This is a genomic window from Pseudactinotalea sp. Z1739 (genome assembly GCF_049725055.1).
In the GTDB taxonomy this organism is placed as follows: domain Bacteria; phylum Actinomycetota; class Actinomycetes; order Actinomycetales; family Beutenbergiaceae; genus CALKWS01.
The window spans coordinates 285201-342006 of sequence record NZ_JBMPQA010000003.1; the positions used below are offsets into that span (position 1 = coordinate 285201).

The 56806-nt window shown below is 69.9% G+C and carries 54 protein-coding genes and 1 pseudogene (2 of these 55 only partly in view); 23 read left to right on the forward strand and 32 right to left on the reverse strand.

Translation table 11 applies throughout. From position 1 onward, the window contains the following. Window positions 1–819 carry the 5' portion of an aldo/keto reductase gene (locus ACO0LV_RS05750; protein WP_424786906.1) on the reverse strand. It extends 27 nt beyond the left edge of the window, so only the first 819 of its 846 coding nucleotides appear in the window; the start codon lies at window positions 817–819; its stop codon lies beyond the left edge, outside the window. A 160-nt stretch (window positions 820–979) separates the two neighbouring features. On the opposite strand from ACO0LV_RS05750, the gene ACO0LV_RS05755 reads away from it, so the two are divergent. Further along, complete coding sequence (locus ACO0LV_RS05755; RefSeq protein WP_424786907.1) at window positions 980–1402, forward strand: hypothetical protein; 423 nt, start codon at window positions 980–982, stop codon at window positions 1400–1402. A 60-nt stretch (window positions 1403–1462) separates the two neighbouring features. Here the strand turns inward: ACO0LV_RS05755 and merA are convergent, their stop codons facing one another. Continuing rightward, window positions 1463–2887: a mercury(II) reductase gene (gene merA / locus ACO0LV_RS05760; RefSeq protein WP_424786908.1), complete on the reverse strand. Its 1425-nt coding sequence runs from the start codon at window positions 2885–2887 to the stop codon at window positions 1463–1465. 106 nt (window positions 2888–2993) lie between these two features. Here merA and ACO0LV_RS05765 point away from each other — a divergent pair, with 106 nt between their 5' ends. Further along, entirely contained in the window at window positions 2994–3383 is a 390-nt protein-coding gene (locus ACO0LV_RS05765) for a heavy metal-responsive transcriptional regulator (RefSeq protein WP_042529932.1), read from the forward strand. 36 nt (window positions 3384–3419) lie between these two features. After that, window positions 3420–4202, forward strand: a pseudogene (locus ACO0LV_RS05770) (LLM class flavin-dependent oxidoreductase); the annotation flags it as partial. 447 nt (window positions 4203–4649) lie between these two features. On the opposite strand, the gene ACO0LV_RS05775 reads toward ACO0LV_RS05770, so the two are convergent. From ACO0LV_RS05775 to ACO0LV_RS05825, 11 genes are all read right to left on the reverse strand, one after another. Beyond that, window positions 4650–5372 carry a DNA alkylation repair protein gene (locus ACO0LV_RS05775; protein ID WP_424786909.1) on the reverse strand — a complete coding sequence of 241 codons (723 nt, stop codon included), beginning with the start codon at window positions 5370–5372 and terminating at the stop codon, window positions 4650–4652. Next, on the reverse strand, window positions 5365–6165 hold the full coding sequence (locus ACO0LV_RS05780; RefSeq protein ID WP_424786910.1) for a glycosyltransferase family 2 protein: 801 nt from the start codon (window positions 6163–6165) through the stop codon (window positions 5365–5367). The genes ACO0LV_RS05775 and ACO0LV_RS05780 overlap by 8 nt, the downstream gene beginning before the upstream one ends. After that, the gene (locus ACO0LV_RS05785; protein ID WP_424786911.1) at window positions 6162–6719 is read right to left on the reverse strand and encodes a hypothetical protein; all 558 of its coding nucleotides are present in this window, start codon (window positions 6717–6719) and stop codon (window positions 6162–6164) included. The genes ACO0LV_RS05780 and ACO0LV_RS05785 overlap by 4 nt, the downstream gene beginning before the upstream one ends. Before the next feature lie 88 nt (window positions 6720–6807). After that, complete coding sequence (locus tag ACO0LV_RS05790) at window positions 6808–7689, reverse strand: prenyltransferase (protein ID WP_424786912.1); 882 nt, start codon at window positions 7687–7689, stop codon at window positions 6808–6810. Then, window positions 7686–8027, reverse strand: coding sequence for a lycopene cyclase domain-containing protein (locus ACO0LV_RS05795; RefSeq protein ID WP_424786913.1), 342 nt, complete (start codon window positions 8025–8027; stop codon window positions 7686–7688). The genes ACO0LV_RS05790 and ACO0LV_RS05795 overlap by 4 nt, the downstream gene beginning before the upstream one ends. Then, a complete protein-coding gene (locus ACO0LV_RS05800) occupies window positions 8024–8350 on the reverse strand; it encodes a lycopene cyclase domain-containing protein (protein WP_424786914.1) in 327 nt (108 codons plus the stop codon). Before ACO0LV_RS05800 ends, ACO0LV_RS05795 begins: the two co-directional genes overlap by 4 nt. Continuing rightward, entirely contained in the window at window positions 8347–9951 is a 1605-nt protein-coding gene (crtI, locus tag ACO0LV_RS05805) for a phytoene desaturase family protein (RefSeq protein WP_424786915.1), read from the reverse strand. The genes ACO0LV_RS05800 and crtI overlap by 4 nt, the downstream gene beginning before the upstream one ends. Then, window positions 9948–10817 (reverse strand): phytoene/squalene synthase family protein, encoded by an 870-nt coding sequence (locus ACO0LV_RS05810; RefSeq protein WP_424786916.1) that lies wholly within the window; start codon window positions 10815–10817, stop codon window positions 9948–9950. The genes crtI and ACO0LV_RS05810 overlap by 4 nt, the downstream gene beginning before the upstream one ends. Continuing rightward, complete coding sequence (locus ACO0LV_RS05815) at window positions 10817–12019, reverse strand: polyprenyl synthetase family protein (protein ID WP_424786917.1); 1203 nt, start codon at window positions 12017–12019, stop codon at window positions 10817–10819. The genes ACO0LV_RS05810 and ACO0LV_RS05815 overlap by 1 nt, the downstream gene beginning before the upstream one ends. Further along, window positions 12016–12801, reverse strand: coding sequence for a tryptophan-rich sensory protein (locus tag ACO0LV_RS05820; protein ID WP_424786918.1), 786 nt, complete (start codon window positions 12799–12801; stop codon window positions 12016–12018). Before ACO0LV_RS05820 ends, ACO0LV_RS05815 begins: the two co-directional genes overlap by 4 nt. Beyond that, complete coding sequence (locus tag ACO0LV_RS05825; RefSeq protein WP_424786919.1) at window positions 12798–14981, reverse strand: MMPL family transporter; 2184 nt, start codon at window positions 14979–14981, stop codon at window positions 12798–12800. Before ACO0LV_RS05825 ends, ACO0LV_RS05820 begins: the two co-directional genes overlap by 4 nt. A 215-nt stretch (window positions 14982–15196) precedes the next feature. On the opposite strand from ACO0LV_RS05825, the gene ACO0LV_RS05830 reads away from it, so the two are divergent. The 3 genes from ACO0LV_RS05830 to ACO0LV_RS05840 all read left to right on the forward strand — a co-directional run bounded on the left by ACO0LV_RS05830 (window position 15197) and on the right by ACO0LV_RS05840 (window position 18298). Next, window positions 15197–15691: a MarR family winged helix-turn-helix transcriptional regulator gene (locus ACO0LV_RS05830; protein ID WP_424786920.1), complete on the forward strand. Its 495-nt coding sequence runs from the start codon at window positions 15197–15199 to the stop codon at window positions 15689–15691. A 41-nt stretch (window positions 15692–15732) separates the two neighbouring features. Then, the gene (locus ACO0LV_RS05835; RefSeq protein ID WP_424786921.1) at window positions 15733–17766 is read left to right on the forward strand and encodes a M13 family metallopeptidase; all 2034 of its coding nucleotides are present in this window, start codon (window positions 15733–15735) and stop codon (window positions 17764–17766) included. A gap of 79 nt (window positions 17767–17845) precedes the next feature. Further along, window positions 17846–18298: an SRPBCC family protein gene (locus tag ACO0LV_RS05840; protein ID WP_424786922.1), complete on the forward strand. Its 453-nt coding sequence runs from the start codon at window positions 17846–17848 to the stop codon at window positions 18296–18298. A gap of 34 nt (window positions 18299–18332) precedes the next feature. On the opposite strand, the gene ACO0LV_RS05845 is transcribed toward ACO0LV_RS05840, so the two are convergent. Then, window positions 18333–19466 carry a winged helix DNA-binding domain-containing protein gene (locus tag ACO0LV_RS05845; protein WP_424786923.1) on the reverse strand — a complete coding sequence of 378 codons (1134 nt, stop codon included), beginning with the start codon at window positions 19464–19466 and terminating at the stop codon, window positions 18333–18335. A gap of 125 nt (window positions 19467–19591) precedes the next feature. Between ACO0LV_RS05845 and ACO0LV_RS05850 the strand changes: the two genes are divergently transcribed. Then, window positions 19592–20818, forward strand: coding sequence for a PQQ-dependent sugar dehydrogenase (locus ACO0LV_RS05850; protein WP_424786924.1), 1227 nt, complete (start codon window positions 19592–19594; stop codon window positions 20816–20818). A gap of 123 nt (window positions 20819–20941) precedes the next feature. On the opposite strand, the gene ACO0LV_RS05855 is transcribed toward ACO0LV_RS05850, so the two are convergent. After that, window positions 20942–21808 carry an LLM class flavin-dependent oxidoreductase gene (locus tag ACO0LV_RS05855; protein ID WP_424786925.1) on the reverse strand — a complete coding sequence of 289 codons (867 nt, stop codon included), beginning with the start codon at window positions 21806–21808 and terminating at the stop codon, window positions 20942–20944. Window positions 21809–22142: 334 nt separating this feature from the next. On the opposite strand from ACO0LV_RS05855, the gene ACO0LV_RS05860 reads away from it, so the two are divergent. Beyond that, entirely contained in the window at window positions 22143–23534 is a 1392-nt protein-coding gene (locus tag ACO0LV_RS05860) for a DUF222 domain-containing protein (protein WP_424786926.1), read from the forward strand. A 22-nt stretch (window positions 23535–23556) separates the two neighbouring features. On the opposite strand, the gene ACO0LV_RS05865 is transcribed toward ACO0LV_RS05860, so the two are convergent. The 5 genes from ACO0LV_RS05865 to ACO0LV_RS05885 all read right to left on the reverse strand — a co-directional run bounded on the left by ACO0LV_RS05865 (window position 23557) and on the right by ACO0LV_RS05885 (window position 29430). Next, entirely contained in the window at window positions 23557–24816 is a 1260-nt protein-coding gene (locus ACO0LV_RS05865; protein ID WP_424786927.1) for an RNA polymerase sigma factor, read from the reverse strand. Between the two features lie 3 nt (window positions 24817–24819). Then, complete coding sequence (locus ACO0LV_RS05870; protein ID WP_424786928.1) at window positions 24820–25176, reverse strand: YciI family protein; 357 nt, start codon at window positions 25174–25176, stop codon at window positions 24820–24822. A 206-nt stretch (window positions 25177–25382) separates the two neighbouring features. Next, a complete protein-coding gene (locus ACO0LV_RS05875; RefSeq protein ID WP_424786929.1) occupies window positions 25383–26276 on the reverse strand; it encodes an LLM class flavin-dependent oxidoreductase in 894 nt (297 codons plus the stop codon). Beyond that, window positions 26269–28962 (reverse strand): LLM class flavin-dependent oxidoreductase, encoded by a 2694-nt coding sequence (locus ACO0LV_RS05880; RefSeq protein WP_424786930.1) that lies wholly within the window; start codon window positions 28960–28962, stop codon window positions 26269–26271. The genes ACO0LV_RS05875 and ACO0LV_RS05880 overlap by 8 nt, the downstream gene beginning before the upstream one ends. Before the next feature lie 45 nt (window positions 28963–29007). Further along, a complete protein-coding gene (locus tag ACO0LV_RS05885) occupies window positions 29008–29430 on the reverse strand; it encodes a winged helix-turn-helix transcriptional regulator (protein WP_424786931.1) in 423 nt (140 codons plus the stop codon). Between the two features lie 125 nt (window positions 29431–29555). Between ACO0LV_RS05885 and ACO0LV_RS05890 the strand changes: the two genes are divergently transcribed. After that, window positions 29556–29957, forward strand: coding sequence for a hypothetical protein (locus ACO0LV_RS05890; RefSeq protein WP_424786932.1), 402 nt, complete (start codon window positions 29556–29558; stop codon window positions 29955–29957). Continuing rightward, complete coding sequence (locus ACO0LV_RS05895; protein ID WP_424786933.1) at window positions 29954–30346, forward strand: PPOX class F420-dependent oxidoreductase; 393 nt, start codon at window positions 29954–29956, stop codon at window positions 30344–30346. Before ACO0LV_RS05890 ends, ACO0LV_RS05895 begins: the two co-directional genes overlap by 4 nt. Window positions 30347–30398: 52 nt before the next feature. Here ACO0LV_RS05895 and ACO0LV_RS05900 read toward each other — a convergent pair whose 3' ends face one another. Continuing rightward, window positions 30399–30584, reverse strand: a complete 186-nt coding sequence (locus ACO0LV_RS05900) for a hypothetical protein (RefSeq protein WP_424786934.1) — start codon at window positions 30582–30584, stop codon at window positions 30399–30401. Window positions 30585–30636: 52 nt separating this feature from the next. Here ACO0LV_RS05900 and ACO0LV_RS05905 point away from each other — a divergent pair, with 52 nt between their 5' ends. Beyond that, a complete protein-coding gene (locus ACO0LV_RS05905; protein WP_424786935.1) occupies window positions 30637–31551 on the forward strand; it encodes an HAD family hydrolase in 915 nt (304 codons plus the stop codon). Beyond that, the gene (locus ACO0LV_RS05910) at window positions 31548–32129 is read left to right on the forward strand and encodes an N-acetyltransferase family protein (protein WP_424786936.1); all 582 of its coding nucleotides are present in this window, start codon (window positions 31548–31550) and stop codon (window positions 32127–32129) included. The genes ACO0LV_RS05905 and ACO0LV_RS05910 overlap by 4 nt, the downstream gene beginning before the upstream one ends. A gap of 175 nt (window positions 32130–32304) precedes the next feature. Here the strand turns inward: ACO0LV_RS05910 and ACO0LV_RS05915 are convergent, their stop codons facing one another. The 4 genes from ACO0LV_RS05915 to ACO0LV_RS05930 form a co-directional block, all read right to left on the reverse strand. Then, entirely contained in the window at window positions 32305–34410 is a 2106-nt protein-coding gene (locus ACO0LV_RS05915; RefSeq protein ID WP_424786937.1) for a RecQ family ATP-dependent DNA helicase, read from the reverse strand. Window positions 34411–34584: 174 nt separating this feature from the next. Next, on the reverse strand, window positions 34585–35151 hold the full coding sequence (locus ACO0LV_RS05920) for a VOC family protein (RefSeq protein WP_424786938.1): 567 nt from the start codon (window positions 35149–35151) through the stop codon (window positions 34585–34587). A 5-nt stretch (window positions 35152–35156) separates the two neighbouring features. Then, window positions 35157–36017: a helix-turn-helix domain-containing protein gene (locus ACO0LV_RS05925; RefSeq protein ID WP_424786939.1), complete on the reverse strand. Its 861-nt coding sequence runs from the start codon at window positions 36015–36017 to the stop codon at window positions 35157–35159. Window positions 36018–36207: 190 nt separating this feature from the next. Beyond that, complete coding sequence (locus ACO0LV_RS05930; RefSeq protein WP_424786940.1) at window positions 36208–36939, reverse strand: CDP-alcohol phosphatidyltransferase family protein; 732 nt, start codon at window positions 36937–36939, stop codon at window positions 36208–36210. A gap of 133 nt (window positions 36940–37072) precedes the next feature. Between ACO0LV_RS05930 and ACO0LV_RS05935 the strand changes: the two genes are divergently transcribed. Then, on the forward strand, window positions 37073–37819 hold the full coding sequence (locus ACO0LV_RS05935; protein ID WP_424786941.1) for a class I SAM-dependent methyltransferase: 747 nt from the start codon (window positions 37073–37075) through the stop codon (window positions 37817–37819). 220 nt (window positions 37820–38039) lie between these two features. After that, window positions 38040–39044, forward strand: coding sequence for a DUF2804 domain-containing protein (locus ACO0LV_RS05940; RefSeq protein WP_424786942.1), 1005 nt, complete (start codon window positions 38040–38042; stop codon window positions 39042–39044). Between the two features lie 28 nt (window positions 39045–39072). Here the strand turns inward: ACO0LV_RS05940 and ACO0LV_RS05945 are convergent, their stop codons facing one another. The 4 genes from ACO0LV_RS05945 to ACO0LV_RS05960 all read right to left on the reverse strand — a co-directional run bounded on the left by ACO0LV_RS05945 (window position 39073) and on the right by ACO0LV_RS05960 (window position 43744). Further along, a complete protein-coding gene (locus tag ACO0LV_RS05945; protein ID WP_424786943.1) occupies window positions 39073–39918 on the reverse strand; it encodes a siderophore-interacting protein in 846 nt (281 codons plus the stop codon). Between the two features lie 138 nt (window positions 39919–40056). Then, window positions 40057–40707, reverse strand: coding sequence for a DUF4870 domain-containing protein (locus ACO0LV_RS05950; RefSeq protein ID WP_424786944.1), 651 nt, complete (start codon window positions 40705–40707; stop codon window positions 40057–40059). A gap of 133 nt (window positions 40708–40840) precedes the next feature. After that, a complete protein-coding gene (locus tag ACO0LV_RS05955; protein ID WP_424786945.1) occupies window positions 40841–42928 on the reverse strand; it encodes an acyl-CoA dehydrogenase in 2088 nt (695 codons plus the stop codon). 141 nt (window positions 42929–43069) lie between these two features. Continuing rightward, entirely contained in the window at window positions 43070–43744 is a 675-nt protein-coding gene (locus ACO0LV_RS05960; protein WP_424786946.1) for a TetR/AcrR family transcriptional regulator, read from the reverse strand. Between the two features lie 75 nt (window positions 43745–43819). On the opposite strand from ACO0LV_RS05960, the gene ACO0LV_RS05965 reads away from it, so the two are divergent. The 5 genes from ACO0LV_RS05965 (at window position 43820) to ACO0LV_RS05985 (ending at window position 49542) form a co-directional block, all read left to right on the forward strand. Beyond that, on the forward strand, window positions 43820–45211 hold the full coding sequence (locus ACO0LV_RS05965; protein WP_424786947.1) for an acetyl-CoA C-acetyltransferase: 1392 nt from the start codon (window positions 43820–43822) through the stop codon (window positions 45209–45211). Then, complete coding sequence (locus tag ACO0LV_RS05970; protein ID WP_424786948.1) at window positions 45208–46557, forward strand: 3-oxoacyl-ACP reductase; 1350 nt, start codon at window positions 45208–45210, stop codon at window positions 46555–46557. The genes ACO0LV_RS05965 and ACO0LV_RS05970 overlap by 4 nt, the downstream gene beginning before the upstream one ends. After that, the gene (locus ACO0LV_RS05975; RefSeq protein ID WP_424786949.1) at window positions 46530–47561 is read left to right on the forward strand and encodes a MaoC/PaaZ C-terminal domain-containing protein; all 1032 of its coding nucleotides are present in this window, start codon (window positions 46530–46532) and stop codon (window positions 47559–47561) included. Before ACO0LV_RS05970 ends, ACO0LV_RS05975 begins: the two co-directional genes overlap by 28 nt. Before the next feature lie 166 nt (window positions 47562–47727). After that, a complete protein-coding gene (locus ACO0LV_RS05980; RefSeq protein ID WP_424786950.1) occupies window positions 47728–48174 on the forward strand; it encodes an META domain-containing protein in 447 nt (148 codons plus the stop codon). Between the two features lie 201 nt (window positions 48175–48375). Then, window positions 48376–49542 (forward strand): mandelate racemase/muconate lactonizing enzyme family protein, encoded by a 1167-nt coding sequence (locus ACO0LV_RS05985; protein ID WP_424786951.1) that lies wholly within the window; start codon window positions 48376–48378, stop codon window positions 49540–49542. A 27-nt stretch (window positions 49543–49569) separates the two neighbouring features. Here ACO0LV_RS05985 and ACO0LV_RS05990 read toward each other — a convergent pair whose 3' ends face one another. The 3 genes from ACO0LV_RS05990 to ACO0LV_RS06000 form a co-directional block, all read right to left on the reverse strand. Then, the gene (locus ACO0LV_RS05990; protein WP_424786952.1) at window positions 49570–50865 is read right to left on the reverse strand and encodes an MFS transporter; all 1296 of its coding nucleotides are present in this window, start codon (window positions 50863–50865) and stop codon (window positions 49570–49572) included. A gap of 72 nt (window positions 50866–50937) precedes the next feature. After that, window positions 50938–51903, reverse strand: a complete 966-nt coding sequence (locus tag ACO0LV_RS05995) for a TIGR03885 family FMN-dependent LLM class oxidoreductase (RefSeq protein ID WP_424786953.1) — start codon at window positions 51901–51903, stop codon at window positions 50938–50940. Further along, window positions 51900–53774, reverse strand: a complete 1875-nt coding sequence (locus ACO0LV_RS06000; protein ID WP_424786954.1) for a glycoside hydrolase family 15 protein — start codon at window positions 53772–53774, stop codon at window positions 51900–51902. The genes ACO0LV_RS05995 and ACO0LV_RS06000 overlap by 4 nt, the downstream gene beginning before the upstream one ends. Window positions 53775–54042: 268 nt before the next feature. On the opposite strand from ACO0LV_RS06000, the gene ACO0LV_RS06005 reads away from it, so the two are divergent. From ACO0LV_RS06005 to ACO0LV_RS06020, 4 genes are all read left to right on the forward strand, one after another. After that, complete coding sequence (locus ACO0LV_RS06005) at window positions 54043–54477, forward strand: hypothetical protein (protein ID WP_424786955.1); 435 nt, start codon at window positions 54043–54045, stop codon at window positions 54475–54477. Next, the gene (locus tag ACO0LV_RS06010) at window positions 54474–54848 is read left to right on the forward strand and encodes an STAS domain-containing protein (protein WP_424786956.1); all 375 of its coding nucleotides are present in this window, start codon (window positions 54474–54476) and stop codon (window positions 54846–54848) included. The genes ACO0LV_RS06005 and ACO0LV_RS06010 overlap by 4 nt, the downstream gene beginning before the upstream one ends. 80 nt (window positions 54849–54928) lie before the next feature. Beyond that, on the forward strand, window positions 54929–55612 hold the full coding sequence (locus ACO0LV_RS06015; RefSeq protein ID WP_424786957.1) for a GAF and ANTAR domain-containing protein: 684 nt from the start codon (window positions 54929–54931) through the stop codon (window positions 55610–55612). A gap of 68 nt (window positions 55613–55680) precedes the next feature. Then, window positions 55681–56806, forward strand: partial view of a glycine--tRNA ligase gene (locus ACO0LV_RS06020; protein ID WP_424787003.1) — the beginning only. It continues 1874 nt past the right edge of the window; the window shows 1126 of its 3000 coding nt (coding positions 1–1126); the start codon lies at window positions 55681–55683; its stop codon lies beyond the right edge, outside the window.

The following is a 56806-nucleotide window of genomic DNA, read 5'->3' on the forward strand; positions in this document are numbered from 1 at the left end:
GCCCCCGAACCGGCGCCCGTCGGCACGGGTGAGCGCGCTGATAGCGGTGACCTCCTCCTCGGTGAGGGCGAATCCGGCCAGGTCCAGGTTCTGGGCCTGGCGGCCGGGGTCACCGGACTTCGGCAGCGGCTGTGCGCCCAGGTGAAGGTGCCATCGCAGGATCACCTGCCCCGGGCTGACGTCGTGACGCTCAGCGGCTGCGGCGATCGCGGGCGCGTCGAAGGGCACCGTGCCCTTGCCCAGCGGGCTCCAGGACTGAGTCAGCACCCCGCGTCCGACGTGATCGGTGCGCATCTGCTCCTGGGTGAAGTAGGGGTGCATCTCGATCTGATTCAGTGCCGGGGTCACTCCGGTGGCGTCGATGATCCGATCCAGGTGCCCGGTGGTGAAGTTGGAGACGCCGATGGAGCGCACGAGTTCACGCTCACGCACCTCCACCAGCGCCTCCCACGCCTGGACGTACAAACCCTGGCTCGGGTTGGGCCAGTGGATCAGCACCACGTCCAGGTAGTCCAGGCCCATGGTGCGCAGTGAGTCCTCCACGCTCCGCACGGCCTTGTCCTTGGCATGATCACGTCCGGGCACCTTGGTGGCCACGAGCACCTCGGCGCGGTCCAGGTCGCTGCTACGCACGGCCTTGCCCACCTCGGCCTCGTTGCCGTAGTTCACCGCGGTGTCCACGTACCGGTACCCGGCCTCCAAGGCGCTGCGAAAGGCGTTCAGGCCGTCCTCGCCGCGAAGCCCGCTGGTGCCGAACCCGACGGCGGGCAGTCGGTTGCCGTCATTGAGCGGGAAGTCCGCCAGTCCTGGTGAGTCCATGTCGGCTACGGTAGCGGGCCCGCCGCCGCATCGCGCTTCCTGCCACCGCGGTCCCCTGCGACCCTCCGCCGCCCGCGGGGCACGCGGCGCACCCGGCGTACGCGGCGCACGCGCTGAGAAACTCCTGGAGCGATCGCGCGGGCATGGCACGATCTAGGAGATGGAGAGCCTGCCCGACTTCTGGTTGCCCCGGCCGGAGGGGGCCACTGCCAGCAGCCGGGAGCGGTTCGAGGCGCTGTGGGAGCACGCACTCAGCCGGGGACCGGCCGATCCGGTGCCCTATCGGCTGGCGGAACCGAAGTGGCAGTTCCTCTGCCACATCGCTGACCACGCTGACGTCGTCCTGCATGGCTCACAGGATCCGGCGATCGAACTGTTCGAACCACGCAAGGCCGACGACGTCATCGAGTTCGGTGACCGCGCGGCCGTCTATGCCGCCACCGACGGGATCTGGCCGATGTACTACGCGATCCTCGATCGGGCACGGAACCCGATGTCCCTGACGAATGCCTGCATCCGCATCCAGGGTCCGTCCGGGGTGTGGAGCGAGATGGGACCGGCGCGCCGTTCGTCGCGGTCGTGATCGGCGCTCATCGTCTGCACCTCTTCCGGATGAGATCTCCCCGATTGCATGCGTTGCCGTTCATGCGCAGCACGAGAGCAGTGACGGGTCGGTGGTGAAGGACTTCGCGGCGATCCGGATGCCTTCGGTCATGGTCAGGTAGGGGGCCCAGGCGTCGGCGACTTCGGCGATGGTCTTGCCGAGCACGTGGACGCCTGCGGCGGCGAGTTCCCCGGCGTCCTTGGCGACGGCGGTGAGGCCGAGGATCTCGCTCGTATCGGCGTTCACGACGATCTTGATGAACCCGCGGGTGTCGCGGTTGATCACCGCCCGGGGCACATACTCCAGGGGCAGCACGCGGCAGTCGCAGCGGATCCCCGCGGCGACGACCTCCTTCTCGGTCATCCCGACCGCGCCGATCGCCGGTCCGGTGAACGTCACCCGCGGCAGATGGGAGTAGTCGACGGACCGGTCGGCGTCGGCGAACGCGTTCTCGGCAACGAGGGTGCCGTGGTGGGCCGCGACGTAGACGAACTCCGGGTGCCCGGTCACGTCGCCCGCGGCCCAGATCCGCGGGTTCGACGACTGCAGATGGTCGGAGACGACCACCTCGCCGGAGTCCCCGGTCTTCACCCCGACCGCATCGAGGTTCAAGCCGTCGGTGACGGGACGGCGTCCGAGGGCGACGAGCACCTGGTCGGCGCGGAACTCCTGCGAGCCGCCGGACACGTCCGCGGTAACCACGACCTGCCCGGTCGCCGCGTCCCGGGACACCCGGGTCGGCACCGCGCGGCGGACCACCCGGATGCCCTCGTCGGCGAACACCTCCTGCAGTGTCCGGGACACCTCCGGCTCCTCCTTCGACGCGAGCCGGGACCGCACCAGCACGGTGACGTGGGAGCCGAGGCGGGCGAACAGCTGCGCCTGCTCCAGGGCAACGTAGCCGCCGCCGAGCACCAGCATCGACTCGGGGACCTCGGTCAGGTCCATCGCCGTGGTCGAGGTCAGGTACCCGGCCTCGTCCAGGCCGTCGATCGGCGGAGCCCACGGCCGCGCACCGGTGGCGACCAGGTAGTGCTCGGCCTCGATCGTCTCGACCGCTCCGTCTGCGGCGGTGACCTCCAACACCGGCGCGTCCGGGGTGCCCGCGAACCCGGCGTCTCCCCGCCGGACGTGCCACCCGTATGAATCGGCGACGTCGGCGTACTTCTCGCCCCGCATCGTCTCGACCAACGCCTGCTTCCCGGCGATCAGCGCGGGCATGTCCACTGGGCCTGCCGTCGTCGCGATCCCCGGGAACCGGTCGGCGGCGTCGGCGGCGACGTGCCGTGCATCGGCGGCGGCGATGAGGGCCTTCGACGGCACGCAGCCCGTGTTCACGCAGGTGCCGCCGAGCGTGCCACGCTCGATCATCACCACCGACTTCCCGAGCATGGTCGCGCGAATCGCGGCGGCGAACGCTCCGCCGCCCGATCCGATGATGGCGAGATCGTACTTCGTAGGCATCGCTGCTCCCGTCAAGGCTTGGACTTCTGTTCCGTTTCAGCCATACTGGACCTTCCAGTGCAGGGGAAGGTCAAGCGTGGCCCCTGCCGAATGATCGGAGGCCGCAATGCGCATCGGAGAACTCGCCGAACGCGCGGGCACCACCTCGAAGACGCTCCGGTTCTACGAAGAGCAGGGACTGCTGCCCCCGGCCGACCGGACGCCATCCGGGTACCGCGACTACGCGCCCGACGCCGTCGCCCGGATCGACTTCGTTCACCGTGGCCAGGCCGCAGGCCTCACCCTCGCCCAGATCCGCCAAATCCTCGACATCCGCGACAGCGGCCACGCGCCCTGCGAGCACGTGCGAGACCTCCTCGACGCGCGCCTGGCCGAGATCGAGCAGCAGATCGCCCAGCTCACCGCCCTGCACGGCACCATCGCCGACCTCCGGCACGACGCCGCGCACCCGGACCCCGACACATGCAGCCCAGACCAGGTCTGCCGGTACCTGTAGAGGGACGCGGACCGAGAAAACGAGAGCCATAACACGAACATGCGCTACGAGAACCCGATGTACATGGCCGAGGACGCCGGGGCGGCGGACCTCATCGCCGGCGGTCGGCTGCAACTGGGCATCAGCCGCGGATCCCCGGAGCAGGTGATCGAGGGGTGGCGCTACTTCGGATATCAACCCCCGGAGGGTAAGACCGATGCGGACATGGCCAGGATGCACACCGAGGTGCTGCTGCAGGTGCTGACCGGTGAGGGCTTTGCCGAACCGAACCCCAGGCCGATGTTTCCCAACCCGCCCGGACTGTTGCGTATCGAGCCGCACTCACCCGGGCTGCGGCAACGGATCTGGTGGGGCGCCGGATCCAACGCCACAGCCGAATGGGCCGCCCAACTCGGAATGAACCTGATGAGTTCCACCCTGAAGGACGATGAGGACGGCCGTCCCTTCCACGTCCAGCAGGCCGCGCAGATCGAGGCCTTCCGCGCCTCCTGGGCCCACGCCGGGCACGAGTTCGAACCACGGGTCTCGGTCAGCCGGAGCATCATCCCGATCGTGGACGGTACCGACGCCCACTACTTCGGCGGCGAACGTTCCAGCAAGGACCAGGTCGGCATGATCGACGCCAGCACCCAGGCGATCTTCGGTCGGTCCTACGCCGATGAGCCCGACGCCCTGGTCGAGCAACTTCGCCAGGACGAGGCCGTCGCTGCCGCCGACACCCTGCTCATCACGGTCCCCAACCAACTGGGCGTGGAGTACAACACCCGCATCATCGAGAACCTGCTCACCCACGTCGCCCCGGGCCTGGGCTGGCGCTGACCGCGACCGAGCGCCCGCGCGACTTCCCTGGGCTGACCGACCCGTGAACCCCGCGTGGCCCCAGCTCACGCACCGGAGCGCGGACGGGGTCGCGCACCTCCGCGATAGCGTGCCGGCACGAATCAAAGCCGCGTAACGTGGCGGCTGGACGTACTTGCCACGACGGCCCAGGACGGCGTCGATCTCGGAGCAGGCGAAGTTGCTGACCGTAGTCGGTGGCGCTCACCTTCGGGTTGTGCGCGTAGTTGCTCGCCACTCGTTCGGCCAAGTTCCATAGATCCACGCTCTGACCGTTCCATGTGACTGACGTCCTCGGGGACACCAGTCGCGGCGACGACGCTGATCCCGCGACCGGCCCGGCCCCCGGATGCCGCCGAACTCGAGGCACCCTGGCCCGAACAGTCCTGAGTCGACTCGCCAGGGGGCTCGCGGCGCGCCCGCGTGCCTTCAGGCACGGGCCAGGTGCCTACTCGCCTCCCGCACGCTCAGTGGACTGAGCCGGTCGCGATGCTCGGCAAGGAACGCCTGCACCCAGGCGGCGTCGGTCTTGGCGTACTCACGCAGGGCCCAGCCCACCGCTTTACGGACGAAGAACTCCCCGCCGTGCCGGGACCCGGTCAGGTTCGCCTCCAGGCAGTGTGCAAGCAGGTCGGTGTCGGTGGCGGCCTTGGCGCGCAACTGCGCCAGGATCGCCGACCTACGCACCCACATGTCGTCGTCATCCGCCCAGTCCCGCAGTACCGGGGCCACCACATGCGGCTCGCGCTGCAGCACCTCCCCGAGCAGGTGGGAGGCGATCTCGTCGACGTGATCCCACCAGGCTCCGGTGCCGATCATGTGCCGCAGCAGCGGCAGCGTCGCCGTGGTGCGAAAGGCCCGGTAGCGGGGCTGGCGGGCCAGGGCGGTGGCCGCGTAGCGCTCTTCCCGGTGGGTGGCCCCGTCCCACAGCGCCCGCACGGTGGCCTCCCACTGTGCGGCGGTGGTGATCGGGTGCGCGCCGGCGAGGTCGCGCACGATCCGGCGTACCTGAGCCATCGCCACCCCGTGGAACGGCAGCGCCGACTTCATGTACCGCTGCTGAGCGACGGCCCGCGCGGGGTCGGCGGCGCGGGCCAACTGCGCCCGCACTGCCGCAACCAGGTCGGTGCGGGCCGACCACGGCTCAGTCATGGAATCCCTGCCCGCGCTGCGCCGTGGGGTGCGGGGCCGGCGGCCGGCCGCGCCCCGGCCCGAGAACATGGGTGATCCTGCGTGCCCAGCGCTGCCAGGGGGGCGCGATGGCCCAGTTCACCGAGAGGGTCCGGAAGGCGCGGGCGAAGCGGCGCCGCATCTGTGCCCGGCCGCGCAACGCCCGGGCCGACACCCCTATCACCAGGGACCGGTCCAAGCGGATCGTCCGCTCCGGACCCAGGGCGAAGGCGAGGTCGAGATCGTCGTGCACCTCGGCGTCGTCGTCATGGACGCGGTCCCGCACCTGCCGCCAGGTACTGCTGTGCAGGGCCATGTTCGAGCCCCATAGCGGGCGGTGCCCCAGAGCGGCGTGGCACAACAGGTAGTAGGCGCCCAGGTAGAGCCCGGCCACCACCCGACCGCTCCGGGGCAGTTCGTAGAACCGGCCCACTCCGGTGACCGCGTCCCAGCGCGCACCGGACATCAGTGCGCTCACCTGCTCCACCCACCTCGGCCCGGGGATCGAATCGGCGTCCAGTCGGGCCAGGATCTCCCCGCGGGCCGCGTCGTACCCGGCACTGGCAGCCTGCGGAATGCCGACGCACCGCTCGGTCACCACCCGGGCCCCGTACTGCCTGGCGACCTCGGCGGTTCGGTCCTCGGATGCGTTGTCGACCACCACGACCTCCAGCGGTGGCATGCTCTGCCGGTCCAGCGCCCGCAGGCACTGGGCCAGGGCGGGTGCGTCGTTACGCGCGGGGATCACCACGCTGACGGTTCGGAGCCGGTTCATCTCTCGTTCTCCGTTCGGCGCCGGGCCAGGGCGATCCCGGCGAGAGCCGAGCCCAGGAGCGCCGCGGCCAGATCGCCCACGGTGTCTCCCGGCTCGATCTGCACCCGTTGGTCGACGTAGACGTGCCCGAACCATTCCGCGATCTCCCACACCACCGCCATGACCGCACCCACTCCGGTGGTGGTGATCACCAGCCCCCACCGACCCCGCCCGTGCTGCTTCGAGGACGTCATCCGCGCACGGTGCAGCGCCAGCCCCGCGGCGCCGGCGAGCAGCCCGTTGAGGACCAGGTGCACGAGGATGTCCAACCACCAGATCCGCTCGTACAGGTGCAGCACGCTCGCCCACGCGGCCCCCTGCGCCGCCAGCGCCGCGGCTACCTGCAGCGGCGCGGGCAACTGCAGCACCCGCATCGCCGTCATGCCGCCCAGCACCAGCGCGAACACCGCCACACCGACCCAGTCGTAGCGGGTGGCGACGAGCAGGCCGGTCACACCGAGCACCGCGACCAGGTGAACGGCTATCCGGCCGGTGGGACTGCCAGGGACCGTCAACAGCCGCACTCCCGTCGGCTTGCGGGTCGCGGGGTCCCCGGCCGGGGCCCGCGACGCGGCACGTGACGCAGATCGTCCGATGGGCACCTCAGCCACCCCACCCGATCCAGATCAGCAACTGGGTGAGCAGGAACCCGGTCACCAGGTTCAGGCCCAGGAATCGTCGCCAGCCGGCATTGGCGGTCTCGCACTGTTCGTCGGGCAGCGACCGGAACGGCGCGATGCTCGCCAGGTAGGGCAGCGCGAGCAGACCGGCCAGCATCGCCGGCCAGCCGGCGCCCAGCAGCAACAACCCGCTGACGGCGTACAACGCCATGGCCAGCCGTACCGTGCGCGCGGCACCCAGCCAGGTGGCGATCGAGGCGATCCCCGCCTGCCGGTCGGCGGTGACGTCCTGCACCGCCCCGAAGGCCTGGGAGGCCACGCCCCAGACGAAGAACGCCGCCAGCGCTATCAGCGCGGTCCTGGTCGGGTCACCCCCGGCGAGCACCAGGCCGAAGACCGCCGGGGACACGAAGTGGGTGCTGGAGGTCATCGAGTCCAGCACCGGGCGTTCCTTGGAGCGCATCGGTGGCGCCGAGTAGGCCACCACCGCGAACACGCTCACCGCCAGCACCGCGGCGGAGGCGAGGGTGCCCATCAGCAGCAGCGCGATCAGGAACGGCACGTTCGTCACCAGTGCGGCACCGATGGTCAGGCGGTGCCACCGGCGGTCCAGCACCACCCCCTCGACGCCGCCCTTGCGGGGGTTGCGCAGGTCCGACTCGTAGTCGAACACGTCGTTGATGCCGTACATGGCCAGGTTGTACGGGATCAGGAAGTACAACGCGCCCACCACGAACGCCACATCGACCCCGCCGCCGGCCAGCAGGTACGCGGCTCCGAAGGGGTAGGCGGTATTGATCCAACTCAACGGGCGGGAGGAACCGAGGAGCTGGGCCAGGGCGCCGGGTCTGCCGGCCACGGTCACGACTCCTCCTCCTGCTGCGCCGCGTTCGACGGTCGTGCGGTCCGGCGGCGAGGTCCGAGCAGGGACCACACCGCCGGCAGCAGCAGTGCGGCGACGACCGGCCACGCCAGGTCCTCCACCGGCGCGAGCAGCACATAGACACCGATCAGGTGGGCCTCGTCGTAGCGGAACAGGTCCGCATAGATCATCAGCGAGTCGAACACGATGGTCAACGCGATCAGGACCACCGCGGTCAGCGCCGTCGCCGCCCACCACCGACCACCACGACGGCGCCCGGCCACGAGTGCCGTGAGCGCGGAGAACAGCATGACCGCGATCGCCAGAACGGGATAGGTCACGGCTGCTCCTGCCGCCGGAGCACCAGGGTGATCAAGGCGTGCACCACGAGCGTGAGGTAGCACAGGAACACGATGAAGAAGAGTTCCTCCAGGGGCAGTTCGGGGGCCAGCAGGATGCCGGTCATCGCCGGGCTGTCACCCTTGTGGTAGAACCCAGCGGCAATGGCCACCACATCCCAGATCAAGAAGACACCAGCGCCGATGCCCAGGGTGAGCAGTCCGCGGCGAGCGTCGGCCCAGAACACCAGCCGGAAGCGGTGGTCCAGGAGCGCCATGCAGCCGATCACCCCGAGCAGGGCGGCGAGATAGGCCAGTGCGATCATCGCGCCATCCCGCGAGCCGGCATCTCGCCGGCGATCCGCTCGGCCACGGTCTCGGCGCTGATCAGACACATCGGCAGCCCGATCCCGGGAACGGTACCCGCGCCCGCCAGGTAGAGCCCGCGCACCCGGGTCGAGGCGTTCGAGGCCCGGAAGAACGCGCTCTGGCCCAGGGTATGGGCCGGACCGAGCATGCTCCCTCGCCACGCGTTCAGATCCTCGGCGAAGTCCCCCGGCCCCGCGGTGCGCCGCACCACGATGCGCGCGGCCAGGTCCGCGATGCCAGTGTGGTCGGCGAGCATGGCGATGGCCTCGTCGGCGATCCGCTCCACCGGCGGGTCGCCCTGCCCGTCCAGGCCGCCGCGGCCGATGCCCGGGTCGGCCGGCACGGGGACCAGGATGAAGATGTTCTCGCCATCGGGCGGTGCCACCGAGGGGTCGGTACGGGAGGGGGTGCACACGTAGGCCGACGCCGGGCTGGGCACCCGGCCGGTACGGATGTCGCGGAAGTTCCGCGCCCAGTCCGCGGTGAACAGCAGCGTGTGGTGGGTCAGTTGCGGCAGCCGGCCGCGCACCCCGAGGTAGACCAGCACGCCACCGGGCCCGGGATCATGACGACGCCACCACCGCTGCGAGTGGTCGCGCAGGTGCGCCGGGAGCAGTGCGTGCTCGACGTGGTGCAGGTCGGTGGCGGCCACCACCACGTCCGCACGATGGTGCCGGGTGCGGCCCTCGCGGTCCCGGTAGGTCACCCCGGTCGCACGTGCGCGGCGCCGGCGACCGGGCAGTGCCTCGGTGCTGATGGCGGTGACGGTGGCTCCGGTGTGCACCCGGGCGCCCTGCTCGTGCGCCAGGTCCTCGATCACCCGGATGAGTTCGGTGAACCCACCCTGGGGATACCGCACCCCTCCGGTCAGGTCCAGGGCGCTCATCAGGTGGTACATGCTCGGCGTCCGGTCCGGGGAGGAACCCAGGAACACCGCCGGGTAACCCAGGATCTGGCGCAGCCGCCGGTCCTGGAACCTGCTGGCGATGTGGCTCTGCAGGGACCGCAGCAGCAGCGGCGCGAGCCGGTGTGCCTGCTTCAGCACCGCACCCCTGAGCAGGTCGGTCCGGGACGTGAAGCTGGTGTAGAGGAAGTGCGCCAACGCCATCTGGTAGGTGTGTTGAGCCGAGCGCAGATAGTCGCGCAACCGGGTGCCCGCACCGGCCTCGATCGCCTCGAAGATCGCCACATTCCGGTCCACGTCGGCGACGATGTCGACCTGCTGCTCATGCCCCTCGAAGAACACCCGGTAGGCCGGGTCCAGGGGCACCACATCCAGCCGCGAACCCATCGAGGTGCCCATCCGGGAGAAGAAGCGCTCGAACACCTCCGGCATCAGGAGCCAGGACGGTCCGGTGTCGAACCGGAACCCGTCGGCCTGCCAACTGCCTGCCCGGCCACCCACCTGATCCAGTTGTTCCAGCAGGTCCACCCGGAACCCGTCCCGCGCCAGCAGGGCCGCGGTGGCCAGGCCTGCGATACCACCACCGACGACGACGGCGCTGCGGCCCCGCGCATCCGGCGTGGGTGGGGTGGGGGCCGGCAGCGCATCGGTCATCGCCGCCCTCCACTGAGCACCGCGCGGGCTACGAGGCGCGCCTTGACCGGATCGGGGACGCGCACCCGGACGCAGCGCAACCGCGCGGCCGGGGTGCTGCGCAGACGCCCGGACAACTCGGCGAACAGGGAGTGGGCGGCCCGGACCGCACGCCTGCTGCCGGCAGGCAACTGACGCAGGGCCGCATCGGCCGCGCGCAGGTCGGCATCGATCTCGTCGAGCAACTCATCCCGGTGGCTGTCGTCGAAGGCGGCCGGGTCCAGTCCGGGGAAGTAGGTGCGGCCCAGGTCGCTGTGGTCCTGGGCCAGGTCCCGCAGGAAGTTCACCTTCTGGAATGCCGCGCCGAGGCGGATGGCCCCGGGGGACAGCCGCGCGTAGGCTTCCTCATCCCCGGCGGTGAACACCCGCAGGCACATCAACCCCACCACCTCGGCCGATCCGTGCACATACTCGGCGAAACTGGTCTCATCGTGCTCGCTGGTGGTCAGATCAGTGCGCATGGAGGCGAAGAACGGGGTGATCAGTTCGGGCCCGATGCCGTACCGCCGTGCCGTGCGGGCGAACGCATGCACGACCAGGTTCGCGCTCCGGGGACCGCCGCACGCCCGCCGGGTCTCGGCCTCCAGTGCGTCCAGGAGTACGCGGCGATCGGGACCGGGCCAGTCGGGGTCGGGGTCATCGACGATCTCGTCGGCGAGCCGCACCAGGGCGTAGATGTTGCGCACATGCTCACGGTCAGGCTGAGGCAGCATCCGGCAGGCCCACCCGAACGAGGTGGAATAGGACTGGATCAGCACCGCAGCGCTGCGACTGGCCACCACGTCGTAGGTGCCGGTAGCGGCGGCGCGCGGACGGGTCCGAGCCATTACGCGGCTCGTTCGGTGATCAGGCGCACCCAGCCCTGCAGCAACGGGGCGATCGGCAGATCGGCCACTCGCGCACGGGCTTCGGCCGCCAGGTTCTGCGCCAGCTCCTCCACGTAGGCCCGCGACCCGGACTGCTCCAGCAGGGCGCGCACCTGGGCGGCGGCGTCGGGGGACCCTGACCCCAGGTAGGGCCGGATCCTCGGCCAGAAGGTGGTGGTCCGGGCATGGGCGATCAGGGGAGTGCACTTGCCCCCGCGCAGATCCGTCAGGACGCTCTTGCCGATGGTGGCCTCGTCCCCGAACATGCCATCGAGGTCATCGTGCAACTGGTACGTCACCCCGAGCAGACGCCCGAACTCCACCAAGGGCGGCTCATACCCTTCGACCCCGGCGAGGACGGATGCCAACTGCAGGGGCAGTTCGAAGGAGTACACCGCCGTCTTCTGATACTCCATGTCGACCGCGTCGGCGATCTCGGCATCGGCGTCCATACTCAACCGCACGTCGGTCAGTTCACCGGCAGCACTCAGGTGCAGGGCGCGGTCGAGCAGGTCCAGCATCCGCGCCACGGTCGGCTGGGATGCACCGCAGAGCGCCAGCACCCGGACCGCCCCGGTGAGTGCGAGATCGCCGGCGAGGATGGCGGCGGTCTCGCCGTAATGGGTAGCCCGGTCATGGTCATACCCACGCGCCCTGGAGTCGTCGGCGAAGATCCCCGTCACGTTCGGCCGACCGCGCCGCACGGTGTCCCCGTCGATGACGTCGTCGTGGATCACCAGGGCGGTATGCAGCAACTCCAGGGCAGCGCCGACCTCGGCGGCGGCGCGTTCATCGTCGCCGCCCAGGGCCAGATAGACACTGTGGAACAGGGCTGGTCGCAACCCCTTCCCACCGGAGGCCACGTCGGCCAGCGCGGACCACAACTGCTGGTGATCCGGCCCGGCGGCGTGTCGCGCCCCGGCATCGAAGAACCGTGCCAGAGCGATCTTGGTCGCCGATCCCGCGGCCGCCGCGGCCGCGGCGACATCGCCGTCGTCCGCGGTGCGGGCGGTGTGGGCATCAGTGCCGGTGCTTTGGTCATCGGCGCATTCGTTCGGCGCGCCGGCGCCGGCCGGACGGAGACCGGCGCCGGGCTCACCCGCAGGGCCGGACCCGGCTCCGGTCTGGGCGTCCACGTCGGTGGCCGGCACCGAGGCGGTCATGTCGGTGCCCGTTCCGCCCGCAGCCTCAGGCCGAGAGTGCTCAGGGCCACCACGGCGGCGGCCACACCGGCTACCACCGCCACGCCCATGGAGTACGGCTCGTCCGTGCGAGCAACAGCGATCCAGGCCAGTCCCCAGGTCAACGTCGCCGCCCCGGCGAGCCGGTCCCGGCCGACCACGGCGAGAACCACCCCGATGGCGGCCACCACCACCAGGACCGCCACCGCCCACACCTCGGGGTAGCCGCCCCCGGTGAATCCGGCACCGGCGAGCGCAGCCGCGATGTTGGCGCAGGTGGCCACGCTCACCCAGCCCAGGTAGAGACCCACGGTTCCGTCGGCCACCACGGCCTCCACCGTGCTCCTCGGGCGGGCGCTGAGCAGTTTGGCGTAGGTCCGGGCCAGCACCACCAACAGGACCGCGATCACCGCAACGCTGACCCAGATCAGGTCTGCCTGGACGGACAGGATCCAGGCCGCGTTCAGCAGCAACGAGAGCGCAACCCACCAGCCGATCCCACGCGGATCGCTACGGTCCCACCACTGCCACAGCGTGTAGGCGCCCAGTGCGATGTAGATCAACGTCCACACCGAGAAGGCCGGTGAGGCCGGTGCCAGATGGGTGGCGTCGGTGGACAGCAGCCCGCCGGCAGCCTCGGAGATCGGTGTGCCACCGAAGACTCCGACCCCGATCATCGACCCCACCAGGCAGATCACGTAACTGACGGTGACGCCGATCCGGCGCACCAGATGGGCCGAAGATCCGTGGGCGGTACGACTCATCCGCTACTCCCCTGCAGGGCCGGCTTCCTCTCCGAGCGCTCCCGTGCCTCATCGCGGGGAATCCGGGATCCCCACGGCCACCAGGTGGCGCGACCGACGTCATACACAATGCCTGAAACCAACAGGCTGCGCACGATGAACGTATCGATCAGGACACCCACCGCGACGATGAAGGCCAACTGGACCAGGAACAACAACGGGATCACCACCAGGGCGCTGAAGGTGGCCGCGAGCACCACGCCGGCGGAGGTGATCACCCCGCCGGTCATCGTCAGCCCGCGGCGGACCCCGGCCCTGGTGCCGTGGGTCAGGGACTCCTCCCGCACCCGGGTCATCAGGAAGATCGAGTAGTCGATGCTCAGGGCGACCAGGAAGATGAACCCGTACAGGGGCACCGACGCATCCGCTCCGGGGAAGTCGAAGACGTGGTTGAAGAAGATCGCGGCGAGACCCATCGTGGCGGCAAAGGAGAGCACGTTCGCGGCCAGGATCAGCAGCGGTGCCACGATCGAACGCAGCAGCATCACCAGCATCACGAAGATCACAGCCAGTACCAACGGCACGATGGTGCGGATGTCCTGCGACGCGGTCTCCTGGGTGTCCAGCCGTTCCGCGGCCGCCCCTCCCACCAGTGCGCTTTCGTCGACCTGCTGCACCTCGGTGCGCACCTGGCCCGCCACCTTGGTGGCTTCCTGGCTCTCCGCGGTAGCGGTCGTGGACGCCTCGATCCGGACCAGGCCGTCCACCACCACCGCGTCGCCGTCGTCGTCGGTGAGGACGTCGGCTTCACCGATGCCATCCACCGAGCGCACCTGCTCCAGCACGTCCTCGGCGTTGTCCTGATCGACGAGGACGAGAACGGGATCGACCTGACCGGCGTCGAAGTGCTCGGCCAGCACCTGCTCGCCGGTGACGGACTCGACGTCCTCGAGGAACACGTCCGCCTCCCCGGTTCCCTCGGCCTGCAACGTGGGCAGGAACGCGGCGAGACCGAGCAGCACCACCGCGGTGCCGGCCCAGATCACGCGCGGGCGTCGGGACACCAGTGCCGCCACCCGGCCCCACAGCCCTGCACCACTGTCCACGGCGGCCAGGGCGTCGGGGGCGAACGCGGGGGTCTTCGGCCAGAAGATGCCACGGGAGCGACGCCCACCGATCAGCAGGATGGCCGGCAGCAGGGTCAGCGCGCCGAGCATGGCCGCGGCGATCCCGATCGCGCCCACCGGGCCGAGGCTGGCGTTGGAACTCAGGTCGGACAGCAGCAGACACAACAACCCGGCGATCACGGTGCCGGCGCTTGCCACGATCGGGGGTACCGAAGCCTTCCACGCGATGCGCATCGCCGCTGCCGGCTCGGCATTGCGGGTCAGTTCCTCCCGGTACCGGGCCACCACCAGCAGTGCGTAGTCGGTGGCCGCCCCGATCACCAGGATCGCCAGAATGCCCTGACTCTGCCCGTTCAGCACCAGCAGGCCGGACTCGGCCAGTGGCTTGACCACCAGCGCCGACCCGGCCAGCGCGAACACCGAGGTGATCAGCACGGCGAAGGGAAGGATCGGGGAGCGGTAGACCAGCACCAGGATGATGAACACCACCAAGAGGGCCACCACCAGCAACACGCCGTCGATCCCGGCGAAGGCACCCACAAGGTCGACCACGAAACCCGCTGGGCCGGTCACCCAGGCCTGCAGGCCTTCGTCCGGCAGGGTCTCGGCTGCCATGGTGCGCAATTCCTGCACCACGACCTCACTGACCCGGTCCCCGGAGTCGGAGAACAGTTCGTCGGCCTCGTCCTCGGCGATCGGGACCGGCAACAGCAGCGCCTCGCCGTCCTCGGCCGGCACCACGACGACCTGTCCATCCACGTAGTCACCCAGGGCCGCCCCGCCGGGCAGTTCCCGCTCCGGGATCGCCTCCGCCAGTTCCTGGGCGGCGGCCATCTGCTTCTCGGTGATCTCGCCGCCGTCGTCCGGGATCGCTACAAGCAGCGCCGGGAGGGTCTCGTTGTCGATGAACTCGGTAGCGAGTTCGCCGGCGCGGGTGGACTCCGCGGACTCCGGCAGGAAGGAGGCCTGGTCGTTCTCCTGGACCTGGGACAGGTTGCCCTGGGCTATGCCGCCAAAGGCGCCGATGGCGAGCCAGGCGCCGAGGACGACGACGAGAGTGAGTGCGCGCAGCACCGCTGAGCGGGTACTTTTGCCCCGATGCCGGGCACTCCCCGTTCGATTACTAAGCATGCTTAGTAATATCGTTCCTGGACAGGTACCGTGCAAGTCATGGCGACAAGTCCCTTTCGTGACGTCGCCCACATCACCAGCCCGCCAGGACGCCGGCGGGCCGGGACCAGCCAGGATCGAGACATGAGGCGAGTGAGCGGCACAGAGGTGATCGGAACGTGAGCGGTCAGGAGTCGGCACCGACAGGCGCCTCGGAGCACACCACGGCCTACCCCTCCCCCGAGTCGTGGCCCACCGGGCGGTTGCTGTCCGCTGCGGCCCGCAGGGTCGAGCGCCGGTGGGATGAGTACCTCGCGCACTGGCACCTCACGCACGCCTCGGTCCCGGTGCTGGCCGTGCTGATGCGCGGAGCGCTCTCCCAGCGTGAGATCGCCGCCCAGATGCACGTCACCGAACAAACGCTGGGCCGCGTGCTGCCGGGGTTGGAGCGCCACGGCTATCTCACCCGGGAACCACACCGGATGGATCGGCGCCGGCGCTTGGTGACCTTGACGCAGAAGGGCCGGGAGGCGCTGGAAGCCCTGCAGGACACTCAGGCGGTGGAGAGCCTGATCGGGAAGAGCCTGGACCCGGCCGAAATCGCGCAACTGCGTGAACTGCTGATGAAGATGCTGACCGATCTGCCCCTGCCCGAGCAGCGTGACCGGGTCTGATCCGGCGTCACCGAACCCTCAACTCCACGTATCGTCCAGGCATGACGACGAACCAGTTCGACACCACCGCCACCACCACGCCGTTCGAGCGCGCGATGGATACCTCGGTGAGACCGCAGGACGACCTGTACGGCTTCATCAACGGCACCTATGTCCGCGAGCACGAGATCCCCGCCGACCGCGCCCGCGACGGCGCCTTCATGGTGCTGCGCGACCTGTCCGAGGCGCGCGTGCGCGAGATCATCACCGCGGCAGCCGACACGCAGGCCGGCGAGGACACCGCCGAGGACACCGCCTCCGGTGAGGCCGCCCAGTTCGGCGGGCTGTACTCCTCGTTCATGAGCACCGAACGGATCGAGGCGCTCGGAACCGCCCCGCTGCGGGCAGACCTGGAACTGTTCACCGCCGCCACCGATTCCGAGGCACTGGCGCGAGCGATGGGTGCACTCAAGGCCACCGGCATCACCGGGGCGATCCGGCTGGGCATCGACACCGACCTCAACAACCCGGACCGCTACATCGTCATGCTGTCGCAGGCCGGCCTGGGACTGCCCGATGAGTCCTACTACCGCGAGGAAACCCACGCACCGGTGCGCAGCGCCTACGTGGCCCACGTGGCCACCATGCTGGAGTTGTCCGGGCTGGTCACCGCCGAGGAGGCCGCCGGTGCCGCGCAGCGCGTGATGGACGTGGAGACCCGGCTGGCCGCCGGGCACTGGGACCGGGTCAAGACGCGGGAGGCTCACCTGCTGAACAACCCGCGCACCTGGAACCAGATCGTCGAGTCCTCCCCCGGCTTCCCGTGGGAGACGTGGCGAACCGCCCTGGGCTTTCCCGAGGATGCCCTTGCCGAGACCATCGTCGGGATGCCGTCCTACCTCACCCACCTGGGCACGGTGTGGGAGGAGACCGACGTCACTTCCCTGCGCCTGTGGCTGCTGTGGCACGTCGTCTCCAGCCGGGCTCCCTACCTGCCTGCCGCCTTCGTGGAGGAGAACTTCGACTTCTACGGTCGTACCCTCACCGGCGCCGAGGAGCTCCGCGAACGCTGGAAGCGGGGCGTGGCGCTGGTCGAGGGCGCGATGGGTGAGGCCGTGGGCAAGGTGTACGTCGAGCGTCACTTCCCGCCCGCGCACAAGGCTGCGATGCAGGAGCTGGTGGCGAACCTGATCGAGGCCTACCGACAGTCCATCGCCGAGTTGGACTGGATGAGCGAGGAGACCAAGGCGCGGGCCCTGGAGAAGCTGGACGGCTTCACCCCGAAGATCGGCTACCCGGACTCCTGGCGCGACTACGCCCGGCTGGAGATCGACCCGACCGACCTGCTCGGCAACGTGCGGCGCGCGCAGCGCTTCGAAACCGATCGCAACACGGCGAAGCTCGGCAAGCCGGTCGACCGCGACGAGTGGTTCATGCCGCCGCAGATGGTCAACGCCTACTACCACCCGACCAGGAACGAGATCGTCTTCCCGGCCGCGATCCTGCAGCCACCGTTCTTCGATCCCGAGGCCGACATCGCCTGGAACTACGGCGGCATCGGCGCGGTGATCGGCCATGAGATCGGGCACGGTTTCGACGACCAGGGCAGCAAGTACGACGGCACCGGCCGGCTGCGGAACTGGTGGACGGAGCAGGACCGCACCGAGTTCGACAAGCGCACCCGGGCACTCATCTCCCAGTACGACGAGTTCTCCCCGGCGCAACTGGACGGCACTCACCACGTGAACGGGGCTCTGACGGTCGGGGAGAACATAGGTGACCTGGGCGGATTGTCGATCGCGATCAAGGCCTACGAGATCGCGCTGCGCAAGGCGGACCGCTCCGGTCTCGACGATGCACCGGTGATCGACGGGCTGACCGGTCTGCAGCGCGTGTTCTACTCCTGGGGCCGGATCTGGCAGCAGAAGGCCCGCGATGCCGAAGTCATCCGGCTGCTGTCGATCGACCCGCACTCCCCCAACGAGTTCCGCTGCAACGGCGTGGTACGCAACCTGGACACCTTCGCCCGGGCCTTCGACGTCCAACCCGGGGACGCGCTCTACCTGCCACCCGAGGAGCGGGTGCGGATCTGGTGACCACCAGCGGTCCGCCAAGTGGCGGTGCCCCTCCCGCGTTGTTATGAAAGGAAGCACCGCACACAACTAGGAGGACGAGATGAGCACCATCGAAGAGTCCATCGAGGTCGACGTACCGGTCTCTGTCGCGTACAACCAGTGGACCCAGTTCGAGGACTTCCCCCACTTCATGGATGGGGTCGACTCGATCACCCAGGTCACCGACACCAAGAACCACTGGGTCGTCACCGTTGGTGGGACCACGCGGGAGTTCGACACCGAGATCACCGAGCAGCACCCGGACGAGCGGATCGCCTGGCGCACGGTGGACAGCGAGCCCTACCACGCCGGTGTCGTCACGTTCCACAAGTTGAGCGAGACCACCACCCGGGTGATGATCCAGCTCGAGTGGAAGCCGCAGGACGCCAAGGAGAAGGCTGGCGCTGCTGTCGGGGCCGACGACCGTCAGGTCAAGGCCGACGCGAAGCGGTTCAAGGAGTTCATCGAGAAGCGCGGCACCGCCACCGGTAGCTGGCGCGGCGACGTGGACTGACCGGGCGCGGCGAGCGAGCAGCCCGCCCGGGGGTTCACTCGCCGAAGACCCGCACCTGCTCCGCGGGCAGTTTCGCCCACCAGTTCCGGTAGCGGCCGTAGACCACCGGATCGCGGTCAGCGACGAAGTCCGCGAGCGCAACCGCCTCCTGTTCGATGCCGGCCCAGTCGGCCTCGGACAGGGGGCGGAACGTCGTGACCTCCACGGCGCCGTCCACCGCGCGCCACACCCCCGCCACCTGTCCGTCCACCAGCACAGCCGGCAGCGTGTCGCCGTTGCGGCGGATCACATGCCCGCGGTACTCGGGCGGGATGATGCGTGAGCGGTCGGAGTAGGCCAGTAGCACCGAGTCCCACATCGGCAGCAGTCGTGGCGGGGCGGGCGTGTCCTCCTCGGGCAGTGGCGCGCCCTCCACGTCCAGCAACTCCACCCCGTCCGGGCCCTGGCGCCCGATGAGTTCATCCCTCATCGTCTCGACCACCCGCCGCGCCCGTGTCACCTGGATCAGCGCGTACTGCGCTACGTCATGCACCCGCGCCGGACCGAAGGACTGCAGGTAGCGGCGCACCAGATGCTGGGCGGCCTCATCCGGATCGGCCGATGACGACGGATGGGGGCTGGCCACGTAGGCCGGCCTGGCGCCGAACGACCACGGCCCTCCGGTAGGGGCGTGCACGATCGGGGCGTAATGGCGTAGCGCCCACCACAGTTGCGGGTGGGCGAGGTCGGCGGTCACCTGCTCCCCGGTGCGCGGCTCGGCGAGCAACGCGCCCAGGTGAGGGACGACGTCGTCGGCCATCTGCGGGGTGAGCCCCTCGCCGGTGAACCGCGCATCGCCCAGCCGCGCCCCGCGCAAGGTCGGTTGCATCGCGCGGTGCAGCAACGGGTAGTCCTCGGCGTGCACCGCGTGCAGCGTGATGCGCATCAGCGTGGCCTTGACGATGCGGTGCGAGGTGAAGGCGGTGTCGAGATCCGCGGGGTCGAAGTCAGCCAACCGGTTCCACAGGGCGAGGTAGGGCGAGGGGGCCGATTGGGACTGGATCGCGGTGATGGCGCGGACTCCCTCGGCCACGTCCAGGGGTGCCCGGCGCAGCAGCAGCTGGCGGGCCAGGGTCGCCCGGTTCAGCGCCCGGGCGGTCAGGTGCTTGTCCGGGCGCGCGTGGTCCATACGGGTACGGTAGCGCCGACCACCCACACCCGGGCTGAGTAACGGTGGCGACCCGCGCGACTGCGATCGCCCGAACCTCGTGGCTTCTGTTGCGGTGCGAACAGGCACTGTTAGCGTCGAGAAGTATGCGCTGCGCACTCATGGTCACGGGAGCGGCACTGCTGCTCGCCGGGTGCGCTGCGGACGATCCGGACACGCCTGAGGATCCGGCCACCACTGCGGAGCCGCAGACCACTGAGGAGCAAGCCGACGAGGACCCGGCCGACGGCGAGGAGCCGGCCGACGGCGAGGAGTCACCGGGGGCGGAGGATGCCCGCGACGACGACGAAGCAGCGGTGGCGGAGTTCGAGGCCGTGGAGCACGATCAGTTCGAGAACCCGTGGGCGCTGGAGTTCCTGCCGGGCACCGACCTGCTGCTCGTCACCGAGCGCACCGGCGCCGTGCAGATACGAGATCAGGAGTCCGGTGAGGTCAGGCCGGTCAGCGGCGTGCCCGAGGTCGTCCCCGCGGGGCAGGGCGGTATGCACGACGTCATCGCCGGCCCGGACTTCGAGCGGGACCAGATCATCTACCTCAGCTGGGTGCGCGCCGCCGACGGCGGTAGCCAGGGGGTGGTCGGACGGGCACACCTCGACGCTGACCGCGCCGCCCTGGAGGATCTCGAGGTGATCTGGGAACAGGACCCGGCGTCCGGCAACGGCCACTTCGCGCTCCGGATGGTGGTCCTCGACGACTCCCTCTACATCACCTCCGGGGACCGGCAGGAGCTGCAACCGGCCCAGGACATGGGCACCAACCTCGGCACCATCGTGCGCCTGACGCTGGAGGGTGATCCTGCCCCCGGCAACCCCTTCGCCGACGACGGCGGCGTCGCGGCGCAGTTCTGGACCACCGGGCACCGCAACCCGCTGGGCATCGACCTGGACTCTCAGGGCAACCTCTGGTCCTCGGAGATGGGGCCGGCCGGCGGCGATGAACTGAACCTGATCGTCGAGGGCGCCAACTATGGCTGGCCGGAGGTGTCGATGGGTGAGCACTACGACGGAACCGCGATCCCCGATCACGCCGAGGGCGATGGCTTCGAGGCACCGAAGGCCTACTGGGTGCCGGCGATCTCGCCCGGGAACCTGATGATCTATGCCGGCGACCTGTTCACCGGATGGGCCGACAGCGCGCTGCTGGGTGGCCTCTCGGGGGAGAACCTGGGGCGTGTGGAGTTGGACGGCGAGAACGCCGAGCAGGTGGATGAGTGGGAGATGGGTGATCGGATCCGCGCCCTGGCCGAGGCTCCCGATGGCGCGATCTGGCTCGCCACCGACGGTGGCGCGCTGATGGAGTTGCGCCCGGACTAGAGCCGCTCAGCAGGCACGAGCGCACCGCCCGTTCTCCGGCTGTGGCCTCGGTGAGTCGACTGGCCCCGCTCAGTTGACTGGGCCCGCTCAGTTGACTAGGCCCACTCAGTCGACTGGGCCCGCTCAGTCGATGAGGCGGGCCACCTCGCCGGTGGCACGGAGGAACGCGTGCAGGTCGGGCTCACCGTCCACGGGCGAGAGGATGACCGCGTCGGCACCGGCTTCGGCGAAGCGTCGCACCGCGGCCGCCACGTCGTCGGGCTCGCCCCACACGCCCCGGTTGTCGTCGGTGCCGGCCTCGCCCAGCGCGGCGGCAACCCGCTCCCGGGCGCCGTCGCCGAAGGCGGTGTCGACGTAGGCCACCACCACCGCATCGCCGTCACGTCCGGCGGCGGTGCGCCCGTCGGCAATCAGGCGGGCCCGCTCACCCACCTCGGCGACGGAGAGTCCGGAGACGAGGACCGCACCGTCGGCGACCTCCCCGGTCAGTGCCAACGTCTTGGGTCCCACGCCTGCGGCGTAGACGGGTGGTGCGGCCTCCAACGGCCACTCGAGCCGCACCTTGTCGAGGGTGACGTAGCGGCCGGCCACGGTCACCTCCTCCCCGGCCAGCAACGACCGCAGCACCGTGAGGTACTCGCGCATGAGCGTCAGTGGGGAGGCGGCCTGCGCGCCGGCCTGTTTCATCCACGGGAGCACGCCGTGGCCCAGGCCGGGGTAGAACCGGCCGGGAAAGGTCCGCTCGATCGTCGCGATCTCCATCGCGGTCACCGCCACGTTGCGCAGCGGGATCGGTGCGATCCCCAGGCCGATCCGCAGGCGCTCGGTCCACGCCAGGGCGGCGGCGACCGAGGCGTAGGCCGACTCACGGAAGCAGTCCTCCCAGAGCCAGAGCTCGGGAACGCCGGCGGCTTCGGCGGCCTCGACCGCCCCTCGCAGCGCCTCGGGTGGATTGTGGTGGGGGTTGAATATCGCGCCGACCCGAGTCATCGCACACCCCCCTGCGGGCGCGCCGGTGCGCGCTGGTCGATCTCGGCGCCGGAGGGCGGAGGATTCGTCGAATTGGGCATGATTCGAGTCTCCCACGGGCGCGCCGGGTAGCGGGCGCTCACTGCCACGCCCTGCAGACGTTCACGTCGCGGGCCGCCTGCGGGCCCCCACCGGCACGACCTGCCGTCGCTCAACGCACCCGCTTACAGGCCCACCATCACGCCTGCAGTCTCCCATCGTCATGCTCCGACATCTAACGGAGACAGGCTGTGCAATGTGACACGAATTGGGGCAAACCGTTGACTCGAACGTCCGTTCTAGGTAGTGTGGATTCATGGCCGTACACCCGCTCCCGAGCATCTCCCCGACCCAGGAGGTGCACGCCGCGCTGGATGGGTTGTCGCGGCTGGATCCGGGCGGGCTCAGCCCGGACGGGCAGAGCCAGTTGCTGGTGGACCTGAAGCGGATCGAGTCGCGGGTGCGGGCCTACAAACTCAAAGTGCTCAACGCGGCGGAGAAGGCCAACACCGCGCGCAAGTCCGGTCATGCCGATACCGCCTCCTGGGCGGCCAAGCACACCAACGACGACGGTCGGGACACCAGCCGCCAGACCAAACTCGCCACCCGTCTCAGCGACCGCGGCCCCACCCAACGAGCACTCGACGACGGGGACATCTCCCCCGATCACGCCGAGATCATCGTGGGAGCAGGCGAAAGACTCCCCGACGGGCTGACCACCACCGAACGGGCCCGGGTCGAAGAAGACCTGGTCGACAAAGCCAAGCACATGCCGCCTTCGGTGTTGCGCCAGCGAGCCCGGCGACAGTTGGAAGCGCTGAAGAAGGACCGGGAGAGCATCGATGCCCACGAAGAGGGCCAGATCGCCGATGAAGAGCAACAGGCCCGCGCTCACACCCGGTTGACCATCCGGGACAACCACGACGGCACCGTCACTGGCCACTTCACCCTGCCGGTCTTCCACGGCCACCTGTTGCGCAAGATCATCCACACGATGACCGCACCACGCCGCACGAGCCGCAACGACACCAACGGTACCGGCGGTGCTGGCGGTGCTGGCGGTGCTGGCGGTGCTGCCGGCCACTTTGGGGGGAGTAAAGGCGCAGACGCGAGTGGTTCCCAGAGCAGCGGCGAGGCCGGCAGCGTCGTAGAGGATCTGTCCGGGCTTCCCGATCCGGGCCGGGTGGCCCAGGGCCGGCGCACCGACTGGGCCAACGCCCACGGCCTGGCCCTGGCAGAACTGATCGAACACCTACCCACCGACCACCTCAGCCCGAAGACCGCCGCCACGATCGTCGTCACCCTCGACGAGCAGGTGCTCCGCGGACGCATCGCTGCAGCCGGACTGGACACCGGAGAGAAGATCTCCGCCGCCCACGCGCGGCAACTGGCCTGCAACTCCGGCCTGGTGCCCCTCGTGCTGGGCGGTCAATCCCAGCCACTGGACCTCGGGCGCGGCAACCGACTCTTCACCGAAAGCCAACGCACCGCCCTAGCCACCCAGCACACCGCGTGTGCCGCGTACGGATGCCAACGGCCCTACGCCTGGTGCGAACTCCACCACGCCATCCCCTGGTCCGAGCACGGACCCACCAACCTCGACAATGCCGTCCCCCTGTGCCACCGCCACCACCGAATGGCACACGACGACAACTACCACCACACCCGAACTCCCGCCGGCGAGTACGCATTCATCATGCGCCACTAGGCGCACCATGCGTAGTGGCACGTCATGCTCTGCTCACCAGGGCTAGCCGGGCCCGGATGTGGTCTCGCTCGGCGCCGTCGGGACAGGCCTCGATCGCCTCAAGGTATGCCTGACGAGCGGCCTCGGCCTGTCCACCGCGGTGCAGCAACTCGGCGCGTACGAGCGCCACACGATGATGCCCGGGCAGTTCGTCGGCGGCGGCACGCAGAATAGCCAGGCCGGCCATCGCCCCCGATGCCTCGCCCACGGCGACAGCACGGTTGAGCCGCACGATCGGTGATCCGGTGAGTGCCTCCAGTCGGGTGTAGGCGCGCACGATTCCCGCCCAGTCGGTGTCAGCAGCGCGGGTGGCCGTCGCGTGGAAGGCCGCGATCAGGGCCTGCAGGCGCAACTCCTCCGCGAGACCCTCAGTCGGCGACAGTGAGGTGAGATGGTCCAAGCCCGCCGCGATCTCGGCACCGTGCCACCGGGACCGGTCCTGATCAGCCAAGCGCACCAGGACACCCTCCGGACTGACCCGCGCATCGCGGCGGGCGTGCTGCAACCGCAGGAGCGCGACCAGGGCTTCCAGCACTGGACGGCCGGGCACCAGGGCAGTAGCCAGATCGGCGAGCCGTACCGCCTCCCCTGCCTGCTGCGCACGGACAACGTCGTGGCCTCCTCCGGGCGCATATCCGGCGGTGAACGCCAGGTAGATCGCCCGGGCCACGTCATCAAGCCGGTCCGGCCAGGCGTTTCGGTCGGGGATCGAGAACGGGATCCCGCTACCGGCCAGGCGCTTCTTCGCCCGGGTCAGCCGTGCCGCCATCGTGGCTGCCGGGACCAGGAACAACCGTGCGATGTCGGCAGTCGGCACACCAAGGACGAACCGGAGCGCGAGCGCCGGGCGGACCTCCTCGGCCAGGGCTGGGTGGGTAGCCATGAACAGCAGCGGCAGGCGCTCATCGACGGCCGAAGCGACCGGGGCCGACGACGTGGCCCCGCCCGGAGCGGCCGCATCCTCCGGGCCGGGCTGCACGTCGTCGTCGGCTATCAGGTGGGCTTTGCTCCGGATGGTGCGCTCATGCCGCAGCGCATCGAGCACCCGGCGATGGGCGGCGGTACGGAGCCACCCGGGCGGGTTGTGCGGCACACCGGCTGCGGGCCACTGGGCGGCGGCCTGGGCGAAGGCCTCTGCGAGCGCGTCCTCGACGAGGTCGGCGCGATTGAATCGCGCCATCAGGTGACCCAGCAGCAGGCCCCAATGGCTGTGCCAGAGTTCGTCGAGGACGCGCTGCGGCACGGGTCAGTACGGGTCCACGACCGGTGAGATCTGGATGTCATACGGCGGGAGGTGGCCGAGCAGTTCCACCAGGACATCCAGGTCCGGTGCCTCGATCAGGAAGAACCCGCCCAAGCCCTCCAGGGCCTCGGCATAGGGGCCCTCGGTGAGCGTGACGGCGCCGGCTCGGGTGCGCATCACGGTGGCGTCGGCTTGGCCGTCGGAGAGGGCCTCCCCGGCGAGGATCTCCACGCCCTCGCGGGCGCCACACGCCTCGTCGAACTCGCCGAACCTGCCCATCAACGCGCCCTGCTCCTCCGGGCTCAAGGTGTCCCACGCGGGCACGTCACCGTCGCCGATCAGCATCACGAGGTACTTCATCATTGCTCCTTTCGATGGTGACGGCGATGGTGCCGTCACCATCATGTCGCGCGAGGACAGCAGAAATCGACAGTCCGGCAAAGATTCGCGGCCGCCCCCGCGGGGCCGCTCCGACGCCCCTGTCGCCGGGCTGTAGCACGTGCACCGGGACCGGGGCGCACGCGAGGTCGCGTGCGAGCCGCGTGGGATCCGGCGGAGGCGGGCGGTCAGCGCTCCGCAGCCACCAATTCCCGCACCGCCGGGGCCACCTCGTGAGCGAACGTCTCGGTGGTGGCCGAATCATCTGAAGCCAGGAAGTACCCGGTGATGCCGTGGCTCAGGGTCATCTCGGCCAGCTCCTTGGCCCACTGATCCGGCCGACCCTGCAGGAATCCGCCCGACTGGGCGGCGAACCTGCCCCCGATGTTCAAGAACCTCCGGACCGCTGCCGGTTCGCGCCCGGCTGCCGCGGCGCCGTCGTCGATGTTCTTGTTCATCCGGACCAGGTCGTCGGTGCCGTTCTTGAGGTACTGCCACGAGGGGATCCACCCGTCGGCCACCCGGCCGGTCATCCGCAGGATCCGTGGGCCGTACGCCCCGATCCAGATGCCCACGTCATGAGCGGGGGCCGGGCCACGCTTGGCGCCATCGACCTGGTAGTGCTTGCCCTCGACCACGAACCGCCCGCGTTCGGAGGTGTTCCAGATGCCACGGATGATCTCGATGGCCTCCTCCAGGGCCTCGATGGACTCCCCCGGGCTTCGTCGTGGGCCGCCCATGGCCTCGATCGCGTCCCAGAACCCGCCGGCACCCAGACCCAGTTCGATCCGGCCACCGGAGAGTTGGTCCAGGGTCGCGATCGCCCGGGCCAGGACCGCCGGCGGACGCAGCGGCAGGTTCGTCACGTTCGCCGTCAGGTGCACCCGTTCGGTCTTGGCCGCCGCGTAGGCGAGCAGGGTGGAGGTGTCGTGGAATCGACCCTGGTAGGGGTGGTCCTGGAAACTCACCAGGTCCAATCCCGCGCGGTCGGCCACGATCGCCTGCTCCACCGGATGCTGGGGCGGTGAGTTCGTGGGAGTGACGAAGGTGCCGAAGAGTAGGTCGTGGCCGTAGTCAGTCATGAGCGCCTCCTGCTCGATGGGCGTGATTGGTGGGGGTCGCGCGAGCGGATGGGGTCGCGTGAGCGGATGGGACCGCGTCAGCAGATGGGACCGCGTCAGCGGATGGGGTCGCCTCAGCGGATGGGGTCGCCTCAGCGGGTGGAACCGCGTCAGCGGGTGGGACCGCGAAGTTGTCGCGGAACACTTGGTGGGGATCCAGTTCCGCCTTCAACCTACGCAGCCTGGCCAGCCCCTGCTCCCCGAACGCGTCCACCAGTCGCTGCGAACTCCGGTCGGTTTCGAAACTGAGGTACAACCCCGACAGGTGCTCGCGCAGGTCCTCCCAGTGCCTATCCACCCGTTGGGCGTTGCTGCCCATCACGGTCAGATGCATCACGGCGTCCCGGTGTACGAACGCCGTGGCCTCGGCGGGCATGTCCCCGATCGCACCACCCATGGTGCGCAACTGGAACCAGCCGATCGTGCCGGAGTCCAGCAACCGCGCAGCAGCCTTGGTGAAATCAGGAGTGACCTGGTTCAGCAGCCCGGACCTGGACACCGGGTCGCCGCGGCCCTGGTGGGGCGCCTCGGGGAACATGTTCATCACCGCGGCATAGGGGGCGATGACGACCTGCTGCTGGATCATGGTGGGAATCTGGGCGAAGGGTTGCAGATGTTCGATCACCACATCGGGATCGTCGGAGTCGACCATCGCCATCACCTGCGCGGTGGCGCTGCCGCCCCGGGGCGGGCCCATGAGGAGGAACGCGGTGGTCTGCCGTGGGGCGCTGGTGGCCGCGTCGGCGAAAGCCTGCAGGAACTGCGCCACGTCACCCGCGGCAAAGCCCAGTTGGGCCCAGCCGACCTGATCGACCGGCGAGGCGGTGATCTCCACCGAGGTGACGATGCCGAGGTTGGCCCCGGCGCCGCGCACGGCCCAGAACACCTCGGGGTTCTCCTCCTCGCTCGCCCGGAGCCGGGTGCCGTCGGCCACGATCAGATCCGCCGCGCGTAGGTTGTCGATCGTCAGGCCGTGGTGGCGGGAGAGGAAACCCAGGCCGCCGGCGGTGACCAGCCCGCCCACGCCCACGCCGCCGTAGTCACCCGAACCGATCGACCAGCCATAGGGTTGCAGCGCGCTGGCCACATCCCGCCACCGGGCGCCAGGTCCCAGGCGCACCAGCCTGCTGGCCTCATCGACCACCTCGACCGCGTTCATCCGTCCCACGTCGAGCACCAGGCCGCCGTTGTTCGTGGACCGCCCCGAGATGCCGTGCCCGCCGCTGCGGATACCCAGTTCCAGGTGCGGGTTGCGCCGGGCGTAGGCCACGGCGTCGCTCACCTGCTCGATGGTCTCCGGGCGCAGAATCAGGCCCGGGCTGCCGCCGCGCAGGTAGTTCGACTTCAGCCGGCCGTAGGCGGCATCGCCCGGTTCGACGGCGGTGTGCACCAGTGACTCTGGCACGCCCTCGTAGTCGATGCCCGGGTGTCGCTTGGCGCGCACGCCTGCGCGCCGGATCCGCTGGGAGCCCAGGCCCGGCAGGGCCTCGGCGACGGTTGCGCGGACCGCCGATGCGGTGTGGGTGGAGAAGTGCTCGAGGTCAGCGGAGGACGACGCACCGCCCGCCCGAACCAGCAGCCCGCTCACGCCTTCGTCGACGACGAGGCGCACCAGGTCCTCGGTGCTCATCCTGGTGCGGTGGACGGTCCGGCGAACCGGAACTACTGGTTCGGCCTGGTCACTGCGGTCCGCAGGAACGGACTCATCGACGAGCGCAGACCGGCCGACAGACGCGGACTGGTCGACGAACGCGGGCTGGTCAGTCACGGCGGGCAGTACCACCAGCCGCCGGATCTCGCGAGGATCCCGGTCATGGCTGGCGGCGGCCTCGTCGATGATGGCGTTCAGGCGCGCCAGAGCGGCTGGTCCGCCGGCTGCCTCCAGGTCCAGCACCAAGCCATCGGCGAGTGCACCGGCCAGTCGTGCCGCGCGCTCATCCGAGCCGGTCAACCACACCGGGACCTCCCGGTCCAGGGAGGGGCTGGGCTGGGCGCCGGTGACGGTGTGGTGACGGCCGAGGTAAGTGGCGGCATCGGTGCTGGTGTCGGCCATGGCGCGCAGCACCCCGATCGCCTCGGTCAGCGGGGTGTCGCCCGCCTCCGTGGTCGCAGCCTCGGTGGGCGTGACACCTGCGGGTTCTGCGTCGGTGGGCACGACCTGGACCGGCGCCGCATCGGCGGAAGTTCCGGCAGACGCCACAGCACCTGCGAGCGCCATGGCGGCGCGGTCGCCGGAGAGCAGGCTCAGGCTGCCTGCCGCGCGGGCCAGCACTGACGGCGGCCGGTACCCGGGCGATAAGCCGGTGACGGCCAAGGCGATGCGCTCGGTACGCGCGGCTGCCCACGTGGCCAGCGTCCATGGGTCCGGGCCTGCTGCTGCCGAGGCTCCGTCGTCGTCCATCGTTCTCGCCGAGGGCGTCTCGCCGGGTGCTGCCCCGGCCGAGGCTCCGTCGTCGTCCAGCCGACTCGCCGCGGCCACGTCGTCGCTACCCGCGCCCGCCGCGCCGCCACTCATCTCGCCTGCGGCGAAGGCCGCCAGGTCCAGGCCGGCCTGTTCCGCGTGCACGGCCAGGTCGGCTGCTTCCTGCGCAGTGGACCCGGCGTCGATGAGTACGCCGAACTGCACCGCGTGGCCGTAGTTGGGCAATGGTCGATCTCCTCGCAGTTGATCCTTGGCGCAGTTGGGCGCGCGTCAGGCGGGTGTCAGGTCGCGTTCACGCAGGTGCTGCTGCACGCGCTCCTGGGCATCGGGCCCACCGGCGTGCAGGTCCTGCACCACCTGGCACAGAGCGTCGTCGACATCCAGGTGCCGCGCCCCCCACCTCCCGATCGCGGTGAGGACCGGGACCAGATCGACGCCGCGCTCGGTCAGGTCGTACCGCACCCTGTTCCGGCTGCCGGGCACCGACGTCCGCCGCAAGACCCCCGCGGCCACGAGGCGCTTGAGCCGGTCGCTGAGGATGTTGGTGGCGATGCCCTCCTGGGACCCGGCGTGCAACTCGGCGAATGTGTGCCGGTCGGTGAACATCACGTCGCGGATCACCAGCAGGCTCCACCGATCCCCGAGCAATTCCACGGTCATATTGATCGGGCAACCGGATCGTTTCTCAGCCATTGCGACACCTCCACAGCACCCGCGTCACACCTCGCCGGCGATTCACTTGCGTTATGCAAGTGATGCTACTACTTTCAGCCCCACTTGCAATGCACAAGTAATGCAGCCCACGAATCGGAGGTGCCATGCGAGTCGTCGTCCAGTACCGAGCAGGACAGGTCCCCGAGCAGGAGGCCGAGGCCAACGAGCGCGCGCTGTGGGAGTGGGTGGGGCGTCTCCGGGCCCGCCCCGAACACGAGCAGACGATCGTGCTCGGCGGCGGCCGCACCTTCAGCCGGGACGACGGCACCCCCGACCACGAAGGCAGCCCCGTCCATGAAGACGGTCCCCACCGCGAAGGCACCCCCGACCATGAAGGCGGCCCCCAGCACGGCGGCGACGAGTATGACGGCGATCTGTTCGGGATCTCGGTGCTGCAGGTGGACTCCTTCGACGCCGCCGCCGATCTGCTCCGGGACTGGCCCGAACTCCGCTACGGCGGTCGTCTCGACGTCCTCGCCGAACTGGCCCCGGGAGCCGATTCGTGAAGCACACCCTGCCGCAGCAGGTTCGCGCACTCCTGGAGGCGCCGAACCTCGCTCATTTCGCCACGGTGATGCCCGATGGCCGGCCCACCAGCGTCCCGCTGTGGGTGGGCCTGGAGGACGAGCGGCTCGCGGTCCTGACCATCCCCGACTCGATCAAGGATCGCAACATCCGGCGCGATCCCCGCGTGGCGTTGTCGCTGACCCCGCAGGAGAACCCGTTTCAGATGGCCAGCATCCGGGGCCGGGTGGTGGAGCGGATCGACGACGAGCGGGCGTGGCCGATCATCGACCGGATTGCCCGCAAGTACACCGGGGAGGATTATCCGGAGCGCAGTAACAGGATCGTGTTCCTGATCGACCCCGAGGTCGCCTGGTCCGCCTCGTTCTGACCCACCGGGCCCTCAACCCGTTGCGGCACCCGTTGCGTGACCGGGTCGGCCCTCACCGCGCCAGCGCCCGGGCACATCGCTGCGCCAACCCTGCGAGCGCGGTGACCAGTTCGGCGGGGGCCTCGAGAAACTCGAAGTCGACGTCGATGATCGTGATCATCCACGCCAGGTCCCGCCCCGACGGAGCCCCCACGTGGAGTACGCAGCGGTCCGGACCATCCGGATCGACCGTGCCCATCCCGGTCCACCACTCTCGCTCTGCAGCCCGGGCGCCTGGATAAGGTGTCCGGGTGACCATCCGCCTGATCGCCACCGATTTGGACGGCACCCTGCTCGATCCCCAGCAGCAGGTCACTGCCCGCACCCGCACTGCTCTGGATGCTGCCCGGGCCGCCGGGATCGAGGTGGTCCCGGTGACGGCTCGCCAGCCCGTCGGCCTTCGCCTGATCGCCGAGCAGGCAGGGTTCGACGGGTGGGCGTTGTGCGGGAACGGGGCGCTCGGGGTGCATCTGGGTACCGGGGAACACCTGTTCGAAGCCCAACTCTCCGTCCCCGCCCAGCGGAAACTCGCCGAAGCGCTCCTGCAGCGGCTGCCCGAGGCGGTGTTCGTCAGTGTGCGTGAGGGCGGTGAGACGTTCGTCGCCCAGGAGGGGTACGCGGATCTGGCTGATTTCAACGACCACAAGCGCGACCCGGACTCGATGGTCGCGCACACGGTGGACCAGGTGCTGGACCAGCCCAGCCTGAAGTTCATCGTGCGCCATCCGGACACCGACAATGACGAACTGGTCGCCACCATCCGCGGCCTGGGTCTGTCCGGTTTCGAAGTCACCCACTCCGGCGCACCGTTCGTGGAGGTGCTCGCCGAGGGCGTCACGAAGGCCTGGGGCTTGGCCCGGCTGTGCACCCACCTGGGTGTCGCGCCGGATGAGGTCCTCGCCTTCGGCGATGCCCCCAATGACGCCGAGATGCTCGCGTGGGCCGGTCACGGGGTGGCGATGGCCGACGCCGCACCGGAAACCCTGGCCGTGGCCGATCAGGTCACCGGCACCAACATCGACGACGGCGTGGCCGACGTGATCGAGGCGCTCACGCGGGCCCCCACGACGCACCCCGCCCGCACCACGCAAACCGACCACCCCGGCCGCACCACGCAAACCGACCAGCCCGGCGTCGGACAACGACCAGGAGCACGCCTTCGATGACCAGTGACCAGATCTCGCCCGAACAACCGCAGCCCCGCCTGGGCTCCCTCAACATCGGCGACCAGGAGGTCATCCTCACTCGCGCGGCTACTTCGGACGTGCCGGCGATCGTGGCGCTGCTGGCCGACGATGTGCTCGGCCAGGGCCGCGAGCACGCCGCCACCGACCCCCGCTATGCCGAGGCGTTCGAGGCGATCGACACCGACCCGAACCAGGTCCTGCTGGTCGCCCGGGCGGGAGGCGAGATGGCCGCGACCGCCCAGTTGACGTTCATTCCGGGGCTCTCCCGTGGTGGTGCGCTCCGCGCCCAGGTGGAGGCGGTACGGGTGGCTGCGGGATACCGCGGTGCGGGACTCGGTGAGGCCCTCTTCCGGTGGATGGCCACCTACGCCGCCGACCGGGGCGCGACGTTGATGCAACTCACCTCCGACCGCAGCCGCACCGATGCTGTGCGGTTCTACGAGCGCCTCGGTTTCGTCGCCTCACACCTCGGAATGAAGCTGCCACTGCACGCCAGCGGGCCGGCGGCGAGCACGGCGGCCGAGGGCGAGCCTCACCAGACTCGTCCTGGGCCGTAGGGCTCGTCTTGGCCCGTAGGGCTCGTCCCCGGTGCGGGCCGGGCGGCGCGGTGCAGACCGGGCGGCGTGGTTGGGGGCCGGGCGGTGCGGTGGGCCGGCGGGGCCGGCGGGGCCGGTGGGGCCGGTGGGGCCGGCGGGGTGCGGACACATGCGGGCCGGGACCGGCCCGACGGCGTCAGCCTTCGGCGGCGAGCGCCAGCGGCAGCACCGCCTCCGCCCCGGCCAGGCGCAGTTCGCGGGACGCCACCGTCACGGTCCAGCGGGAGTCGACCAGGTCGTCCACCAGCAGCACCGGTCCGTGCAGGTCTGCCAGGCGCGCGCGCAGATCAGCCCCGACACCGAACCGGCCCCAGACCCCCGCGAGCCGGAAGGCGCTGTTGCCGCCGGGTCCACCGGTAGGCCCGCCGTCGACCAACTCCAGGGTGCCCAGGACCGGCAACCGCCCCCGGTCGCCGATGTGCCGGGCCACCGAGTCGATCAGCACCGGACGGGTGCGCGAAGGCATCACCACCACACCGGCCGGTCGGCGGTCCCAGTCCCACTCGGCGAGCACCTGCACCACTGCCGCCAGGACGCCGTCGGGGGCTGCGCCGTCGTCGGCCTTCAGGACCTCCCGCAGCCGCTGCCCCCAGCCCAGGTCCGACAACCGCGCCACGACGCGCCCGCGCTGCATCGTCTCGCCCGGGTCGATCTTGCCCTTGACATCCACCCCGAGCCGGCCCATCCCGGAGGGCCACTGCGCCCGCGGTTCGATCGGCACCCCCGCCCGGGCCAACTGCCCGGTGGCAGCCTGCAGGGCTTCGGCCGGCACCTCGACGGGGTACCAGGGGCCGGCGCACACGTCACACCTGCCGCACGGGGCCGCAGTCGCGTCATCGAGTGATCGCTGCAGGAACTCCATCCGGCAGGAGTTCCCGGCCAGATACTCCACCATCAGGCCCTGCTCGCGCTCACGGGCCTGGGCCACCCGCTCATAGCGCTGCGCGTCGTAGGTCCAGGGCTGCCCGGTGGCGGCCCAGCCCCCGGGGACCCGCTCCACGGCACCCTCCACATCGAGGACCTTCAGCAACAGTTCCAGCCGGGTCCGGCGCACATCCACCAAGGTCTCCAGCGCCACGGTGGACATCGGGCCCGAGGCGCGACCCAGTTCGGCCAGCACCGCATCGGCCTGGGCCTGGCGGGGCATCGCGGCGGAGGCGAAGTAGGCCCAGATGTCGCGGTCCTCGGCACCGGGGAGCAACAGCACGTCGGCACGTTCGGTGGCCCGCCCGGCCCGGCCCACCTGCTGGTAGTAGGCCACTGGTGAACTGGGTGCGCCCAGGTGCACCACGAACCCCAGATCCGGTTTGTCGAACCCCATGCCCAGAGCACTGGTGGCGACCAGGGCCTTGACCTGGTTGTCCCGCAACGCCTGCTCCAACTCCTCCCGCTCCGCCGGGTCGGTGCGGCCGGTGTAGGGGCGCACCTGGTGCCCGGCCGCGCGCAGGGTCTCGGTCAGATCCTGCGCGGCCGAGACGGTCAGGGTGTAGATGATGCCGCTGCCGGGCAGGTCGTCCAGGTGTGCGGCCAACCACGCCACTCGCTGCGCCGGGCCCTCCAGGCGGAGTACGCCCAGCCGCAGGGAGGACCGCGCCAGCGGACCGCGGATGGTGCTGACCTGCCGGGGCGTGCCATCGGCGCCGGTGCCCAGTTGCTCGACCACATCGGTCACCACGCGCTCATTGGCGGTGGCGGTGGTGGCCAGCACCGGCGTGTCGGCCGGGAGCCCGGCGAGCATGGTGCGGATGCGGCGGTAGTCGGGGCGGAAGTCGTGGCCCCAGTCGCTGATGCAGTGCGCCTCATCGACCACCAGCAGCCCGCAGCGCGTTGTCAGTTCGGGCAGTTGCTCGGTGCGGAACCGCGGGTTGTTCAACCGTTCGGGGCTGACCAACAGCACATCCACGGCATCGGCATCCAGTTGCTCGCGGACCTGGCCCCACTCGGTGGCGTTGGCGGAGTTGATGGTCACCGCGTTGATGCCGGCGCGCGACGCAGCGGCGATCTGGTCGCGCATCAGCGCCAGCAGTGGGGAGACGATCACCGTGGGCCCGGCACCGTCGGCCCGCCGCAGCGCGGAGGCGACGAAGTAGACCGCGGACTTGCCCCACCCGGTGCGCTGGACCACCAGCACCCGCTCGCGCCGATCGACGAGTGCCTCGATGGCCTCGTACTGGCCCTCTCGGAAGTCGGCCTCGGGGTGACCGACGAGTTGGCGCAGCGCGGCTGTGGCTTGTTCCCTCATGCCCCCACGGTAGGTCCCGGTACGGACACCGCGCCCACGGGCATCCTTGTCCCGCCCGAGTTCGAGCCTCGCGGCTCAACTCGAGTGTTCGGACAATCGACCTCGGCCACCGGACTCGAACTCGACGCCCCCTGGCGGATCGGCCGCGGGTGCGGTTGCGTGGCCCGGGCCGGCTCAGGCCCCGCTGGGTTCGCCGCGGTAGGTGCCGATGGACCAGTAGTTGCCCTCCGGGTCGGCGACGGCGAAGGTGTGTGAACCGTAGTCGGTGTCGGTGAGGGGCTCGATGATCGAAGCGCCGGCTTCCTGGCAGCGCTGGTGGATCTCCCCGACGCGGTCGGTGACGAGGTAGATCCCGGCGGTGCCCGGTTCGCGCTGCCAGGGGGTGCCGGCGATCACGCTGCCGAGCATCACGCCGCCGCCCTCGGGCCAGGTCAACTGGGCGTGGTGCACGGTGGGCCCGTCGGCGTAGACCGCGGTGCGCTCGAACCCGAAGGTGGTGACCAGGAAGTCGATGAGGCTGAGGGCGTCGTGGCACTTCAGGGTCGGCCACACGCTCGGGGCGGGCGGGGATGCCGGCGAGGTAGTGGACTCGGCCGGCGAGGTAGTGGACTCGGGCGGCGAGGTAGTGGACTCGGCCGGCGAGGTAGTGGACTCGGCCGGCGAGGTAGTGGACTCGGCCGGCGAGGTAGTGGACTCGGCCGGCGAGGTAGTGGATTCGGCAGAGGTTTCGGTGGTGTTCATAGCGGTCAGCCTTCCGCACGCACGTGTGCCCCGGCTTGGACATACTGGTGCTCCTGACGCAGCCACTGGGTGGGACTGGTCCCGGTGTACTGCTGGAAGTCACGCACCAGGTGGGATTGATCGGCGTAGCCGCAGGCGTGCGCCACCTGCGCGAGTGTCATCGACGGGCCCACCGCCACGTGTTGCACCACCATCCGCCGCGCCCGGCTGAACCGGATCAGCCGGGCGATCGCCTTGGGCGCCATGCCCACCTCCCGCTGGAAGAGTGTGGTCAATTGGCGCTGGCTGAGCGCCACGTGCGCGGCCAGGTTGCGCATCGAACCGGCGCCCCGGGTGCGGGACATCCACCGCCAGGCTTCGCCCACCTCCGGGCGCACCCGTTCGGCCCGGCGCTGCTGCAACTGCTCACGGAGGTAATCGCCCACGACGGCGAAGGCCTGCGGTCCCAGCGGCATGTCCTGGAGCCGTCGGAGCGTCCGGGCGGCGCCCGGGCCGAGCACGTCGCTGCCTTCGAGTGCGAGCCGGTCCAGTTCCCGGGCCGGTACCCCCAGCAGCGAGCGGGCCGCCAGGGGATGCACGGCCATCTGGATGCCGGCCTGCTCACCGGGTTCGACGACGTAGGCGGGGTTGGTGTGCAGCCGGCTGATCAGCACCTGCGCACGCTCGGCGTCCGGCCCGGTGGCCTGCCCCGCACTCGCGCCGACCTCGATGGGGCCCCGGGTGGAGAAGATGAACGTCAACGACGGCGCCGGGATCCCCACGTGGAGCCCGGGTTCGACCCCGGCATGGTGGTAGCCCACGGCACTGAGTACCCCCGGCGCCAGGGCGGCGACCGGTTCGTAGTGCAGCGAGGCCGATGTGCCCACGTGCCGATTATCCTGCGCCGTCAAGGGCGTCCACCAGCCCTGCTGCAGCCGGGCCCGCGGGGCGCTCCGCAGGGCAGCGCCGAACAGCAACGCTCGCCCGCCACGCCCCGCCCCTGTCCGGTCGGACGAAAGGGTGGCCAGCACCGCCGAGGAGCGACGGCCGGCTCCTGAGCCGCCAGGCTGGAATCAGCTATCGACGACGCAGCACGGTGAGCACCACGCTCAACCCGGCGTAGTAGCCCAGGTAGACCACCGAGGCCACCACCGCCCAACCGGACGGATCGGGGTAGGTCGCCACGATCAGCGCGTACAGGCCCAGCCAGATCGCGGTGGCCACCATCGTCACCCGCCACAACACCTGGGTGCGGGAGGGGTAGAGATAGCAGATCGGGATGAACGCCGCGACGCTGAGCGTGATCAGGATCGCTGCCGTGGCGGCTGCGCTCAGGTCGAGCACCACGACGTAGAAGGCCACCACGTTCCAGTAACTGGGGAAGCCGCGGAAGTAGTGGTCGGGCGTCTTGGCGTCGGTGCGGCAGAACTGGTAGCAGGAGGCGAGCAGGACCACGGCCACCACCGCCCAGCCGGCGGCTCCACCAGGTAGGTAGCCGGCCGACCAGAGCAGCACCATCGGGGCGAAGGCGTAGGTGAGGAAGTCCACGATGTTGTCCAACAGCGCACCGTCCAACCTGGGCAGCACCTGGGCCACCCGGAGGCGCCTGGCCATGAACCCGTCGGTGCCGTCGATCACCATCGCGGCCAGGAACAGCCACAGCACCAGCTGGACCTGCCCGGCGTAGGCGAAGTGCACCATGGCGAAGCCGAGCAGCGCGCCGATGGCGGTGAACAGGTGCACCGCCACGCCGGCCAGGCGCTGCGATGCCGAGGCCGTCTCGAGGGGGGTGGTGGCGGTGGTGTTCACCGGGCCACGGTACCCGGGGCGACCCAGCCACAGCGTCACTTCGACGCACGCACCCGCCTCAGCCTGTCCTCGGCAGGACTGTCGGGTGAAATGTCGTCGACGACGACCGGTCGCCCTGGCATGCTCGGTGACGATGCGCAGCCAGTACTGGACCGAAGCGGCAGCCGCCGGGTACGACCACCCGGACTCGCCGATGTTCTCCGCCGAGGTGCTCGATCCCACCGTGGGCTTCCTGGCCGACTTGGCCGGTCGGACCGGCGGCGGGAGGGCCCTGGAGTTCGCCATCGGCACCGGGCGGGTGGCGGTCCCGCTGTGGCGGCGGGGACTCGAGGTGCACGGCATCGACACCTCCGAGCCGATGATCGCCCGGTTGCGCACCAAGGCCTCCGATCAGGACATTCCGGTGACCGTCGGGGACATGTCCACCACCCGGGTGTCCGGGGAGTTCGACCTGGTTTACCTGGTCTACAACACCATCTCCAACCTGCTCACCCAGGAGGCGCAGGTGGACTGTTTCCGCAATGCCGCGGCGCATCTGGTCCCGGGCGGTCCCTTCGTGATCGAACTGGGCGTCCCACCGCTGCGGTGGCTGCCGCCGGGCGCGGCTGCGGTGCCGTTCGAGGTGACCGAGGGGCACGTAGGGCTGGACACCATCGACCCGCTCTCCCAGCGGATGACGTCTCATCACTTCACCCAAGGTGACGACGGCAGGTATCGCTACGGTCCCAGCGAGCATCGCTACGCCTGGCCCGCCGAGTTGGATCTGATGGCCCGCCTGGCCGGCATGGAACTGGTCGAGCGCGTGGCCGACTTCCACCGCGCGCCCTTCACCGCTGAGTCCACCTCGCACGTCTCGGTCTGGCGCCGCCCCACCCCGTAGTGCGGGAACAGGGTCGCGCAGGCGTGCGCCCAAGCGAGCGCGGGCGTGGATGACGGCGTGCTGGCAGATGTGCGCCCGGCGTGCGCAGGCGTGCTGGCAGTTGGGCGCCCGGGTCGCGCAGGCGTGCGCCCAAGCGAGCGCGGGCGTGCATGACGGCGAACAAGGACGAATCAGGGCGCGCAGGGTGCGACCCGGGTACAAAGGGCGCGATGATGGGCCCGTGCTGCCCGAGATCGTCCGCCCGGTGGACCTGTGCCTTCCCTCAGGTGCGCTCAACCCTGCCGCCCTGGGGTGGAGCCGACGCGCACTGCACCGGGCGAACCTGCGCACGGTGCCACTGAGTTCACGGGCGGCCACCTGGAGCCGCACCAAGCGGCGCGAGCACTGGGGCATCAACACCCCCGACCTCCTCATCGCCCTGACAGTGAACTCCCTGAACTACGCCGCCGCCCACCAGGTGTGGATCCTGGACCGCAGCGACGGCACGGTGATCGAGGAGTCGGCGATCGTACCGCTGGCTCGCCACGTGGAACTACCCGAGACCGCCTTCGGCGGACCGGTGCGCGCGCTCACCCGGGACCTGGCGATCGCGGTGGACACCGAGGACGGCAGCACCCGGCTACGGGCGAGAACTCCCCGGGTGCGGCTGGACCTGCACGTGCCCATTCCGCCGGAATCCCTGGGGGTGGTGATCCCGTGGAGCGATCGGCAGTTCCAGTACACGCTGAAGTCCTCGGCGCTGCCGGTCAGCGGCCGACTCGAGATCGACGACGCCGATACTACCGTCGGCCCTGAGGCCTGGGCCAATGTCGATCACGGCCGCGGCCGCTGGCCCTACTCCACCGTTTACACCAGCGCGGTTGCCTCCGGCTCGGTCGCGGGGGTGCGCACCGGGCTGCACCTTGGCGGGTTGTGGACCGAGGGCACCGGCTCCACCGAGAACGCCTTGATCATCGACTCGCGCGTGCACTACCTGCCCGAGGAGACGGTCTGGACCCTCGATGCCGACTCCCCCACCGGCACGTGGTCGATCGAGGGCGACCGGGTCGAGGCGACACTGGAACCCTTCCACCACGGGTCGACCTCGACCAACCTGGGCATCGTGGCGACCACCACCACGGGCGTGTGCGGCACCTGGCGCGGGTGGGCGGCCGACGACGACGGGGGCCGCCATCGCCTCGACGGCCTGGTCGGGTGGGCGGAGTTCACCAGCAACCGCTGGTAGTGCCCTTCACCGGGCAGCCGATACCGGGTCACGCGACGCCGACGCCGGCGTGGGCCGCCTCATCGGCCTCGACAGCGGCCTTCCACTCCGCCTTGGCGGCCCGCCAGGCCTCGTCGTCCAGCCCGCGGCGCCAGTATCCCGAGGCGGACAGGTCCTCCTTGGGCACATGCTTCTCGAAACGTAGGTAGGAGCGGATCTCCCGCACGAACGTGGCGTCGCCGTGCACGAACGCGTGCACCCGCCCGGCGGGGAAGTCCAGGGACCGCACCACCTCGCACAACTCGATCCCCGGTGCCCGGGCAGAGGTCTCCCGGTGGATCCAGCGCACCTGCACGCCGGCGGGGATCGTGAGGCGCTGTTCCTCGGCGGCGTTGGCCACCTCGATGACTGCGTAGCCACGAGCACGAGTCGGTAGCTCTTCACTCGCAGCGGCGATTGCCGGCAGCGCGCTCTCATCGCCGACGAGCAGGTGCCAGTCGGCGTGGGGGTCGGGCCGGTAGTCGCCGCCGGGTCCGAAGAACTGCACCTGGTCCCCGGGTTGGACCTGCACGGACCAGGGGCCGGCGATCCCCTTGTCGCCGTGCACCACGACGTCAACGGTCATGTGCCCGCGCCCGGCGTCCCAGTGGCGGACGGTGTAAGTGCGCATCACCGGCCACAGCGCGGGATCCAGGTTCTCCTTGGCCTCATCGGGGTGGAACGGGGAGACCAGGCCGGATTCCGGGCGAGGCAACACGAGTTTGATGTAGGTGTCGGTGTAGCCCGGGTACTCGACCGGCAGGGCGCCACCACCCGGAGCGCTGAGGACCACCCGCACCATCGAGGGGGTCAGTTGCTCCTTGTGAACAACCTCGGCATAGGTCAGGCGTCGCACGCGCGCCACAGAACACGTCCAATCATCCGGGGAATTAGATAAGGCAACCCTAACCTAATTCGCCGGGGACTGGGCGGTGTGAGGCCCGGTGGCCGCCGCCCCGTCAGGGAGTGGAGGCGGCCACCGTCTCGGATGGGCCTACTTGTCCGCCCACTTCTCGGCCATGCCACCGATGATCGGCAGCTTGAAGTGCACCAGGTTGTAGCCCCGGATCGCGAGCAGGATCCATACCGCCAGCACGGCCAGGCCCAGGAGCGGGAAGAGCACGAGAGTCACCAGTCCGAAGGCGCTGAAGATCATCGTCAGCGCGAGTTCCACGATCCACAGCGCCACCCAGGCCGCGAAGACCGCGATGTTGAACAGGATCGACTGGGCAGCGTGGAACCTGACCTCGCGGTGACGCTGGGTCAGGTACACGATCAGCCCACCGATCCAGGTGAAGTAAGCGAGCAGACCGCCGATCTTCGGGTCGAGGCTGTCGACGCCAGCACCTGCCTGCCCGCCCGCCTGGGGCACGGCGCCGAACTGCGGCCCACCCTGGGGCGCACCGTACTGCGGCTGGCCCTGCTGGGGTGCCCCGTACTGCGGCTGGCCCTGCTGGGGTGCCCCGTACTGCGGCTGGCCCTGCTGGGGTGCCCCGTACTGCGGCTGGCCCTGCCCGGGTGCACCGTCCTGGGACCCGCCCTGTTCCGGGTGCTCGTGCTGGGGTATTCCCTGGGGCGGGACACCGTGCTGGGATACACCCTGCTCGGGCTGGTTCGCCGCAGACCGGTAATCGGACGTCGTCATCGATATCTCCTCTGGCTGTCAGACTGAGTGGCAGCAGGGCAGACCCCCGACGACCACGGCACTTGCGTGCAGGCCAGACAGCCTTGCGGAACCGGCTGTGGACGATCTGTGGGTCAGGTTTCAAGCGCGTCCATCAAGCGGTGGTCAGTTCCTTGTCGGTGACCGATCCACGGGGCACGTGCTTCTCCAGTGTGGGCTCGGAGCCACTGGCCCGCTGGGCGCGGTAGTAGTCACGTGCCTCCTCCTGACGCCTGCCCTCGGCATCGGTTCCGATCGGGGCGCCGATCATCTCCGGGCTGTACCCGAACGACTCCACCAGGTCGCCGGCATAGGCGCGCAACCGCGGCAGGAGGCGGTTGATGTAGGAGGTCACGGTGCGGGCCCGTTGGGTGGAGATGCGGCCGTTGAGCAGGTACCAGTCCAGGTTCTCCTCGATCAGCGTCAGGCCGAACAGATCACGCAACCAGGTCAGCACCTTCTTCGTGCCGGGGTCGGCGATCCCGGCCAACGCCTCAGTGAAGGCCTCCCACTGCAGAAGTTCACCGTGGGCACGGGCGGCCTGGATCAGTTCGTCCTGGTGGGCGTTGAACAGTTCGAACGCGGTGGCCGCATCGGCCTCACGGGTATCCTTCAACTCCATCGCCACCCGCTCCACGAGTGACTCCACGCGATCCTCCAGCAGTTCCCGCTGCATATCGGGGTCGCGCAGTTCGGTGGCCGAACGCGCCTTGGAACCCCAGTCCCGGATGGACTGCTGCACCCGGCGCAGCGGCGTGCGGTGCAAGGTCATGTCCGCAGCCTGATCGGCCACGTACCGCACCGCACCGGCCACATCCATCGTGGCCATCTCCCGGCCGAAGTCGGTGAGCAGGCGCTTACCCACCAGTTGCAGCAGCACGTTGTTGTCGCCCTCGAATGTCACGTAGACATCGAAATCCGCGTGCAGGCCGGTGAATCGGTTCTCCGCCATGTACCCGGCGCCGCCACAGGCCTCCCTGCTGGTCTGGATCACGTCCAGGGCCAGCCAGGTGGCCAAGGGCTTGGAGGCCGCAGCCAGGGTCTCCAGATCCTGCCGGTCGGCGTCGGTGTCGTGTTCCCCGGAGAAGACCCCGTGGTAACGGTCGGAGAGCTGGTGGTGCATGAACTGGGCGGCGTAGACCTTCGCCAGTCGTGGCAGTAGCCGGCGCTGGTGGCGCTGGTAGTCCATGAGCACCACTTCGTCGTGCTCATCCGGCCCGGTGAACTGGCGGCGCTGGTTGCCGTACCGCACCGCGGTGGCCAAGGACATCTTCGCCGCCGTCAGCGCCGAACCGCCCAGCGAGACCCGCCCCTGCACCAAGGTGCCGAGCATGGTGAAGAACCGTCGGCCGGGGCTGCTGACCGAGGAGGTGTAGGTTCCGTCGGCGGCGACATCGCCGTACCGGTTCAACAGGTTCCGGCGCGGAACGCGCACCTGGTCAAAGGCCAGCATGCCGTTGTCCACCCCCAGCAGACCGCCCTTGTGCCCGTTGTCCCGGCCGCGCACCCCGGGCAGGAACTCCCCGGCGGATCCGTCCTCGTTCCGGGTGCGCAACGGGACGTAGAAGGCGTGCACGCCGTGATTGACGCCCTGGGTGATCAACTGTGCGAACACCACGCCGGCCACCCCGTGCAGGGCGGCGTTGCCGATGTAGTTCTTCCACGCCGCCTCGAACGGGGTGTGGATGATGAACTCCTCCGCCTGCTCGTCGTAGGTGGCTGTGGTGCTGATCGCGGCGACGTCGGAGCCGTGCCCGGTCTCGGTCATCGCGAAACACCCCGGCACCTCCAGCTCCACGATGCCCGGCAGGAACGTGTCGTGGTGGTACTCGGTGCCCAGGTGCAGCACCGCGGAACCGAACAGACCCCACTGCACCCCGGCCTTGATCTGCAACGACGGGTCGTGCACGGCCAGTTCCTCGAAGCCGGCCACATTGCCCCCGGGCAGTGGCTGACTTCCGTCCGCCCCCGGGAAACCGCGTCGGGGCATGCCGATGTCCACCAGCGCTCTGCACTGCTCCAGAATGCGTTCGCGGTGCTCGGCCATGCTGAGACCGGGCACGCGGGCGAACCGTTCGTCGGTGTACAGATCCCGGATGGCGCGGCGCTGGGTCTTCCAGCGTCCATCCAGCAGATCCGCCAGCACCGCGGTATCGATGGTCACCTCGGGGCCGGTTCCATTGGTGCGTGAAGTGCGGGGCATCGAATTCTCCCTAGGGTCAACGCCGGTCCGGGCGTCTGGGTCGGTGCGAGAGGTATGTCAGGGCTTGAACGGGCGGGGTGTCAGGGGCTTGAACGGGCGGTCAACGGGTGCGGGGCTGTAGGCGAGTGCACGGTAGGCGGGCTAGTTGGGCCTAGGGGCGCTGGTGTCGGCCGGGTCGCCGGGCACGGTGGCGGTCCCGAGCCAGATCCAGTCGGCGACGAGATCGATGAGCACCTGCGGCTCCAACCGCTGCTCCGCATCCGCTGCGAGCCACTGCTCCCCGGTGCCGCGCACGAAGCCCACCACCCCGGCCGCCCACGGCACGGCGAACCGCAGGTCGGAGCCGGCCTCGGCGAGAACCTGGCGCAGCAGGCGTGCGATATAACGCTGCACCTGAGCCATGAAGGTGGAGATCGTGCCGGCCTGCTCGATCTGGGTGACGAACCGGTACACGTTCGGCGACCTGGCGAGCATCGACACATACACCTCGATCATCGCCCGCAGCCGTTCCCGGGGCGACCCCCCACCCTCTGCCGCCGCACCGAAGGCCTGGGCCATCTCGGCCAGCACCATCTCGCCGACCGCGGCCTGCAGGCCCGCCTTGTCCTTGAAGTAGCGGTACACGATGGACTTGGAGGTCCCCATGGCCCCGGCCATCTCATCCATCGACAGATCCGGACCCTGATGGTGCACCGCGCGGCGGGCCGACCAGCACAGATCATCATGGCGCCGGGCCCGATGGCTGTTCCAGCGCGTGGAACGACCGTCGCCCGCTGGCGGGGCGGCCGCAGAGGTGGTTACAGTGACGTCACTCACGCAACCGAGAGTATCAGGTACCGTGGGTACCGGACACATTCCGGACTCTGTCCACTCCACCACGCAGAGGAACTCATGGCAGACAAGCCCCGAACCAGCAACCGCGGCCAGCAGCAGACCTCCCCGGGCGCCGGCTCCAGCGCCGAGGCAGCCCCCGCCGTCGCCCATCACCGCGCAGCGATCATCGGCGCCAACCGCATCCCGTTCGGCAAGGCCGGCGGCGCCTACGCCAGCGCCGGGAACCTGGACATGCTCACCGCCGCCCTGGACGGGCTGGTGGCCCGGTACCGCTTGCAGGGCGAACGTCTGGGCGACGTAGCCGGGGGCGCGGTGCTCAAGCACTCCCGCGACTTCAACCTCACCCGGGAAGCGGTGCTCGGCACCGCGCTGTCCCCCCAGACCCCTGCCTTCGACCTGCAGCGGGCCTGCGCCACGTCCGTGGAGGCGGTCGCCGCGATCGCGAACAAGATCACCCTGGGTCAGATCACCTCCGGCATCGCAGCGGGCGTGGACTCCACCTCCGACGCCCCGATCGTGGTCAGCGACCGCCTGCGCAAGACGCTGCTGCGGCTGTCGCGGGCCAAAACGGTGCCGCAGCGGCTCAAACTCGTGGGACAACTCCGCCCGAGCGACCTGGCCCCGGTGGCGCCGAACGTGAACGAACCGCGCACCGGGCTGTCCATGGGCGAGCACCAGGCGATCACCACCCGCCAGTGGAAGATCACCCGGGAGGCCCAGGACGCGATCGCGCTGGCCTCCCACCAGAACCTGGCCAAGGCGTACGAGGAGGGCTTCTTCGACGACCTGATCACCCCCTACCGCGGCCTGGTACGCGACCAGTCGCTGCGCGCGGACACCTCCGCGGACAAGCTCGCCACCCTCAAGCCCGTGTTCGGCACCAAGGGTGAGCACGCCGCCGAGGCCTCGATGACCGCCGGCAACTCCACCCCGCTGTCTGACGGCGCCGCCGCGGTGCTGCTCGGCACTCCGGAGTGGGCCGCCGAGCGCGGCCTGCCGGTGCTGGCGCACGTGATCGACGCCGAGACGGCCAGTGTGGACTTCGCCCACGGCGAGGACGGGCTGCTGATGGGCGGTGCCTACGCGGTACCGCGCCTGCTGCACCGCAACGGGCTGAGTTTGGCGGACTTCGCCTTCGTGGAGATCCACGAGGCCTTCGCCTCCGTGGTGGCCACCACCAGCGCCGCTTGGGCCGATGAGGACTTCTGCACCTCCAAGGTCGGGGTGCCCAGCCCCGGCCAGGTGGATCCGGCCACGTTGAACGTGACCGGCTCCTCCCTCGCCGCCGGACACCCGTTCGCCGCCACCGGCGCCCGGATTGTGGGCACCCTGGCCGCCCTGCTCGCCCAGCACCGCGAGGCCAACCCCGAGCCCCCGCCGGCTCGCGGCCTGATCTCGGTCTGCGCCGCCGGCGGGCAGGCCATGGCGATGATCCTGGAGGCAGCGTGAGCGACACCTACCTGAACCTGGTGAACTCCGGCCTGACCAAGAAGATCGCCAAGCAGCTCGGCCTGCCCCGCCCGGCCCGGTTGCGTCGCACCGACCCGGACTCGATCGACGCCCCGCTGGTCTCCGGACCGGTGGTGGTGCTGGGCACCGGAGCCGACGCCGACACCCTGGCCACCACCCTGCTGGACTGGGAACTGGATGTGCGCCGGACCATGCGCGGTGGCCGGGTCGGGGCCCTGGTGTTGGTGTTGACCGAACTGACCGCACCCGAGGACGCCGCTGAGGTGGTGGACCAGGCTGGTCCGCTGATGAAAGTCCTGGGGCCCTCGGGCCGGGTGCTGGTGCTCACGCGGGCAGCCACCGAGCAGGACTCCCCCGCCCGCGCGGCCGCCCTGGCCGGGGTCGAGGGTCTGTGGCGCTCGGTGGCCAAGGAAGTGCGCTACGGAGCCACCGCCAACGCCGTCGTGCTGCGCGATGGGGTGGGTGTGGACGCACCCGCCGCGCTCGGAGCGGTGCGGTTCCTGCTCTCGGCGCGCTCGGCGTTCGTCTCCGGCCAGGGCCTCCAGGTGGGCAGCGACGCCGGGACACTCCCGGCCGACTGGACGAAGCCGCTGGCCGGCAAGGTCGCGGTGGTCACCGGCGCGGCACGCGGGATCGGGGCGCAGATCGCCCGGGTACTGCACCGTGAGGGCGCCCAGGTGGTCGGGGTGGACGTCCCCGCCGCCGGGGAGAGCCTGGCGTCGGTGATGAACGAGGTCGGGGGCACCGCCATCCAGGCCGACATCACCGACGAGACCACCCCGGCCCGGCTGATCGAGCGGGTACGTGAGCGCTACGGACGCCTGGACGTGCTGGTGCACAACGCCGGCATCACCCGGGACAAACTGCTGGCGAACATGACCCCGGACCGCTGGCGGTCGGTGGTGGCGGTGAACCTGCGCGCCCAGGTGCAGATGAACGAGGCCCTGCTTGCCACCCCGCACCTGTCACCCGATGGCCTGCGGATCATCTCCCTGGCCTCCACCTCCGGGATCGCCGGCAACCGTGGGCAGAGCAACTACGCCTTCACCAAGGCCGGGGTGATCGGGATGACCCGGTCCCTGGCTCCGCTGCTGGCCGAGCACTCCGGCACCGCCAACGCGGTGGCCCCGGGCTTCATCGAGACCGAGATGACCGCGCGCATCCCCGCGCTGCAGCGCCAGGTCGCCAGACGGTTGAACTCCCTGCAACAGGGCGGCAAGCCGGTCGACGTGGCCGAGGCCGTGTCCTTCCTGGCCTCGCCCCAGTCCGCCGGCATCAACGGCCAGACGCTGCGGGTGTGCGGACAGCACCTGATGGGGGCCTGATGCGCGAGCAGGTGCTGGATCAGGTGCCCTCGCTGGGGTCGTTGTACGCCCGTGCGCTGGGGCGTACCGCCCGGGCCGCGGCGCCGGGAATGCTCTCCGGCGGTCCCTCGCCCACCACGCTGCCCCAGGTCTGCTACACGGTGCCGCGGGTGCCGGTGGACCACGCACACCTGGCCGAGTACCAGTACCTGCTCGGGGAGGCAGGCACCGACGAGTTGCCGGCCGGATACGTGCACGTGCTCGGCTTCCCGCTCGCGATGAACCTGATGGTGCGCGCGGACTTCCCGCTGCCGGTATTGGGCATGGTGCACGTGGCCAACAGGGTGGAGCAGTTCCACCCGCTGAGCGCCACCGACACGCTGCGGGTGCAGGCCCGCGCGCAGGGGTTGCGCGCGCACCGCTCCGGCACCCAGGTGGACCTGGTGGTGGAGGTGGCTGCGCAGGAGGGCCCGGAAGTGGCCTGGCGCGGGGTCTCGACCTACCTGGCCAAGGGCACCACGTTGCCCGGTCTGGCGCTGGCCGAACCGGTGAAGGCCGGCCAGGGTGGCTCCACCGGCTCTGGCGACGCAGTCGACGACGGCGACTCCGGCGCCGCTGGCAGCGGACCCTCCCGTGGTGGTGCCGGTGGGAACGACGCCGGTGGTGGGGGCGTGCTGCCCGAGGCCACCGCGGTATGGCGCCTGACGCCCAGGACCGGGCGGCGCTATGCCGCGGTCTCCGGGGACCGCAACCCGATCCACATGTCCGCCCTGAGCGCCAGGGCCTTCGGTTTCCCGCGGGCCATCGCGCACGGGATGTACACCGCGGCGCGGGCACTGGCGGCGGTCGGCCCGTCCCGCGGGCCGGCGTTCACCTGGCAGATCGACTTCGCCAAGCCGGTGCTGCTGCCCTCGACGGTCTCCTTCGGGCAGGCCCGAACCGATTCCGGTACCTACACCTACGCCGGCTGGAAGGCCGGCACCGACCGGGTCCACTTCACCGGATCGGTGCGGCCGCTTCCCTGAGGGCCCCCGGCAGCGGATCGGGCAGGTCCTCCCGCTCCCCGCTGCCACCCGGGCCCAGCTGACACACCGGGGCCCGGTTGCCGCATCCGGGCCCCGCTGCAACACCCGGGCGGGACGTAACATAGGCAAGGCATCGACCACTGTTCCTGAAACGGAAGGGCCACCGATGCACCGCTTTCCCGGCCGCGCCGTCGCGGCACTGTTCGCGCTCGTCGCGCTCACCCTGACCGCCTGCGACACCGCAGGTGGGGCGGCGGGCCCCGACCCCGCGGCCGACGGCGACTGGATCTTGGTCTCCGGTCACGGACCCGACGGTGAGATCGAGTTGGTCACCGGCCACGAACCCACGCTGACCGTCGACGGCTTCGAGGTCTCCGGCCACGGCGGCTGCAACCACTTCGGAACAGCCACCGCCGAGGGCGAGGAGGACCAGCAGCCCGATCAGTGGCCCACCGAGTTCGTCAGCACCATGATGGCGTGCGATCCGCCCGAGGTGATGGACCAGGAGTCACAGCTCCTGACCGCCATGCGGCAGATCCAGGACGTGCAGGCCGATGGCGGTGAGTTGGTTCTGACCGGGCCGGACACCGAACTCCGGTTCGAGCGCGTCTGACCCTCTTCTCGGCGCGGACCACTGCGCGGACTTCCGGGGTTACGGAGCAGCCGATGCCCGCGATCGCGGAGTAGTGGATGCCCGGGGTCGCGGAGCGGCGGATGGCCGGAGCCAAGAAGCAAGCGACGGCAACCCGGCCGCTGCCGGCCGGACCGCAGGCGAGAATAGGTGGACCTGAGCCAGCCAGCGACAAGGAGCCCCGTGCGAATCGTCGACGTCCGCGAGCGGACCTTTCCGATCTCCTCACCGATCCGCAACGCCTTCATCGACTTCTCCACGATGACGTTGAGTCTGGTCGCGGTCATCACCGATGTGATGCGCGAGGGCAAACCGGTGGTGGGCTTCGGCTTCAACTCCAACGGCCGCTACGGCCAGGGCGCCCTTCTGGGCGAGCGATTCATCCCCCGGTTGCAGGCCGCCGACCCAGTCGATCTGGTGGATGAGGCAGGGACGAACCTCGATCCGCACAAGATCTGGAACATCCTGCTGGCCAACGAGAAGCCCGGCGGGCACGGCGAACGCTCCGTTGCGGTGGGCACCCTGGACATGGCCGTCTGGGACGCCGTGGCCAAGATCGCCGAACGGCCGCTGTACGACCTGCTCGCCCAGCGCTACGGCAACGGCACCGCCGACCGGGAGGTATTCGTCTACGCCGCGGGCGGCTACTACTACCCGGGCAAGGACACCACCGCCCTGGCCGAGGAGATGCGCTCCTACCTCGACCGTGGCTACACCGTGGTGAAGATGAAGATCGGTGGCGCGAGCCTGGATGAGGACCTGCGCCGCATCGAGGCTGCGAGCGAGGTGCTGGGCCCCGGGCAACGACTGGCCGTCGATGCCAACGGACGCTTCGACACTCGCACCGCCTTGGCCTACGGACGGGCAATGGCCGACTTCGACCTGTTCTGGTTCGAGGAAGCCGGCGACCCGTTGGACTACGCACTGCAGTCGGAGTTGGCGAAGGACTACTCCGGCCCACTGGCCACCGGCGAGAACCTCTTTTCCGTGCAGGACGCCCGGAACCTGATCCGATACGGCGGGATGCGACCCGACCGGGACTGGCTGCAGTTCGACTGCGCGCTGTCCTACGGACTGGTGGAGTACCTGCGCATCCTGGACATGCTGGGCGAGCACGGCTGGTCGCCGTCCCGGTGCATCCCCCACGGGGGGCACCAGATGTCCCTGAACATCGCGGCCGGGCTCGGGCTGGGCGGGAACGAGGCCTACCCCGACCTCTTTCAACCCTTCGGCGGATTCCCCGACGGGATCGAGGTCGCCGACGGTCATGTCACCTTGCCGGAATTGCCCGGCATCGGTTTCGAGGGCAAGTCGGACCTGGCCACGGTGATGGCGGACCTGGCGCGCTGAGTGTCCGAGTCCGAGTGTCCGGGTCTCCTACCGCGGCCCCGGATCCGGGCCGTCGTGGTCCGGGCCCCCGTGGTCCGGGCCCCCGTGGTCCGGGCCCCCGCGGTCCGGGCCGTCGGATGGCTTGTCTCCTTCCGGGTGTTCCAGGGTCTCGCGGGCGAACAACCAGCCCAGGCCGGCCAGCAGCATGATCATCCCGGAGACACCGAACGCCGCACCGAAGCCGAACTGGTCCGCGAGCGCCCCGGCCAGCACCGGCCCGATGATCGCGCCGGTGTCCATGGCCATCTGGAAGCCCGCCAGCACCTTGCCTCCGGACCGCTGGTTCCCGATGATGTCGGCGATCGCGGCCTGCTGGGCCGGATTGAGCAGGCCGGAGCCCACTCCGGCCAGTGCCGAGACGGCGAGCACCACCAAGAGGTTGTCCGAGAGCCCCAGCACCGCGGTGAATGCCCCGCTCACGGCGATACCGATGAGGATCAGGGGTTTGCGGCCCCGAACGTCGGCCTGCCTGCCGGCGATGTTCAGCGCCACCGCGTTCCCGGCCGCGAACACCGCCAGCGCCAGCCCGGCTGCCCAGGGCCCGGCCTCCAGGGCGGCGGCGGCGAACAGCGGCAGCAGCGCCACCCGCACCCCGAAGTTCGCCCAGCCGTTGGCGAATCCGGAGGCGAGCGCGGCCCGGTAGGCGCTGTCCCGGATCGCCTCGCCGAACTGCATCGGCGGGCTGGCATCGCGGGAGCGGGCCGAGCCGGTCCCGGTGGCCGGGAGCAGCCGCCACACCACGGCCACCGCGAACATCAGCATCACCGCGTACACCACGAACGGCACGCGCAGCCCGAACTCGGCGAGGAAGCCGCCGATCACCGGGCCCCCGATATTGCCGAGCAGGAAGGCCGTGGCGTAGGTGGAGGAGGCACGTCCGCGTGCGGTGGGCGGGGCCAGCCGCACGATCAACCCCATCGCCGAGACGGTGAACATCGTGGAGCCGATGCCACCCAGGCCACGGAAGATGAGCAACTGGGTGTAGTTCTGCGCGAAGGCGGTCAGCAGGCTGGAGATCGCCACGATGACCAGCCCGGCCATGTAGATACGCCGTTCCCCCAACTTCGTGATGAGCGCGCCGCCGGCAGGGGCGAACAGCAACCGGGCCAGGGAGAACACGCTGACCACGAAGGACGCCGCAGCCACGGACACATCGAAGGACCGGGCGAATTGTGGCAGCACCGGGGCCACCAGGCCGTAGCCCAACGCAATGAGCAGCGCCGCGCCGGCCAGGACCCAGATCTCCCTGGGCAGCCGGGGGCGGTGCAAGGACGCCTCTGACATACCTCCGCCAGTATCGCCCACTTCCCGGCCGCGGCGTCACCGCCCGCAAGAGCACGTCGTGGGCACAGTGCCTCAGCGGCTCCGCAGTGCCGGCAGCAACTCCTGTTCGGCCAGTTCCAGGAACGGTTGCTGGTCCTGGGCCACGTGGTGCAGATAGATCCGGTCGAAGCCCAGGTCCTCGTAGGTGCGCAGGCGCGTCACCAGGTCCGGTACCGAGTCGGTGATGATCACGCCACTGGCGATCTCCTCATCCGGAACGTGCTCCCCGGCCATGTCGAGGTACTCCGGGGTGGGCAGGTCATGCTGCAACGGCGCCGGTATCGCGTGATTGCGCCACTGGTCCCGGGCGATCCGGCGGGCTTGCACCATGGACTCAGCGATACACACGTGCACCTGCACCGACAACGGCCCCCGGCCACCGGCACCGCGGTAGGCGTCGACGATCTGCCGCACCGAGTCGGCGTCGTCATTGATCGTGATGAGCCCATCGGCCCAGCCGGCCCCGCGCGCGGCGGTGCCGGGGCTGAGCGCCGGGGCGATCAGTTCCGGCGGGGTGCCGGGCAGGGAGTAGATTCGCGCACGATCGACGACGACGTGCCCGGTGTGGGTGACCTCCTCACCTTCGTGCAGGGCCCGGATGACGCCGACGCACTCTTCCAGCCGCTGCTGGCGCTGGTCCTTGCCCGGCCAGGCATCGCCGGTGATGTGCTCGTTCATGTTCTGGCCGGTTCCGAGCGCCACCCAGAACCTGCCGGGGAACATCTGGGCCAGGGTGGCGCTGGCCTGGGCGATGATCGCGGGGTGGTAACGCTGTCCGGGCGCACAGACGGTGCCGAGGTCGAAGTCGGTGGTCGCCAGCGCCGCTCCCAGCCACGACCAGGCGAATCCGGAGTGGTGCTGGCGCACCGACCAGGGCGCGAAGTGGTCCGAACACATCGCCATCTCGAATCCGGCCCGCTCGGCCTGCTGCACGTCCCGGAGCAACTGGGCCGGGGAGATCTGCTCGTGCGAGGCGTGGAATCCGTACGCGGTCGTCATCTGTCCTCCGCGGCGGCCTGGATCGCGTCGGCTGCCCGGATCAGGCCCATATGGCTGAATGCCTGGGGGAAGTTGCCGGCCTGGCGCCCGGTTTCGGGGTCGTACTGCTCGGCGAGCAGACCCAGGTCGCTGGCCTGGGCCACCATGTGGTCCATCACCTCCCGAGCGCGGTCCAGCCTCCCGGAGTTGGCGTACTGCTCCACCAACCAGAAGGTGCACATCACGAACGGGTACTCCTCGCCCTCGAGCCCGTCCATCCCCGCCTCGATCCGGTACCGGTACACCAGGCCGTCGGAGGTGACCAGATCCTGTTCGATCCGCTCGACCGTGCCGAGCATGCGTGGGTCGTCGTAGGCGATGTACCCGGTGTGGGGCAACTGCAGCAGGGAGGCATCCACCTCGGTGTTGTCATAGGTCTGGGTGTAGGAGTTCAAGTCGGCGTTGAAGCCGTACTCCTCGATCTCATCCGCCAACCGATCGCGCAGTTCGCGCCACCGCTCGGCGGGCCCGTCGTACCCGTGCTCCTCCACCGCGCGCACGCCACGGTCGAAAGCCGCCCACATCATCGCGCGCCCGTGAGTGAAGTAGTGGGTGTCCCCGCGCATCTCCCAGATGCCGTGGTCCTGCCGGTCGAAGTTGGCCTCGGAATAGGCCAGCAGGCTCTTCTGCAGGCCCCAGGTGTACTCATTCTCGGCCACGCCGGCTTCGCGCAGTTCGTGCAGTGCGATCATCACCTCGCCCACCACGTCCGCCTGGTACTGGTCCGCGGCTCCGTTACCCACGCGTACCGGGCGGGAGTTCTCGTATCCGGCCAGGTGCTCCAACTCGGTCTCGGTCAGCTCACGCTCCCCGCCCAGCCCGTACATGATCTTGACCTCATCGGCGTCCCCGGCGACCGCGCGCAGCAACCAGTCCCGCCACAACGTGGCACCTCGGGTCAAGCCGTGCGCGATCGCGACCTCGATGGTCAGGGCGGCGTCGCGCAACCAGGTGTAGCGGTAGTCCCAATTGCGCCCGCCACCGAAGTACTCCGGCAACGAGGCGGTGGGGGCCGCGACAATCCCCCCGGTGTCCAGGTGGGTCAGCGCCCGCAGCACCAGCAGCGAGCGCAGCACCAGGTCCTGGTGGTCGGTGTCCACCTGCAAATGGCTGGCCCAGTCGGTCCAGAACCGCACGGTGCTGGCCAGGGCCCGGTCCGCATCGGGTGGCTCCGGCACGTCCCGATAGGAACTGAACCAGGTCAGGTCCCAGTCCAGTACGTCCCCGGCGTCCAGGTTGAACGATCCGACCAGTCGTGGGGCGCGCCGGCCTTCCGCCGGCTGCGTGCCGGGGTGCTCCGCCACCGACGCGGCAGTGCCGTCGTCGTCCTCCCCGCCGCCGTCGCCGTTGCCGGGCCAGTGCAGCAGCGGGCCGGTGATCAGGATCGCGTCCGGCCCTGCCAGGGCCAGCAGGCAACGCTCCTGACCGTCCCGCTCGATCTCCCTGGTCCAGGGCGTGGCGCGGGCGTAGTCGAACCGCAGGCGCAGGTCGTGCTCCACCCGGGCGTGCCCCTCCAGACACTCCACCCGGCGCACCAGGTCACCCTGGGAGGTGCTGGGCGGGAGGAAGTCGGTGATCCGGACACGCCCGGTCCGGCTGCGCCACACGGTCTCCAGGACGAACGTCTGCGGCAGGTATCGCCGCTCGACCACCTCCCCGTCCGGCACCGAGAGCTTCCAGCGACCGTCCTCGGCATCGCCCAGGATGGCCGAGAACACCGCCGGGGAGTCGAACCTGGGCAGGCACAGCCAGTCGATGCTGCCGTCCCGGGACACCAGCGGTCCGGTGCGCAGATCCGACAGGAGGGCGTAGTGCTCAAGGGGCGTGCTCATCGCTTCGTTCCTACCGCAGTTGGGGCGGTCGCGCATGTGCAGACGGGGCTCCTCCCGCTGCCTCACCCACCCCCGGGCGGTGCTGATGCTCGCGCGCTGCGCCGCGAGGGTGCGACTGTGGGATACGACACGTTGTCGCAGGACAGAGCCGGCGATACAATCTGTTCCTGGCGCTCCGACAAGGCTGTGGACGCCGGATCACCCCAGACTCCCGGTGATGGGAACTGCCCAGTACTGCAGTTCGTTCCTGTGACCTTGGAGTGCCATGGTGGCCGCAGTACGTGTGGAGTCAGCCGGTGATGGAGCGGAGTTCCTCGAATTGCTCCGCTTGGAGTTTCATGCTCGCCGGGCCGATCGCATCGGCCTTGTCTATGCCGACCTGCGGTTCGGATGCGAGTGTCCCGAGCCCTTGGTCGAGGTGGTGATGGACGATGCCCAGTCCCACCTCCGCCGCACGGTCCCGGAGTGTTCCTCGGTCTATACCGTGGGCGGGCAGGTCCGGATGCTGGCCCGCGGCACCATCCTGGACCTGGTCGAATACGCCGACCGCGCACGACTGTGCCTCGATCGCCTGCGCTGGATGGAGGGGGCCGCGTCCTTCCAGGTTGAGGTTGCCCTGAGCGTGGCAGCGCCGGGCGAGGGGCCCAAGGACCTGGTCCGCAGAACCGAAGCGCTGCTCCCGAGCCCGGCGACCGGGCCGTGAGCCCGAGTGTGGGCGGCGCCATCGAGATCCTCGATGTCAGCACGGCACGACTGCACATCGTCATTTCCGGGGAACTCGACTGCATGATCACCGCCCGGGCGCGGGAGCTGATCGGGCCGGTCCGCGAAGCCGCGACGGTGGCCTACGTCGACGCCAGCGCGGTGACGTTCGTTGACGCCAGCGGCCTGAGCGCCATCACCGCGCTCGCCACCAGTTCGGGCCGGAAGCCGGTCCTGATCCAACCCCCTGCGATCATGCGCTTCCTGCTGCAGGTCACCGGTCTGAAGGAGGTCTTCACCGTTGACCCCGGGCCGCACGGAAGCCATGCTGGGGGTGCGGGAGGCCACGGAGCCGGTGTTCACGGGTGCTAAGGTGAGTGATGCGTAACGGCGCGCCACCCAGCGCTGGACCTCACGTTCCCACACCCGGCCAGTCGGAGGGGAACGGCACTGTGCTGGCGGAGATCTCGGAGTTTCTCCGGACCTTGCTCGCGCCCTACGACGTGTTGACCGTCCTGCAGGACCTGGCCGCCAGGGTCCAGGAATTGCTCGACCTGCACGGCGCCGGGGTGAGCCTCACCCGGGACGGCACGCTGGAGTTCATCACCGCGGTACCTGCCTCACTCGCGGAGTTGGAGAAGGAACAGCGCGACGGACCCGGTGGCCCCTGCGTGGAGGCGTTCCGCACCGGTGAGGTCGTCGCGATCGACGACATCGCCGCGGTGACCGACCGTTGGCCACGCTACTGCTCCCTGGCTACCGGCAGTGGAATCACCTCGGTGGCCGGCATCCCGATGAAGGTCGAGGAACGGACCATCGGAGCCCTCAACCTCTACAGCGCGGAACGCCGGGAGTGGTCCCGACAGGATCTGACCATCGCCACGCTCTTCGCCGACGCCGCCTCGGTCTACCTGATCAACTCCACCGACCACGCGCACCAGCGCCGCCTGAACGATCAATTGCAGGAGGCATTCAGATCCCGGGTGGTGATCGAGCAGGCCAAGGGCATCATCGCGCAGACCCATGACATCGACGTGGAGGAGGCGTTCCAGCGAATCCGCCGGCACGCCCGCGCCCAACACACCTCGCTACACGCGGTGTCCGATGCGATCGTGAACCTGCGGATGCGTCTCTGAGCCCCCCTTCCCGACCGCGGCGTCGGCGCGCCTGGTCGCGGACTCGGTAGCCTAGAGCGGTGCTGACCATGCAAGACGCGATCCGCGCGCTCACCGAGTACTGGACCTCCCACGGCTGCCTGATCACGCAGCCGTACAACACCGAGGTCGGGGCGGGGACGATGAACCCGGCCACCGTGCTGCGGGTGCTGGGTCCCGAGCCGTGGAACGTGGCGTACGTCGAGCCGTCGGTTCGCCCGGATGATTCCCGGTACGGGCAGAACCCGAACCGGTTGCAGACCCATACCCAGTTCCAGGTGATCCTCAAGCCGGAGCCGGCCAACCCCCAGGAGCTCTACCTCGGCTCCTTGGAGGCGCTGGGCATCGACCTGCGCGCCCACGACGTGCGGTTCGTGGAGGACAACTGGCAACAGCCCGCGATCGGCGCCTGGGGACTGGGCTGGGAGGTGTGGTTGGACGGACTGGAGATCACCCAGTTCACCTACTTCCAGCAGGTCGGCGGGCAGAACCTGGACCCGGTACCGGTGGAACTGACCTACGGGCTGGAGCGGATCCTGATGGCGGTGCAGGGCGTGGACCACTTCGCCGACCTCGCCTACGCCCCCGGCATCACCTACGGCGAGGCGTTCGGGCAGACCGAGTACGAGATGTCCCGGTACTACCTCGACGACGCCGACGTGGCCACGAACCAGTCGCTGTACGAGCACTACGTGTCCGAGGCCAAGCGGATGATCGAGGCGCGCCTGCCGGTGCCCGGGCACACCTACCTGCTGAAGTCCTCCCACGCCTTCAACGTGTTGGACGCGCGCGGAGCGATCTCCACCACCGAGCGCGCCAAGGCCTTCGGCACCATGCGCCGCCTGGCCCGGGAGATCTCGGCACTGTGGGTGGACCGGCGTGAGGAGTTGGGCTTCCCGCTGCTGAAGGACACCCCGGCCGAGCCGGTACGACTGCCGGCCGTCGACCAGGACGCACTGCCCGCACAGGCGCAGGTGTTCGCCCTCGAGATCGGGGTCGAGGAGTTGCCCCCGCACGTGGTGGATGAATCGGTCGAGGCGGTCGGAGCCGCGGTGCGGGAGGCGCTGGGCGCCACCCGCCTGGAGCACGGGGACGTGCACGTGGATGCCACCCCGCGCCGGATCGTGGTGACGGTCGACGACGTCGCTGCCCGTGAGGCCGACGCCGTGCAGTGGC

Excerpts from the sequence above, each read along its gene's own strand:
- ACO0LV_RS05890 (WP_424786932.1), top strand. The coding sequence starts at position 29,556 with ATGCGAGTCGTCGTCCAGTACCGAGCAGGACAGGTCCCCGAGCAGGAG.
- ACO0LV_RS05850 (WP_424786924.1), top strand. The coding sequence starts at position 19,592 with ATGCGCTGCGCACTCATGGTCACGGGAGCGGCACTGCTGCTCGCCGGG.
- ACO0LV_RS05855 (WP_424786925.1), bottom strand. The coding sequence starts at position 21,808 with ATGACTCGGGTCGGCGCGATATTCAACCCCCACCACAATCCACCCGAG.
- merA (WP_424786908.1), bottom strand. The coding sequence starts at position 2,887 with ATGCCTACGAAGTACGATCTCGCCATCATCGGATCGGGCGGCGGAGCG.
- ACO0LV_RS05885 (WP_424786931.1), bottom strand. The coding sequence starts at position 29,430 with ATGGCTGAGAAACGATCCGGTTGCCCGATCAATATGACCGTGGAATTG.
- ACO0LV_RS05915 (WP_424786937.1), bottom strand. The coding sequence starts at position 34,410 with ATGAGGGAACAAGCCACAGCCGCGCTGCGCCAACTCGTCGGTCACCCC.
- ACO0LV_RS05835 (WP_424786921.1), top strand. The coding sequence starts at position 15,733 with ATGACGACGAACCAGTTCGACACCACCGCCACCACCACGCCGTTCGAG.
- ACO0LV_RS05820 (WP_424786918.1), bottom strand. The coding sequence starts at position 12,801 with ATGAGTCGTACCGCCCACGGATCTTCGGCCCATCTGGTGCGCCGGATC.
- ACO0LV_RS05815 (WP_424786917.1), bottom strand. The coding sequence starts at position 12,019 with ATGACCGCCTCGGTGCCGGCCACCGACGTGGACGCCCAGACCGGAGCC.
- ACO0LV_RS05950 (WP_424786944.1), bottom strand. The coding sequence starts at position 40,707 with ATGACGACGTCCGATTACCGGTCTGCGGCGAACCAGCCCGAGCAGGGT.
- ACO0LV_RS05955 (WP_424786945.1), bottom strand. The coding sequence starts at position 42,928 with ATGCCCCGCACTTCACGCACCAATGGAACCGGCCCCGAGGTGACCATC.
- ACO0LV_RS05845 (WP_424786923.1), bottom strand. The coding sequence starts at position 19,466 with ATGGACCACGCGCGCCCGGACAAGCACCTGACCGCCCGGGCGCTGAAC.
- ACO0LV_RS05775 (WP_424786909.1), bottom strand. The coding sequence starts at position 5,372 with ATGACTGAGCCGTGGTCGGCCCGCACCGACCTGGTTGCGGCAGTGCGG.
- ACO0LV_RS05765 (WP_042529932.1), top strand. The coding sequence starts at position 2,994 with ATGCGCATCGGAGAACTCGCCGAACGCGCGGGCACCACCTCGAAGACG.
- ACO0LV_RS05900 (WP_424786934.1), bottom strand. The coding sequence starts at position 30,584 with ATGGGCACGGTCGATCCGGATGGTCCGGACCGCTGCGTACTCCACGTG.
- ACO0LV_RS05910 (WP_424786936.1), top strand. The coding sequence starts at position 31,548 with ATGACCAGTGACCAGATCTCGCCCGAACAACCGCAGCCCCGCCTGGGC.
- ACO0LV_RS05980 (WP_424786950.1), top strand. The coding sequence starts at position 47,728 with ATGCACCGCTTTCCCGGCCGCGCCGTCGCGGCACTGTTCGCGCTCGTC.
- ACO0LV_RS05990 (WP_424786952.1), bottom strand. The coding sequence starts at position 50,865 with ATGTCAGAGGCGTCCTTGCACCGCCCCCGGCTGCCCAGGGAGATCTGG.
- ACO0LV_RS05965 (WP_424786947.1), top strand. The coding sequence starts at position 43,820 with ATGGCAGACAAGCCCCGAACCAGCAACCGCGGCCAGCAGCAGACCTCC.
- ACO0LV_RS05840 (WP_424786922.1), top strand. The coding sequence starts at position 17,846 with ATGAGCACCATCGAAGAGTCCATCGAGGTCGACGTACCGGTCTCTGTC.
- ACO0LV_RS06000 (WP_424786954.1), bottom strand. The coding sequence starts at position 53,774 with ATGAGCACGCCCCTTGAGCACTACGCCCTCCTGTCGGATCTGCGCACC.
- ACO0LV_RS05810 (WP_424786916.1), bottom strand. The coding sequence starts at position 10,817 with ATGGCTCGGACCCGTCCGCGCGCCGCCGCTACCGGCACCTACGACGTG.
- ACO0LV_RS05780 (WP_424786910.1), bottom strand. The coding sequence starts at position 6,165 with ATGAACCGGCTCCGAACCGTCAGCGTGGTGATCCCCGCGCGTAACGAC.
- ACO0LV_RS05870 (WP_424786928.1), bottom strand. The coding sequence starts at position 25,176 with ATGAAGTACCTCGTGATGCTGATCGGCGACGGTGACGTGCCCGCGTGG.
- ACO0LV_RS05800 (WP_424786914.1), bottom strand. The coding sequence starts at position 8,350 with ATGATCGCACTGGCCTATCTCGCCGCCCTGCTCGGGGTGATCGGCTGC.
- ACO0LV_RS05755 (WP_424786907.1), top strand. The coding sequence starts at position 980 with ATGGAGAGCCTGCCCGACTTCTGGTTGCCCCGGCCGGAGGGGGCCACT.
- ACO0LV_RS05860 (WP_424786926.1), top strand. The coding sequence starts at position 22,143 with ATGGCCGTACACCCGCTCCCGAGCATCTCCCCGACCCAGGAGGTGCAC.
- ACO0LV_RS05875 (WP_424786929.1), bottom strand. The coding sequence starts at position 26,276 with ATGACTGACTACGGCCACGACCTACTCTTCGGCACCTTCGTCACTCCC.
- ACO0LV_RS05995 (WP_424786953.1), bottom strand. The coding sequence starts at position 51,903 with ATGACGACCGCGTACGGATTCCACGCCTCGCACGAGCAGATCTCCCCG.
- ACO0LV_RS05935 (WP_424786941.1), top strand. The coding sequence starts at position 37,073 with ATGCGCAGCCAGTACTGGACCGAAGCGGCAGCCGCCGGGTACGACCAC.
- crtI (WP_424786915.1), bottom strand. The coding sequence starts at position 9,951 with ATGACCGATGCGCTGCCGGCCCCCACCCCACCCACGCCGGATGCGCGG.
- ACO0LV_RS05920 (WP_424786938.1), bottom strand. The coding sequence starts at position 35,151 with ATGAACACCACCGAAACCTCTGCCGAATCCACTACCTCGCCGGCCGAG.